Source organism: Rhodococcus sp. NPDC127593, from assembly GCF_042671975.1.
Lineage (GTDB): Bacteria > Actinomycetota > Actinomycetes > Mycobacteriales > Mycobacteriaceae > Rhodococcus_F.
In genome coordinates this window covers 171,814-219,663 of the sequence record NZ_JBHXWI010000009.1, presented here as the reverse complement: position 1 = coordinate 219,663, position 47,850 = coordinate 171,814, and the positions used below count along the sequence as shown (strand labels likewise).

Here is a 47,850-nt window from a genome sequence, read left to right as displayed (position 1 = left end):
AAGGCCCGCACCCGCGGCGGCGCCGCCGGCGGCGCCGCCTCCGGTGACGCCGTCACCGCCCCCATGCAGGGCACCGTCGTCAAGGTCGCCGTCGAGGAAGGCCAGGAAGTCGCCGAAGGCGACCTCATCGCCGTCCTCGAGGCCATGAAGATGGAAAACCCCGTCAACGCCCACAAGGCCGGCACCGTCACCGGCCTGTCCGTCGAACCCGGCGCCGCCATCACCCAGGGCACCGTCCTCGCCGAACTGAAATAGGCACCTGCACCACTCGTGAGTCCTTCTCGGCCCCCGGGGGCCGAGAAGGACTCACAGTAGTCTGTACGCATGTCTGACGTTCCCGAGATCCGTGTCGGCACTGCCGAACGCGAGCAGGCCCTGAACTTGTTGAGCGAACATTTTGCGGCGGGCCGTTTGACGGTCCCCGAGTTCGACGAGCGCAGTCTCGCGGTCACGAATGCCATCACCCGCGGCGAGCTCGATCGAGTGTTCACCGACCTCCCCGCGACCACGGTCGGCACGCCTGCCAAGGCCGAATCGACCGGCACCGACAACGACCAGAACTGGCGTCGCATCGTGATGTCGGTGATCCCGCTCGTCGCCCTCGTGCTGTTCTTCGTCGTCCCGGTCGACAACAGCTGGCTGTTCTTCCTGATGATCCCCGCCGCCGGCGCCATCCTGTTCGGCACCCGCGACGACCGCCACGGTCGAGATCGCCGCCGCGACCGGGACCGGGACCGCTGACGTGGAACCGGTCGAGGTCAATGCGGGTGGCTGGTACCTGCGCGCGCTGCGCGCCGACGAGCGGGTCGACGATCGTCCGGCGCTCGCGGACGGTGGAATCGCCGAACCCGAGTACGTCGCCCGCCGCACGGCGCAGTGGCTGAGCGACGAGCATTATTCGTGGGCGATCTGCCAGCCCAACACCGGCGAACTGCTCGCCGAGGTGGGGCTCACCCCGTCCGGGGACTCCGCGACCCTCACCGGCTGGGCGCGGACCGGCCACGAGGACGCGCTCGCGAGCGGATCGGATGCGGTGCAACGGTTTGCGGAGGGCGCACTGGGGTTCACGGTCCAGCGGTGAGTATGCGATCCGTTCCGGTGGCGGCCCTCACCGTGCTGGCACTGGTCATGCTGCTGTCCCCTGCGTCCGCGACGCCGTCGGGTCCCGAGCATGCCGACAAGGTGGTGCACGCCCTGCTGTTCGCGGCGCTGGCGGCAGCCTCCCGGTATGCGCTCCTGACGCCACGGATCACCGTGCTCTGGCTCGCTGCGTTCGCGGTGATCACCGAGATACTGCAGGGCGTGCTGCCGATCGGCCGGCACGGATCGGTGTGGGATCTCTGCGCCGACATGGTCGGTGTGGCGATCGGCTTGTCCGCTCAGTCCGCGATCATCCGCTCCCGCAGCAGAGTCTGAACCCCGACGTCGAGGCCGAGTCCGTCGGAGAAATACCGCTCGACGGTCCCGTACTGCTCGCGCATCACAGCCAGGGACACCTCCAGGTACTGCTCACGGACTCCGAGCACGGGCTCGAGCAACGCCGGATCTCCACCCGCGTCGACGAATTTCTCGAACACGCTCGCGAACGACGGAAGCAGGAGTTCGTTGGTCAGCAGGTAGTCGTGGAACACGTCTTCCTCACTGACTCCGAGGAGCAGCAGCACCGCCGCCGTGGCCCATCCCGTCCGGTCCTTGCCGGTGGTGCAGTGCACGAGGGCAGGAGTGTTGCCGTTCGAGGCCAGGCCGCCGAACAACTCCCGGTACGAGGAGACCGCGCTCGGCATCTCGACGAAGTCGCGGTAGCTGCCCTCGAAGTATTCGATCGCGCGTCCGCCGCCGAGTTCCCGTTCGGCGATCATCGGATCGGCGATCACCTGGAGCATCTGCGCGGGGATAGACCGGATCCCCTTGTCGGCGAGCACGTCCAACGCGACCGCGCGGGCCCCGTCCGGGAGTTTGTCGGGTGCCGCGTCACGCTCGTCCGCGGTGCGCAGGTCGTACACCGTCCGGATCCCGAGGCCGTCGAGCAGCGGCATGTCCGTGTCCGCGACCCGGCTGAGATCGGTCGAACGGAAGTACACACCGGTGCGCACTTTCGCGCCGTCCCGGGTTCGGTAGCCACCGACGTCTCGCAGATTGGGCACGGACGTGAGCGGTATCGGCGTCATGCGTCGACGGTACCGCCCAGCACTCGGGCCAGTGCATCCACGGCGGCGTCGAGTTCGGCGGTCGTCACCGTCAGAGGTGGGCGGAACCTGATCCCGCGCTTGCCGGTCGGCAGGATCAGCACCCGCTCCCGGTCCCTGAGGTCCGCGACGACGCGGTCCCGGCGCTGCGGGGTAGGGAGCGTGATCGCGCACATGAGGCCACGCCCCCGTGGCTCGGTCACCTCGGCGTTCGCGCGTGCGAGTTCCCGCAGTCGTTCGAGGAGATGCGCCCCGGTCATCCGGGCTCGGTCGACGAGCCTGTCCTCCTCGACGATCTCGAGGATCCGGCGGGACCGCACCATGTCGGTGAGGTTGCCACCCCAGGTGGAGTTGATCCGCGAGCTGACGGTAAACACGTTGTCGGGGATGTCGTCCACCCGGCCGCCGGCCATGATCCCGCAGACCTGCGTTTTCTTGCCGAACGCGACGACGTCCGGGTGCACTCCCAATTGCTGGTACGCCCAGGCGGTGCCGGTGAGACCGCAGCCGGTCTGCACCTCGTCGAGAATGAAGAGGGCGTCGTTGTCACGGCAGAGCGCCTCCATCGCCTGGAAGAACTCCGGGCGGAAGTGGTGGTCGCCGCCCTCACCCTGGATGGGTTCGGCGATGAAACACGCCACGTCCGAGGGGTTCTCGGCGAACACACGCCGCGCCTGGTCCAGTGCGTGGCGCTCGGCGTATTCGACGTCCCGCCCGTCTGCGAGGTACGGGGAGTCGATGCGCGGCCAGTCGAACTTGGGGTACCGCGCCACCTTGCCGGGCTCGGTGTTGGTGAGCGACATGGTGTATCCACTGCGCCCGTGGAACGCCTCGGTCAGATGCAGGACCTTCGTGCCGAGCGCCGGGTCGAGGCCGCGGCTCTCATTGAGCCTGCTCTTCCAGTCGAACGCCACCTTCAGAGCGTTCTCGACGGCGAGTGCGCCACCGTCGATGAAGAAGAGATGCGGCAGTGCGGGATCCCCCAGCACCCGGGCGAACGTCTCGACGAACCGCGCCATCGGGACGGTGTAGATATCGGAGTTGCTCGGTTTGTTGATCGCCGCCGCCGCCAGTTCCCGACGAAAGGCGTCGTCGTCCGCCAGTTCCGGGTGGTTCATCCCGAGCGCCGACGAGGCGAAGAATCCGAACATGTCCAGGTAGCTGGTGCCGTCCCGCTGGTCGACGAGATGCGTACCGCGTGAGCGCTCCAGGTCGAGCACAAGGTCGAAACCGTCGACCAGAATGCGCTCGCGCAGCACGTCGTGCACCTGGCTCGCCGGCAGCTCGCCCCCATCTCCGGTAAATCGAATCGCTGTGCTCATACCGAGAGATTACGTCAAAATTCCTGTGAACCGGCGACGATTCGGCAACATATCCGGAACAGGGCTCACTTGTCGTAAAATGTTTGCAAGATGATCGTGCTGCGCGTGTGTACGTTGGCGGTGGCACGAATCTCCTGCAGCAGGTGTTCCAGCTCCCGTGGGGACGCGACGCGCACCAGCAGCACGTAGCTCTCCTCCCCCGCGACCGAGTGACACGCTTCGATCGCGGGGAGGTTCCGCAACAGAGCAGGTGCATCGTCGGGCTGCGACGGATCGAGAGGGGTGATCGCGACGAATGCGGACAGACCGTGCCCGAGCGCATCCGGATCGATCTTCGCGGTGTACCCGCGGATCACTTTGCGGGCCTCGAGCCTGCGCACCCTGGACTGCACGGCAGAGATCGACAGCCCCGCTTTCTCGGCGAGTGTCGCCAGAGTCGCCCGGCCGTCGGCCACCAGCTCCTGCATCAGTACCCGATCGATGTCGTCGAGAGGAGTATGGGGTGCGTCGCTACGAAAAGATTCCACCACCAGCGCAGGCTAGCCCAGCGGAGGTGCATCATGGTTGAAACGTGGGAGCTCCGCACCCGCTTTGCCCGGGCGCTGGCAGCGTCGTACGGCAGGGAGGTGCCCGCCTACGCGACGCTGGTCGACGTGGCCGGTGCGGTCGACGCGGACTTCGCGGCACGATACTCGGCCGACGCCGAACTCGAACGTATCTCACCCGCCGCCGCCGACATCGGTGGGCGCACGAGCGTCCGCGTCCTCCATCTGGCGCCGCGGGTCTTCGACATCGACGACCTGCGCCGGCGTTCGGCGCGGCGGGGCCTCACGATGATCGACCGCACCCAGGGACCACCCGCATGGAGTGGCCCGGACGTACTTCTGCGGCGGGCAGTTCCTCGCCGTCGGCGAACCACGCGGAGTCGCCGTTGCGGAGTGCTCTCGGGCGAGGAACACGTCGCGGAGCCCATTTTCTACGAGGACTTCCTCCCAGCGGCGGTCGGTGCCGGCCCCGACCGCCTACCGTGGCTCGCCGAGACACTCGGCCGGCCCGTGCACGACCCGTTCACGCTCGACCGACAGCAGCAGGATCGAACCCGAGAGAGGACAGCATCGTGAACCTTCCCGCCCCCGAGGAGTTGTGCCGACGCGCCGAGGAAGCACTGATCAGGTGCGGCGCCGAGATCACCGACGCCGGTGGACCGCTCGTCGCGCGCACACCGATCACCGGAACCGAACTGCGCACGGTGACCGCGAGCAGCGCGGACGACGTGGACCGGGCGATCACCGCGGCGCACGAGGCCTTTCTCGAGTGGCGTACCGTCCCAGCCCCCCAGCGCGGCGCCGTGGTGCGCCGCCTGGGTCAGCTTCTGACCGAACACAAGACGGATCTGGCGGAACTGGTCACCCTCGAGGCGGGCAAGATTCCGTCCGAGGCGCAGGGCGAAGTGCAGGAGATGATCGACATCTGCGAGTTCGCGGTCGGTCTGTCACGCCAGTTGTACGGCAGGACGATGGCGTCGGAACGGCCGGGACACCGGCTGATGGAGACGTGGCACCCACTGGGAGTTGTCGGGGTGATCTCGGCGTTCAACTTCCCCGTGGCCGTGTGGTCGTGGAACACCGCCGTCGCGCTGGTCTGCGGCGACACGGTGGTGTGGAAGCCGTCGGACCGGACTCCGCTCACCGCAATCGCCTGTGATGCACTGCTGGCGCGCGCTGCCCGCGACGTCGGTGCACCAGCCGGGATCCACGCCCTGGTCCAGGGCGCGGGGGACGTCGGTGAGCGTCTCGTCGACGACGCACGCGTCGCTCTGGTCAGCGCCACCGGGTCCGTGCGGATGGGTCGCGCCGTAGGTCCGCGCGTCGCCGCGCGCTTCGGCAAATGCCTGCTCGAGTTGGGCGGCAACAACGCAGCGGTGGTGGCCCCGTCCGCCGATCTCGATCTGGCCGTGCGGGGAATCGTCTTCTCCGCCGCGGGCACCGCAGGCCAGCGCTGCACGTCCCTGCGGCGGCTGATAGTGCACTCGTCCGTCGCCGACGAACTGGTGCAGCGCATCTCTTCGGCGTACGGCCAGTTGAAGGTCGGGAATCCGTTCGACGACGGCGTCCTCGTCGGTCCGTTGGTGAACGGCTCCGCGTTCGAGGCCATGCAGACCGCGTTGGACAAGGCCCGCGCCGACGGCGGGAACGTCGTCTGCGGCGGCGAACGCAGCGGGGGCAGCGACTCCGCCTACTACGTCTCGCCCGCCCTCGTGCGGATGCCCGCGCAGACGTCGGTGGTGCAGGAGGAGACGTTCGCACCGATCCTCTACGTCCTCACCTACGACGACTTCGACCAGGCGATCGCGTTGCACAACGAAGTGCCCCAAGGTCTCTCGTCGTCGATCTTCACCACCGATCAGCGTGAGGCCGAGAGGTTCCTCGCGGCAGACGGTTCCGACTGCGGCATCGCGAACGTCAACATCGGCACGTCGGGGGCGGAGATCGGCGGGGCGTTCGGCGGCGAGAAGGAGACGGGTGGCGGACGCGAGTCCGGATCCGACGCATGGAAGGCCTACATGCGCCGGGCGACGAACACCGTCAACTACTCCGATCGACTCCCGCTCGCGCAGGGGGTGGAGTTCACCTGATCGGCGGCGTCGACCGGCTACTCTCGGGGCGTGAGCAACTGGACCGAGATGGCGCGTGAGATTGCCGAGAACGTGTTGTTCCCGGTAGCCGACAGCGTCGATGCCGACGGCGAGATTCCCGACAGTCACTTCGAGACGCTCGCCGCCGACGGCTTCTACGGACTCGCGGCACCGGGCGAAGAAGGTGTGACGCCGTCGGTGCTGGTCGACGTGATGGAGACGTTGTGCGGCGGCTGCCTCGCGACGGCGTTCACGTGGATGCAGCATCACGGCGTCGTCGCCGGTCTCGCCGGTTCGCCGAACACGGCCCTGCAGGATCGTTACCTCGACGGACTCATCGACGGCACCGTGCGGGCCGGTGTCGCCCTGGCCGGAGCGATTCCCGTCCCGCCCACTCTGTGGGCACGCAGCGTCGATGACGGCTACGTGCTCGACGGGGTGTCACCGTTCGTCACGGGCTGGGGCATCGTCGATCTGCTCCAGGTGTCGGCGCGCGACGAGTTCGACGACTCCATCGTGCACGTCATCATTCCCGCACAACCGCTTCGGGGACTCACCGCCGAGGAACTCCCGCTGATCGCGGCCCGCGGTTCCAACACGGTCAGGTTGAAATTCGACGGGCTCGCCGTGCCACGCGATCTGGTGAGTGCCGTCGTCTCCCCCGAGGATTTCGCAAAGAGCCAGCTGTTCGGGTCGTGGATTAACGGGTGCATGGCGATGGGGATCACCCGCCGGGCGATCAGCGAACTGGAGGCTGTCGGAGTCGACGCCGACCCGTTCGAGGAGCAGGCCGCCCGGGCACGACTCGACCTGAACGCGGCGCTCGAAGGCCGCGCGGAGATCGCCGAAGCACGGGCCCGCGCTTCGGAACTCGCCATCCGCACCGCCGCCGCCCTCGTCACGGCGAAGGGTAGTTCGTCATTGCTTGCCGGGAACACCGCGGAACGCCTCATGCGTGAAGCCACCTTCACGCTCGTCGCAGCGGGACGTCCGGCGATCAAGTCGGCGTTGCTGGAGCGCCTCGGCCGCGACTAGCGGGTGCGGACCCTCAGGTCACCGAACAGCGAGTACGACACGATGCGGATCGTCGGGGCTCCGGGCCCGGGATCCTGTGCACCGGCGTCGAGTTCACGGTCACCGAAGAGGTCGAAACCACCCACCTCGACGTGCACGCCCTCCGGAACGGTGATCGTGCTGTCGCCGAACAGCGTGACGAGCGTGATCGTCGACGTACGGGCGCCGATCACCGCCGACCGGAGGTCGAGCTTCACGTCCCCGAACACGAGCAGGGCCAATGTCTTCACGGCGAGCGACCAGCGGCCGGAACGCTTGGTGTCGCCGAATATTCCGACGATGGTGGACTGAGGTCGCGACACCGGCGCCGTCGGTGCCTCGACGGGAACCAACTGCCCGAGGCGCTCGGCGTCGACGTCGCGTGACCAGACGATCGCGGCCTGCTCCGAATACTCCTCCAGTGTGAGCTTTCCGTCCCCCACCCCCTTCTCGAGCCGGGCTTGTGCAGCCTCCCGGAGTCGGTCGAGTTCGTAGCCGTCCCCTGCAGCAGTCATGGCTCCACCGTAGCTGTCGGTGCCCTCGTCTACTGTCTGACGGCTCCACCCGTGACGCACCGCCCCTTCGACCGAAGCGAGACAACGTGATCAGGATGATCCGCGCAGTTGCTCTGGCGCTACTCGCTGTGGGCGCCTATGTGCTGGTCTCCGAGCACGACCCCGCCACCGTCGAGTTGCCGTCGCCGGCGTTCGTTCCCGCGACAGCGGAATACAACACAGTATCAACTACCCGGTCCTGAAGGACGCGGGTTTGCTGCTCACGTTCTAACTGGCTGTTAGAGGGGTGGCTGCTTTAGGCACGGTTGATTGGGCGGCCCGGTAGTTGTTGTGTCCGAGTGCGGCAATGTTGGCGGCGGCGTTATGGTCCGCGTGGCCGGTCCATCCGCAGCCGCGGCACCGGAACAGTGCTTGACTGTGCCTGTTCGCGGTGTCGCAGTGCCCGCAGTGATGGCACGTTTTACTGGTATTGCGAGGGTTGATCACCTGCACCGGCACCCCTGCCGCGTGCGCCTTATAGGTGATCTGGTCGCGCAGTTGCGCGTATGCCCAGGAGTGCAGTTGTTGCCGTTGTCTGCGTGCGAGCCGTACCCGGTCCCGGATTCCCGACAGGTCTTCTACCGCGATTCCTTGACCGGTGCGTTGTGCTTGGGCAACGATCGTTTTCGAGAGTTGGTGATTAATGTCGGTGGCGTACCGAGTCTCCTTCCTACGCCGCTTCTTCAGTTTCCGTTTCGCGGACTTGGTCCCCACCTTTTGCAGCGCGGACCGCATGGTTCCGTTCTTTTTCCGGCGGGCGGTGACCGCACCACCGGACCACCGGACGTCGAGTTCGGCCGGGTCGTCTGCGGTGGTCACAGCCAGGTTCACGATCCCCAAGTCCACGCCCAGCCACCCGGTGGGGTCGTCGGCGGGGACCAGCTGATCCGGTGCGCCGGTGTCGACGGTTGCATGCAGGTAGAAAGATCCGTCGCGGAAAATCAGATCTGACTCGCCTTTGCGGTCGGCGAGCATTTTCAGCTGCCACGGCGCGCACACGAATCCGACGTTGCGCATCCGGCCCGCGGTCGTCCAGATCGACACCGTCGATCGATCTGCCACGACAAGCACCGATCGTCGAACGGTTGGCCCGCGTCCTGACGGAACACGATCGCCTTACCTGCAACCTTCGCATACCGTTTCGATCCCGGCGTGCCGTAATTCCCGTTAAGCAAGTTCACTTCCGGGTCGCGTACACATCCGCGACTTTCTTGATGACCCGGATCGCCGGTTGCGCCGACAACCCGCACGCTTTGAGCTGGGCATAGACCTGCTTTTGCAGCGCGAACGGGCGTCGATCAGCGGCGGTGTGCGCGAGCTGCGCAACCATGTTCGCCCCCGCATTGCACAACTCTAGTGTCGATTTCAGCGCCACATACTGCTCTGGGGTGGGAGCCAGCTTCACGACAACGATCCGCTTCACACCCTGCGCCTTTCCCTGCGGATACTCTTTGGTCTATGTCACCGAGATGGACGCCCGACCCGGACATACGCCGCGGTCGTAGCGTTGTCTACAACCTACATGCACACTTGGTCTTCGTCACGAAGTATCGTCGCGGTGCGTTCACCGACCCGATGCTGACCCGATGCGGGCAGATCATGGCAGAGGTGTGTGACAAGTTCGGCGCAACGTTGACCGAGTTCAACGGAGAAACCGACCACGTCCACCTATTGATCCACTACCCACCTACCGTGCAAATCTCCACCCTGGTCAATAGCCTCAAGGGCGTCTCCGCTCGTTACCTGCGCCAAGAGTTCCCCGACCACATCCAGAAATACCTGTGGGGCAATCACTTCTGGTCACCGTCCTACTTCGCCGCCTCCGCAGGCGGAGCCCCACTCGCCATCATCGCCGAGTACATCACCAACCAAAAACGACCCGAACCCACGAAAGAAAGCGACCCCGCTACGCGCGATCGCGCAGTACAGAATCAGCTTCCTCCCGGCCCTAAGGGCCAGGCTTCCTCTGATTAATCCGGTGAAGACAGCCCTCGGCTAGGGCACTCTGTCGTCGGCTAGAGCACTCCGTCCTCGGCTCGTACCCGGTCGCGGGATTTCCGGCGAGTGTGAGCGATCAGCTCACTGGCGTGGTGTCGGTGATTGATTCGCGGTTTTCTGTCCGGGTCTATGTGCGATGGTGGAATCCATTCGGTGCGTCCCGCGTACGTGTCACCGGGCGGCGCGCTGGTGGTCGCCCAACCTCCAGGACCGTCGTGGACCTGAGCGTGGCACGCATCGCACGCGAGCGTCAGTGAGTCGATGTCGGTGTGTCCACCCTTGCCCCACTCATGCACGTGGTGCACCGCGCACATGCTGGCCGGGGCCGCGCAGCCCGCTCGTGTGCATCCGCCTTCGGCAGCGATGAGAGCGAGGCGTTGGTCCGCGCTCGCCACTCGTCGGCGCCGTCCCAGATGCAGGGGCCGGCCGTCGTGGTCGAACAGGACGAGCACCGGGTGGGCGCATTCGGCGAGTGTCAGCGCGTCGTCGATAGGAAGGAGTCCGCCGGTGGCCGTGGTGGCCACACCGCCGGCCGCTTTCTCGAGTTGGTCGAGGGTCATGGTGATGATCACCGTGACGGGCAGACCCCGATGCCGGCCCAGGATCCCGGGTCGTCCGGGTTGTTCATGCCGGGGCGAGCCCATTTCGCGAGGATCGGGTCGAGCAGAGCGCGCGCAGTGGGGTCGAGCTCACCGGAGATCTTCGACATCAGTTCGGAATCTTGACGGCCCAACGAAACACCACGCCGTCTCGAGCGATCACGATCGTCACCCAGGTGTCCGTCGGGATCGAGATGAGCGAGTAGCCGGTGGCCGGCATTCTCGACATCTTCGGGCGTACCAGCGCGTGCACACCCCGCCAGGATCGACTCCGCCACTGCGACATCGGCGTTGTCGACCGCATGCGGGAACTTCGCATGATCTTCCGGATGACGCGTGCATGGTCGGCGCCGATCTCGCCATCACGTTGAGCTGCGGCGGTTTCCGGCAGCGCTGCCTCCATCTGCTCGCCCGACGTTGTATGGAAAGGTCCGAGATCACGGGCCGCCATTATCCGAGCAGAGGCGCCCGCCGCCGAAACTCGTAGTACCTCGACCAGGAGCTTGTTCGGGGAGTTGTATCCCAATGCCGCGGGCAAGGAGCGTTCGACGGCCTCGACGACAAGCCTGTGCGACACCGCGCCCGCGCGGCGGAGGGACTTCTCGAGTTGCTGCATCACGTCGATTACGTCGGCGCTCGGCAACCCCGTCACATCTGCCTCGAGAAGCCCGTTGACGGCGGCAGCGAGCGCCGTCAGGTGCGTCTTCACTTCGCTCATAGCCCCACCCCCGCCCTTCGTCCGATCCCCCGATCGAACTTGTGTGCGAATCATACTGCGCCCCACCGACACGTTCGACGAACCGGATTGGGGACCCCTCGGTCTGTTCCCGCTGCCTGTCACACCCCCGGTGCACTATGGAACGGTGACCGACGTCCTGGGCAGGTTCTCCGCTGCCACCCGCGAGTGGTTCGTCGGCGCCTTCCCGGCGCCGACGGCCGCGCAGCTCGGTGCGTGGGAGTCGATCGCCAGCCGCGCGCACACGCTCGTCGTCGCCCCGACCGGTTCCGGTAAGACGCTGTCCGCGTTCCTGTGGTCCCTCGACCAACTCGCCGCCACCGACGGCAAGGACCGCAAGACAAGGGTCCTCTACATCTCCCCGCTCAAGGCCCTGGGCGTCGACGTCGAACGCAACCTGCGCGCCCCGCTCGTCGGGATCACGCAGACGGCCAAGCGGCTCGGGCTCACGCCGCCGGAGATCTCGGTGGGCGTCCGCTCCGGCGACACACCCGCAGGCGACCGGCGCGCCCTGATCAAGAATCCGCCCGACATCCTCATCACCACCCCGGAGTCGCTGTTCCTCATGCTTACGTCCGCCGCGCGCGAGACGCTGACTCAGGTCGACACCGTCATCGTCGACGAGGTGCACGCGGTGGCCGGCACCAAGCGTGGCGCCCATCTGGCGCTGTCCCTCGAGCGCCTCGACCGGCTTCTCGCCACCCCGGCGCAGCGCATCGGGCTGTCGGCGACGGTGCGGCCGCACGAGGAGGTGGGCCGGTTCCTGTCCGGTTCGGCGCCCATCCGGATCGTCGCACCGCCGTCGCCGAAGACGTTCGACCTCACCGTGCAGGTACCGGTCGAAGACATGACCGAACTCGGTCTCGCCGAACCCGCCGAGGGGTCGGCGTCGGCGACCCCGCAGGCGGGATCGATCTGGCCGCACGTCGAGGAACAGATCGTCGACCTCGTCCTGGCGCACCGGTCGTCCATCGTGTTCGCCAACTCGCGGCGCCTCGCCGAGCGCCTGACAGCCCGACTCAACGAGATCTACGCCGAACGCGCCGGGACGGCCGTCGACAAGAACCCGAAACCGGCCTCACAGATCGGCACGCCGTCCGAGGTCAATTTCGGCGCGGACCCCCTGCTCGCCCGCGCCCACCACGGGTCGGTCAGCAAGGACCAGCGGGCCCTGATCGAGGACGACCTCAAGTCCGGGCGACTGCGGTGCGTGGTCGCGACGAGCAGCCTCGAACTCGGAATCGACATGGGCGCCGTCGACCTGGTGATCCAGGTCGAGGCACCACCGTCGGTGGCGAACGGCCTGCAGCGGGTCGGTCGCGCCGGACACCAGGTCGGGGAGATCTCCCGGGGTGTCGTGTTCCCGAAGCACCGCACCGACCTCGTGCACTGCGCCGTCACCGTCGAGCGCATGGTCACCGGCAAGATCGAGGCACTCGCCGTCCCCGCGAACCCGCTCGACATCCTCGCCCAGCACACGGTGGCCGCCACCGCCCTCGAGCCGCTCGACGTGGACGACTGGTTCGAGACGGTCCGGCGCAGCGGTTCCTTCGCGACGCTTCCGCGCTCGGCGTACGAGTCCACCCTCGACCTTCTCGCGGGCCTCTACCCGTCCGACGAATTCGCCGAGCTCAGACCCCGCCTCGTCTGGGACCGCGAGGCCAACACGCTCACCGGACGCCCCGGCGCGCAGCGGCTGGCGGTCACCTCGGGCGGCGCCATCCCCGACCGCGGTCTGTTCACGGTCTACATGGTCGGCGAGAAGGCGTCCCGCGTCGGCGAACTCGACGAGGAGATGGTGTACGAATCGCGGGTCGGCGACGTCTTCGCGCTCGGGGCCACCAGTTGGCGGATCGAGGAAATCACGTTCGACCGGGTGCTGGTCAGCCCCGCCTACGGGCAGCCGGGGCGGCTGCCGTTCTGGCACGGTGACGGTCTGGGCCGGCCGGCGGAACTGGGCGAGGCGCTGGGGCAGTTCCTGCGGGAGATCTCACTCGGGCACGAGACAGAGGTGCAGGAACGCTGCCGGACCGGCGGGCTGGATGAGAACGCGACGAACAATCTCGTTCAGCTCGTCGCCGAGCAGAAGACCGCCACCGGACAGGTCCCCACCGACCGCACCCTGGTGGTCGAACGGTTCCGTGACGAGCTCGGCGACTGGCGTCTGATCCTGCATTCGCCGTACGGCCAGCGCGTTCACGCTCCGTGGGCGTTGGCTGTGAGTGCTCGGCTGAGCGAGCGGTACGGCCTCGACTCGAATGCCACAGCATCCGACGACGGCATCATCGTGCGTCTTCCCGACACCGAGGACACCCCGCCCGGCGCCGACCTCTTCGCCTTCGACACCGACGAGATCGAGGACATCGTCACCGAACAGGTCGGCGGTTCGGCGCTGTTCGCGTCCCGGTTTCGTGAGTGCGCTGCCCGGGCGCTGCTGCTGCCGCGCCGCACACCGGGAAAGCGCGCACCGCTCTGGCAGCAGCGGCAGCGGTCCGCCCAGCTGCTCGACGTGGCCCGCAAGTATCCGACGTTCCCGATCCTGCTCGAGACCGTCCGCGAGTGCCTGCAGGACGTGTACGACCTTCCGGCCCTGAAGGACCTGCTTCGCCGGCTCGCGCGCCGCCAGATCCGCATCGTCGAGGTGGAGACGCAGTCGCCGTCACCGTTCGCCGGCGCCCTGCTGTTCAACTACGTCGGCGAGTTCATGTACGAGGGCGACAGCCCGCTCGCCGAACGCCGGGCGGCGGCGCTGTCCCTGGACTCGACCCTGCTGGCGGAATTGCTCGGCCGGGTGGAACTGCGCGAACTGCTCGACGCCGACGTGATCGCCCACGCCGAACTCGAACTCCAGCGCCTGCTTCCCGACCGCGAGGCGAAGGATCTCGAAGGCGTCGCCGACCTGCTGCGCCTGCTGGGGCCGCTTACCACGGACGAGGTCGCCGCGCGGTCGGCCAGCGATCCCCTCCCCTGGCTCGACGAACTCGTGCGCGCGAAGCGGGCGCTCGCCGTCTCGTTCGCGGGTCACGAATGGTGGACGGCCATCGAGGATGCGGCACGCCTGCGCGACGGGCTCGGGGTGCCGCTCCCCATCGGTGTTCCCGCCGCGTTCATCGAACCCGTCGACGATCCGCTGGCCGACCTGATCAGCCGGTACGCCCGCACCCACGGTCCGTTCACGATCACCGACGGCGCCGGCCGTTTCGGCCTCGGCTCCGCGGTGGCCCGCGACGTGCTGCAACGGCTCGGGCAGGGCAAGCGGGTGGTCGAGGGCGAGTTCCGCCCCGGCGCGACGGGCAGCGAATGGTGCGACGCCGAGGTGCTGCGCCGTCTCCGCAGGCGCTCACTGGCCGCGGCGCGTCAGGAGGTCGAACCGGTCGGCACCGCGACGCTCGGCCGCTTCCTCCCGGGCTGGCAGCACGTGGGGGGCACGCTGCGCGGCATCGACGGCGTCGCGATCGTGGTGGAACAGCTTGCCGGTGTCCCGGTTCCCGCCTCGGCACTCGAGTCGCTGATCCTGCCGTCCCGGGTGGCCGACTACTCCCCCGCCATGCTCGACGAACTCACCTCCACCGGCGAGGTGCTGTGGTCGGGCGCGGGCAGCATCTCCGGGAAGGACGGGTGGGTGTGCCTCCACCCCGCCGACACCGCACCGCTCACGCTGACCACGCCCGCGGAATCGGACCTGGCCGATGTCCAGCGCCGGGTGCTCGACACGCTGTCCGGCGGCGGCGCGTACTTCTTCCGGCAACTCGCGGACACCCTCGAGATGACCGACGACACCGCGCTGGCCACCGCATTGTGGGATCTGGTGTGGCTGGGCCACATCGGCAACGACACGCTCGCCCCGGTCCGCGCCCTGCTGTCGGACACGTCCAGGACCACGACGAGCCACCGGTCGCCGCGACGACCCCCGCGTGCCCGCGCGTACCGCAGCCTGACGGTCCCGGTGCGCACTGCACCTCCGACGGTCGGGGGGAGGTGGTCGATCCTCCCCGCCGCCGAATCCGATGCCACGCTGCGTGCCAGCGCCACGGCCGAACTCCTCCTGGAGCGGTACGGGGTGGTGACGCGCGGATCCGTGATGACCGAGAACGTTCCCGGCGGATTCGCACTGATGTACAAGGTGCTGGGCACATTCGAGGACAACGGTCGCTGCCGGCGAGGACATTTCGTCGAGTCGCTCGGTGGTGCACAGTTCTCCACTCCGCCCGTGGTGGACCGACTCCGGAGCTACGCCGACTCGCTCGAGGGCAGGCACACCACCCTGCCCGCCGTGACGCTCGCCGCCAGCGATCCCGCCAACCCGTACGGTGCGGCACTCCCCTGGCCGAAACGCGGCGACGACGCGCCCGCGCACCGTCCCGGACGCAAGGCCGGCGGCCTGGTGGTGCTCGTGGAGGGTGAACTGATCCTGTTCGTCGAACGCGGCGGGCGCACGATCCTGACCTTCACCGACGACCCCGGCGTGCTCCGCACCGCGGCGGTCACGCTCGCCGGTGTGGTCAAGCGCGGCGGGATCGACAAGATCGTGGTCGAGAAGGTCGACGGCGGCACCATCCACGGCAGCGACTTCGCGCCGATCCTGACCGAGGCCGGTTTCTCGCCCACCCCTCGCGGGTTCCGGTTGCGAGCCTGAGATGCCCGAAGGCGACACCGTCTGGCGCACCGCCAACTCGCTTCGCGACGCCCTCGCGGGGAAGGTGCTGACCCGCTGCGACGTGCGGGTCCCCCGGTACGCCACCGTCGACCTGTCCGGCCAGCTCGTCGACGAGGTGGTCAGCCGCGGCAAACACCTCCTCATCCGGGTCGGCGACTACTCGATCCACACGCATCTGAAGATGGAAGGCGCGTGGCACATCTACGCGCCGGACACGAAGTGGCGGCGTCCCACTCACCAGGCCCGGATCGTGCTCGCCACCGACGACAGGGTGGCGGTCGGATTCTCGCTGGGCATCACCGAGATCCTGGGGCGTGACGACGAAGAATCCGCGGTCGGCCACCTCGGCCCCGACCTGCTGGGACCGGACTGGGACGCCGACACGGCGCTCCGCAACCTCCGGGCGGCCGGCGAGCAGCCCATCGGTCTCGCCCTGGTCGATCAGCGCAACCTGGCCGGCCTCGGCAACGTGTACCGCAACGAAGTCTGCTTCCTCCGCGGAGTCCACCCCTACACTCCGTCGAGCGGCGTGGCCGACCTGCCCGCGCTGGTCACGCTCGCGCATCGCATGATTCACATCGACAAGAACAACTCCGTCCGCCATCGGCCGTGGGTGTACGGGCGTGCCGGAAAGCGTTGCCGCCGTTGCGGGACGGTGATCGAAGGCCACGACCTCGGTCAGCAGCAGATCTTCTTCTGCACACACTGCCAGCCACCGATGGTGGATTAGCGAAGGACGGTGGTCGGCGGCCCGAGCGGCGGCGGTCGGCGAGTCCGCCTGCGGCCGAGCAACCACGCGGCACCGTCCGGCACCCACAGCACCGCGGCAGTGGCGATCGTCAGCAGATACGTCGGCGCGATGACGGGCAGGAGGAGGCACCCGAGCAGGGCGACGGGAAAGTCTCTGCGCCACAACAGCGACAGCACGACCGGAAGCACGAGAAGGAGGGCGGCGAGGCCGACGTGCGACGTCGCCAATGCCCACGGCATTCCCACCACCCAGCACAGCATCCCGAACACCTGGTGCGCGATGAGCAGGAACCGGGCGACGTCGGTGAACGTCCAGAACCGGCCGACCTCGACGCCGACCCAGAAGATGCGGCTGCGGAACGGTCCGACGCCCTCGTCGAGCAGGGCGAGCCGGAACAGTTCGTCCGCGCGCCGTCGCAGCGTGTTTCCCTCCGGTCCCTGCGCGCTCGCACGTTTGCAGAGGTCGTCGTGCATGATCGCGGGAAGCAGCTGCCGGCCGTACGGGGTGAGCAGGCCTTGCAGCGGCGCGGGGATCGAGGCCAGATCCGTGCGGAGTAGGCACGGCATCGGGGCGCAGCCGGGCACCGTCACCACCGTGTCGCCGTGGACGTAGACGAATTCGCCGACGAGTTGGAAGAACTTGCGGTCGAGTACCCGAAGCTCGGGTTGCGGGCGAGTCGGATCGTCCACGGATACCTGGAACGGCATGCGCACCTCACTCGTGGCCGGCCTTGTTTGCCTCCACCACCAGAGTGACGCAATGAGCGACGAATTGCTCGCGCGACGCGGCAACAGTTCCGTCGAGATATCCGATGAACAGCGTCGTGAGTGCGCCCACCACACCGACCGCGACGAGCTGTTTCTCCACCTCGTCGTCGACGGCGGACAGCTGGTCGTGCACGAGTGCGACGAACCCGGGCATCAGGTCGATGCCACGCCTGCTCAGCGCGGGTTCGGACAGCGGTGCGAGCAGCAGCACACGGCCCATGGCGGGATCGTCGACCATGAGTTTCACGAACGCGTCCACGGCGGCCTCGGCGCGCTCCCGCGCGGTCTCGGTGGACGCCACCGCTTCCACGAGAGCGGCCTGCGCCTCGTCGCCCACTGCGGTGTAGACCGAGCGCACGAACTCGTCCCGGTCCTGGAACGACTCGTAGAAGTACCGTTCGGTCAGCGACGCGGCGCGGCAGACCGCGCGCACGTTCGCCGCGGGTCCGTCCGGCGATCCGAGCAGCGCGACGCCCGCACGGAGTAGCGATTTCCGCCGTGCGTCCCGCCGGTCCTCCAGCGTCACTCTTCTCGCTCCGATCCTTGACTACGTGTGTTGTCAGATCTTAGTCTGACAACGTGCGTAGTCACTTGAACGCGGACGGTACGCCCGTCCCGGCCTCCGCTCCCGTCCCGCTCGGCCCCGACTCGTTGACCTGGAAGTATTTCGGCGACTGGCGCGGAATGCTGCAGGGCGTGTGGGCCGGGTCGATGCAGAACATGCACCCAGGGCTCGGCGCCGGCGTCGAGGAACACTCCCGCTTCTTCGACGAGCGGTGGGAGCGCCTATACCGGTCGCTGTACCCGATCGGCGGCGTCGTCTTCGACGGTGACCGCGCCCAGCAGACCGCGGAGCAGGTGCGGGGATATCACGACAACATCAGGGGAATCGACAAGCACGGCCGCAGGTATCACGCCCTCGACCCCGACACGTTCTACTGGGCGCACGCCACGTTCTTCATGGGCACCGTTCTCACGGGTGACCACTTCATGGGTGGTCTCACCGAAGACCAGAAGCGCCGGCTGTTCACCGAGCACATCCAGTGGTACCGCCTGTACGGAATGAGCATGCGCCCCGTTCCGGAAACCTGGGAGGCGTTCCAGGAGTACTGGGATCACATGTGCCGCAACGTTCTCGAGGACAACAAGGCCACCCGGGACGTCCTCGACCTGTCCGGTCTCGGCGTTCCCCCGTTCCTGTCGTGGCTACCCGACCCGATCTGGGCGATCCTCCGGATCCCGGTGGCGAAGGGCTTCGTGTGGCTGACGGTCGGCATGTACGACCAACCGGTGCGCGACCTCCTCGGCTACCGCTGGACCACACGCGACGAGCGCCTGCACACTCTCGTCGGCCGCACCGTGAACGCCGTCTTCCGTCTCGTCCCCTGGCGGTACCGGTACCACCCGCGTGCCCGCGCCGGCTGGGACCGCGAGACCGGACGCACCCCCGCCCACGCACCGCTCGTCCACACGCCGCGACGCAATCTTCCCCCGGTCGACCGGCGCGACGACCCCCAGCACTACAGCCCGAAAGTCTGAGTTCCCAGGGAGCTCACAGACAACGCCCACACTCCTCACGGGTTCCGGGACGACGCTGAATCACATGGAATTCATCGCTGTTTCAGCCCTCGTCGTCATGGCGCTCTCCGGGGTCGTCGCCGCACACGCACCGAAATCGCTCGTCCACACTCGCTGACCGCGTGCGCGTGGAATGCTCGGGGCCATGGAGTGGGACCTTCCGAAGCTCTTCAACCGCCCCGCGCAGCTGACCGACGCCCCGATCGACACCGAGCGTGTCGCCCGGCGCATCAGCGCCTACATCTATGGCAACATCCTCGTCCTCGCTGCGCTGATCCCCGTCACCAAGGCGCAGGAAACCCTCGGCATCGCGATCGTCGTCGGAGCCGCGTTGTCCACCTTCCTCGCGCATCTGTTCGCCGAGTCCGTCGGCCAGACACTGCGTCTCGACCGCACCCTCACCCGAGCCGAACGCAGCGGGGAACTCCGTGACGGCCTGCCCATCCTCACGTCGGCCGTCGTCCCCAGCGTCATCCTGTGCACCGCGCTGATCGGCTGGCTGGAGCCGAGGACGGCGCAGTTGATCGCCGAATTCGCGATGATCACCCGGATCGCGTCGATCAGTTACGTGATCAGCCGTCTCCGCCGCGAGAAGGTCACGTCCGGCACCCACTGGGCGGCGATCGGCCTCGCCGCCGTCGCCGCGGCCATCGTGGTGATCAAGGTATTTCTGACACACTGACCGGCGGTTCGAGCAGTTCGACCCGCGACTCGGGCGCCGCCGCCCGCAACGCGTCGGCCGACAGGTCGTCCGGCTGGGCCTGCGACTGCACCTCCGCCTCGACCCGCGCCTGGTACGTCTTCACCTCACGGTCGATGTCGTCGGCGTCCCAGCCGAGGACGGGGGCCACCAGCTGCGCCACCTGCTCGGCGCAGTTCACACCCCGATGCGAGTACTCGATGGCGATGCGGGTGCGCCGGGCCAGGATGTCGTCGAGATGCAGGGCACCCTCGGCCGCCGCCGCGTACACGACCTCGACCTGCAGGTAGGCGGGTGCGTCCGTGATGGGCTGGAGAAGTTCCGGCTTGTCGGACGCCAGGTCGAGCACCTCGTCGATCAGCGAACCGTACCGATCCAGCAGGTGCTTCACGCGGTACGGGTGCAGGCCGTACATCTGGCCGAGGTGAACGGTCTGATTGACGAGCGCGAAATAGCCGTCGGCACCGACGAGCGGCACCTTCTCCGTGATCGACGGCGCCATCCGCGCGGGAATGTCCTCGGCGGCGAGATCCACGGCGTCCTCGGCCATCACCCGGTAGGTGGTGTATTTGCCGCCGGCGATGGCGACGAGACCCGGCGCGACACGCGCGACGGCATGTTCGCGCGACAGCTTGGACGTCTCGTCACTCTCCCCCGCGAGCAGCGGGCGCAGGCCCGCGTAGACGCCGTCGATGTCGTCGTGGGTCAGCGCCGTCACCAGCACCTTGTTGACGTGGCCGAGGATGTAGTCGATGTCGGCCTTGGTGGCCGCCGGATGCGCGAGGTCGAGGTTCCAGTCCGTGTCGGTGGTGCCGATGATCCAGTGGCTGCCCCATGGGATCACGAACAGCACCGACTTCTCGGTGCGCAGGATGATCGCGGCGTCGCTGACGATCCGATCGCGCGGTACGACGATGTGGACGCCCTTGGACGCGCGGACGCGGAATCGGCCGCGCTGCCGCGACAGCGCCTGGATCTCGTCGGTCCACACCCCCGTGGCGTTGATGACGACGTGCGCCTTCACGTCCGCGGTGCGGCCGTCCTCACAGTCGCGGACGCGCACTCCGGACACCCGGTCGGCCTCCCGAAGGAATCCGACCACCTGTGTGGACGTTCGCACTACGGCCCCGTAATGAGCGGCGGTGCGGGCGACGGTCATGGTGTGCCGGGCGTCGTCGACCACTGTGTCGTAGTACTGGATGCCGCCGGTCAGCGAGTTGCGCTTGAGCCCCGGCGCCATCCGCAGCGCACCCGCGCGAGTCAGATGCTTCTGCGCCGGAACCGATTTGGCGCCGCCCATCCGGTCGTAGAGGAAGATCCCTGCCGCCATGTAGGGGCGCTCCCACAGCCGGTGACGGATCGGGAACAGGAACTTGAGCGGCTTCACCAGATGCGGTGCGAGGGTGGTCAGCGACAGCTCACGCTCCCGAAGCGCCTCCCGGACCAGTCCGAACTCGAGCTGTTCGAGATAGCGCAGGCCGCCGTGGAACATCTTCGACGAGCGACTCGACGTCCCGGACGCGTAATCGCGTGCCTCCACCAACGCCACCTTCAGCCCGCGGGTGGCCGCATCGAGGGCCGCACCGGCTCCGACCACGCCACCGCCGATCACGACGACGTCGAACTGTTCGGTCTGCAGCTTGTCCCATGCGGCATCACGCTGCCGGGGACCGAGGAACTGCACACCTGGCTGACTACTCAAGTCGGGCTCCTGTGAGATGACAACGGATTCTCTGCCAGGCTAGTAGCTTCATGCGTGTGATTCAGTACATCGCCGCGATAGACCAGGGCACCACCTCCAGCCGCTGCATGATCTTCGATCACGACGGCGCCGTGGTCAGCGTCGCCCAGAAGGAACACGAACAGTTCTTTCCGCGCGCAGGCTGGGTGGAGCACGATCCGACACAGCTGTGGATCAACACCCGCGAAGTGGTGGCGTCCGCGCTCGCGAAGGCCGATCTCACCAAACGCGACATCGCCGCGATCGGCATCACCAACCAGCGCGAGACGACGGTCGTGTGGGACCGGAACACCGGAGAACCCGTGTACAACGCCATCGTCTGGCAAGACACCCGTACCGACGAACTGTGCACGGAACTCGGCGGCGACGAAGGCCCCGGCCGGTACCAGAAGCGCACCGGCCTGCCGCTGTCCACGTATTTCTCGGGGCCGAAGGTCCGGTGGATCCTCGACAACGTCGACGGCGCACGGGCGAAGGCAGACGCGGGCGAGCTCTGCTTCGGCACGATCGACAGCTGGATTCTGTGGCACATCACGGAAGGCGCCCACGTGACGGATGTCACCAACGCCTCACGCACTCTGCTGATGAATCTCGAGACCCTCGACTGGGATCCGGAGATCTGTGCCGATTTCGACATTCCGATGTCGATGCTGCCAGAGATCCGCAGCTCCTCGGAGGTCTACGGCGTCGGACGCCCCCACGGGACGCTGCCCGGCGTGCCGGTGGCCGGAATCCTCGGCGACCAGCAGGCCGCCACGTTCGGGCAAGCCTGCCTGTCGGAGGGCGAAGCGAAGAATACGTACGGAACGGGGAACTTCCTGCTGCTCAACACGGGGACCACACCCGTGCACAGCAAGCACGGTCTCCTCACCACCGTCTGCTACAAGATCGGTGACGCACCGGCCGTCTACGCACTCGAGGGGTCGGTGGCCGTCACCGGCTCACTGGTGCAGTGGCTGCGCGACAACCTGGGAATCATCAAGTCCGCCAAGGATATCGAGGATCTGGCCAAGTCGGTCGACGACAACGGCGGCGCCTACTTCGTGCCCGCGTTCTCCGGGTTGTTCGCACCGCGCTGGCGGCCCGACGCCCGCGGGGCGATCGTCGGGCTCACCCGGTTCGTGAACAAGGGCCACCTCGCCAGGGCCGCCCTGGAGGCCACCGCGTATCAGACCCGCGAGGTGATCGAGGCGATGCGCGCCGATTCGGGCGTCGAACTCGCCTCCCTCAAGGTGGACGGCGGCATGGTCGTCAACGAGACCCTCATGCAGTTCCAGTCCGACATTCTCGCGGTGCCCGTCATCCGGCCCGTCGTCAACGAGACGACGGCACTGGGCGCCGCGTACGCCGCGGGGCTGGCCGTCGGCTTCTGGGAAAGCGAGGACGACATCCGCGCGAACTGGGCCGTCGACAAGACGTGGGAACCCGCGATGGACGAGGCCGAGTCCAGCCGGCTCTACGCCGAGTGGAACAAGGCTGTCGAACGGACCTACGACTGGGCGTGACGGGCGTACGCGTCGCCGAGTCTCGCCGCCGCACCCGTCAGCACGTCCTCCGGACAGGTCGCGAAACACAGCCGCAGCGCGCTCCGGTGCTCCGCGGCGACGCCGAAAGCCGATCCGGGAACGAAGGCCACACCGTGGTCCACGGCGGTCTGCAGCAGTGCCGCCGTGTCGAGGTCGTCGTCCGTGAACTCGGTCCAGCAGAACATCCCGCCCGCCGCCGACGACACGCGGGCGCGGTCGCCGAACGTCGAGGTGACGCCGTCCGCGAGCGCCCGCGCCCGGGATCCGTAGCGGGCCCGCAGCATCTCCAGGTGCAGATCCAGCCACGGCTCGTCCGACAGCACTCCGGCGGCGATCTGGTGCGTCAGCGACGAACCGCAGAGGTCCGCGCCCTGCTTGAGCAGTTCGACGGCCTCGCACACCCGCCGGTCGCCGTGCAGCCACCCGACCCGGAGCGCAGGCGCCAGGATCTTCGACGCGCTGGACAACCGGATCACCCGGTCCGACAGCGCCGCGACGGGCGCGGGCGGTGGACCGTCGAAGAAGAGTTCGCCGTACGGGTCGTCCTCGATCACCCAGAATCCGTAGCGGTCGGCCAGTGCGGCCAGGTGTTCCCGGCGGCCGGGCGCCAGGACGACGCCGCGAGGGTTGTGGAAGTTGCTCACCGTGTGGACCACGGTGGGACGCAGGCCATCCTCGAGCATGCCCTGCAAGGCGGCGGTGTCCATCCCGTCGGCGTCGAGTGCGACGGACCGGACGTCGGTCTCCGCGGCCCGGAACACCTGTAGTGCTCCGGTGTAGGCGGGTTCCTCGACGATCACGACGTCGCCGGGATCGAGCAGCACCTGGGCGAGAAGGCTCAGCGCCTGCTGCGAGCCGTGGGTGACGACGACGTCGGCGGCGCCCAGCGGGCGGCCGATCTTCGCACCTTCCCGTGCAGCGAGCACGTCGCGGAGCCGGCGCAGCCCGGTGGTCTCGCCGTACTGGACGGATGCGGGATCGCCGAGCGCGAGTTCCGCTTCCTTCCGGATGCGTTCGCGCGGAATGAATTCGGGGTCGGGCAGCCCGCCCGCAAGGCTGACGACGTCGGGCCGGGCGGTGAGGGTGAGAAGGTCACGGATGGCGGAGCTGTGCAGACCATCCATGCGGCGGGCAAGTGATTGCGGCATGTCGACTCCCAGGAGGCACGTCAAAGCAGGGATCAGGTGAGGAACACCCTGTCCGTCCTGGGTCTGCGGGGCGGGAGAGCGCCGAGGCACGGGCCGATGATTTCGAACCGTGCCTCGACTATCCCACCGGAGGGGCCACTATGTGAAATGCCTATCCCACACTTCGGGATCAGTCCAGGTCGTCGTGCCGCATCAGCTGGCGAGCCGCCTCGGTGATCGAACCCGTCAGCGACGGGTACACCGAGAACGTCGCGGCGAGGTCGTTGACGGTGAGGTTGTTCTGCACGGCGATGGCGATGGGCAGGATCAGCTCCGACCCGTTGGGAGCGACCACCACGCCGCCGATGACCACACCGGTGGCCGGACGGCAGAAGATCTTCACGAAGCCGCGGCGCAGACCGGACATCTTGGCGCGCGGGTTGGTGTTGAGCGGGAGCATGACGGTGCGGGCAGGTACCTCGCCGTCGTCGATCGCGGCCTGGCTGACGCCCACGGTGGCGATCTCGGGGCGGGTGAACACGGCCGAGGCCACGGTCTTCAGCTTGATGGGGCTGACGCCCTCACCGAGCGCGTGGTACATCGCGATGCGGCCCTGCATGGCGGCGACGGACGCCAGCGGCAGCAGGCCGGTGCAGTCGCCCGCGGCGTAGATCCCGGACACCGGCGTCCGCGACACACGGTCCACGCGCAGGTATCCACCCTTGTCGAGCTCGATGCCGACCTTCTCCAGTCCGAGACCCTGGGTATTGGGAACCGAACCGACGGTCATCAGGGCGTGGCTGCCCTCGACCGTCCGGCCGTCGGCGAGCACCACGACGATGCCGTCCTCGGTGCGCTTCACCGCATCGGCCCTGGCGTGCTTGACCAGGGTGACGCCGCGTTCGGCGAGGACGTCCTCGAGCACCAGGGCGGCATCGGCGTCCTCACCGGGCAGGACGCGGTCGCGGCTGGACACCAGCGTGACCTTGACGCCCATCTCGGTGTAGGCGGACACGAACTCGGCACCGGTCACACCGGAACCGACGACGACGAGGTGCGTCGGCAGCTCGTCGAGGTCGTAGAGGTCGCGCCACGTCAGGATGCGCTCGCCGTCCGGCTCCGCCCCGGGGATCACCCGGGGGCTCGCGCCCGTGGCGATGAGGACGACATCCGCATCGAGTGTCTTCTTCTCGCCGTTCTCGAGGGTGGCACACACCTGGTGGGACGCCATGCCGAGCCGCGAGTCGGTGAGCTCGGCGGTACCCGACAGCAGTTCGACACCCACCGTCTGCAGTCGGGTGCGGATGTCGGAGGACTGCGCCTGCGCGAGGCTCTTCACGCGGGCGTGGATCTGCGGCAGGGCGACCGTGGCCTGCTCGGGATCGAGCGCAATGCCCAGGTCGGTGGCGCGCCGCATGTCGGTGCGCACGCCGGTGGAGGCGATGAAGGTCTTGGACGGCACGCAGTCGAACAGAACGCAGGCGCCGCCCACTCCGTCCGAATCGATCAAGGAGACGGAGGCGCCGTGCTGTGCGGCCACCAGCGCTGCCTCGTATCCGGCAGGCCCGCCACCAATGATCACGATTCGGGTCATCTGTCCTCCAATTCAACTGACGACCGGGGTCTCCGGCCGGCTTTTGGTGCGATCGCAGCGCGTCGTGTCGTGCACTGCATGCAACAGATTACTAGCCACCGTTTAGGCTTGCCGCCGTGTCGATCTATGCCGCCTACGGGTCCAACATGCATCCCGAGCAGATGTTGCAGCGCTGCCCTCACTCGCCGATGGCGGGGACGGGCTGGCTGCACGGCTGGCGACTGACGTTCAGTGGCGGGGACATCGGCTGGGAGGGCGCACTCGCCACCGTGGTCGAGGATCCCGATTCCAAGGTGTTCGTCGTGCTCTACGACGTCCCCGAGGAGGACGAGGTCAGCCTCGACCGATGGGAGGGCTCCGAGCTCGGCATCCACCGCAAGATCCGCGTCCGTGTGGACACCGAGGGCGAACCCGCGCTCGCCTGGTTGTACGTGCTCGACGCGTACGAGGGCGGCCTGCCGTCGGCCCGCTACCTCGGGGTGATGGCGGACGCCGCGGAGATCGCCGGGGCGCCCGCCGACTACGTGCGCGACCTGCGCACCCGCAACAGCCGCAACGTCGGACCGGGCACCGAATAGAACCGCCTGGCGCCGCGCCTCAGCCCAGCACGAGGCTCGACAGCACCCGGACCCCGATGCCCAGCGCCCGCTCGTCCAGATCGAACGTGGGCTGGTGGATGTCGAGTTGCTCGCCGACGCCCGACCAGACACCGAGCCGGGCCATCGCGCCGGGAACCTCTTCGAGGTACCAGGAGAAGTCCTCGCCGCCGCCGGACTGCGGCGTGTCGGCGAGGGCGTCCGGGCCGACCGTGCGGATGGCATCTTCGAACATGCGCGTCGACACCTCGTCGTTGACGACGGGCGGGACGCCGCGGCGGTAGTTGAGCTGGTACCGCACCCCGGTGGGCGCCAGCAGTCCGTGGACGATCTCCCGGACCAGCGGCTCGAGCATCTCCCACGTCTCGTGATCGCCGGTCCGCACGGTGCCGGTCATCATGCCGGTCTGCGGAATGGCGTTGGGCGCCCGGCCGGCGCTCACGGCGCCCCACACCATCACGGTGCCGGTGCGCGGGTCGATCCGCCTGCTGAGCATGCCCGGCAACCCGGTCACGACGGTGCCCAGCGCGAACACGAGGTCGGTGGTCAGGTGCGGACGCGACGTGTGGCCGCCCGGTGAGTCGAGCACGACCTCGATCGTGTCGGCCGCGGACGTGATCGCACCGAGCCGCACACCGACCCGCCCGGCCGCGAGCCGCGGATCGCAGTGAAGGGCGAAGATCCGCGACACACCCTCGAGCCGTCCGGCAGCGACGACCTCGAGCGCACCGCCCGGCATGACCTCCTCGGCGGGCTGGAAGATCAGCCGGACACCCACCGGCAGGTCGGGGATCTCGCTGAGCGCCAGACCGGTTCCCAGCAGGATGGTGGTGTGGGCGTCGTGTCCGCACGCGTGCGACACGCCCGGCACCGTCGACGAGTACGTGGCGCCGGTGAGTTCCTGCAGCGGAAGAGCGTCCATGTCGGCGCGCAACGCGATGCGGGGACCCTCAGACGGTCCGAGATCGCACGTGAGCCCCGTTCCCCCGGGCAGCAGTTCGGGCGACAGGCCGGCCGCGGCCAGCCGGGTCGCCACGAATTCCGTCGTCGCGTATTCGTGTCGCGCGAGTTCGGGATTGGCGTGGATGTGTCGACGCCACTGGGAGAGTTCGTCGGTGTGAGCGAGAATCCATTTGTCGACTGCCGCGTTCACCGGCGATCAACTCCTTCCAACAGCCGCACCCGCTGTGTGTCGTCCGTTGCCGCGCGAACTGCCGTGCGAGCCAGCGCAATCGCTCCGTCGATCACGGCGCGGTCGGCGGACTCGGTGATGCACGCCGCCGCGAACCGAGGCTGATGCGTCACCGCACCGTCCGAATCGAGGCCGATGATCGGATGAATCCCGGGCAGGACGTTGGTGACGTTGCCCATGTCGGTGCTGCCCAGCGGACGAACCCCCTCCCACTCGAGCGGCAACGGTGTCCGTCCCATGTCGATGATCTGCTCCCGGTACGTCGCGACCAGCCACGGGTCCGGCGTCAGCTCCGTGTACGTGGGCGACACCGTGCGGATCTCGTGCGTGCACCCGGTGGCGAGTGCGCCGGCCGCGAAACACGCCTCCGCTCGTGTCGTCAGCTCGGACAGCGCCCACGCCGTCTCGGCCCGCAGGTAGTACAGCATTTCGGAGCGTGCGGGAACGATGTTGGGCGCGGTGCCGCCGTCGGAGACGATCCCGTGGATCTGCTGCCCCGGCGAGAGGTGCTGGCGCAGCAGGCCGATCCCGACCTGGGCGACGGTCGCGGCGTCGGCGGCGTTGCGCCCGAACTCCGGTGCGGCGGACGCGTGCGCCTCGCGGCCGGTGAACGTGACCGCGATGTCGGCCAGCGCGAGCGACGTCGCACCCGTGATGTCGATCGGACCCGGATGCACCATCAGGCCAGCCGCGACATCGTCGAAGACGCCTTTCTCGAGCATGACGATCTTCCCGCCGCCGCTCTCCTCTGCGGGCGTCCCGATGACCCGCACCGTGATCCCGAGCCGGTCGGCGACCGTGGCGAGCGCGACGCCGGCACCGACCGCGGACGCCGCGATGATGTTGTGCCCGCACGCGTGACCGATCTCCGGGAGCGCGTCATACTCGGCGCAGATACCGATGACGAGGTCACCGCTGCCGAACGTGGCGTCGAACGCCGTGGGCAGGTCCGCGATGCCCGACCGGACATCGAACCCGCTGCGTTTGAGCAGTTCGGTGATCTTCGCGACGCTCCGGAACTCCTCGAACGCCAGTTCCGGTTCGCTGTGGATCGAATGGGACAGCGCGATCAGATCGGTCTCGATTGACCTGACCGCCGCCTCGACATCCGCATTCACGTGCTCATTCTCTCACCCGAAGCTGAAGTTGCTCTTGTCCGTCACCGTGGCGAGCGCGGCGAGGACGTCGTGATGGATTCCGCGCTTGATCCCGGCGAGGTTGGCGCCGCGGGTGGCGGTGAGCGCGGCGGCCCGTGTCACGGCGGCCGCGAGGACGCCGTCCCCGTCCGCGATCTCGTCGACGATGCCCGCGGCGAGCGCGTCGGAGCCTCCGAAGCGGCGGCCCGTCGTCATCGCCTCGACCGCGGTCTGTTTGGGCAGACGGGTGTTCAGGAGCGCCGACATCCCCACGGTGAAGGGCATGTTCAACGACACCTCGGGGAGGCAGTAGAACCCGCGGTCGGCGCGCATGACCCGGAAGTCGTGCGACGTGGCGAGCATCGCGCCGGCACCGAAACCGTGCCCCTGGACGGCGGCGACGGTGGCCATCGGGAACGCGAGGAGGCGGGTGTAGATCGTGTGCACGCGGTCGAGATATTCCGGGAGCTTGTCCGTGTTCGCGAAGATCCACGTGGTGTCCAGGCCGTTCGTGAAGAACTTGCCCGTCGCGGTCGTGACCAGTGCGGCGGGACCCTCGTGGGCTTCCACCTCGTCCAGCGCGGCGTGGGTGGCGTCGATCCAATCCGGATGGAAGCGGTTCTCGTTGTCCGTCTCGCCCTCGTTGCCGAGGTACAGGATGAATACGTCGCCGTCGCGATCGAGATAGGGCATGAGTGGAAGACTATCGCCTCATGGGAACGCCAGACGCCGCGGCCGCCGCGCTCGCCGCGCACACGAACTGCGCCGAACACTCGATCGCCGTCGTCCTCGGATCGGGGTGGAATGCCGCCGCCGACCGGTTCGGCGAATCACTCTGCACCGTCCCGATGGCCGATCTGCCGGGGTTCACACCGCCGGCCGCCGCGGGGCACGCCGGAACGATCCGCTCCGTGGACGTGGGCGGCAAACGGGTCCTTCTCCTGCTCGGCCGCACCCACGCCTACGAGGGCCATCCCCTGTCGTCCGTCGTCCACCCGGTGCGCACGGCCATCGCCGCCGGAGCGACAACCGTCATCCTGACGAACGCCGCCGGCGGAATCCGCGAGGACTTCACCGTCGGACAACCCGTGCTGATCAGCGATCACCTCAACCTCACGGCCCGGTCTCCGCTCGTGGGCGCGGAGTTCGTGGACCTCGTCGACGCGTACGACCCCGAACTGCGGGCCCTCGCCCGCGACATCGACGGCTCGCTGAGCGAAGGCGTCTATGCCGGTCTGCCGGGTCCGCACTACGAGACCCCCGCCGAGATCCGCATGCTGCGGACGATCGGCGCGGACCTCGTCGGCATGTCGACCGTCCACGAGACGATCGCGGCACGGGCGCTCGGCGCCCGCGTCCTCGGGATCTCGATGGTGACGAACCTCGCGGCCGGCATCACCGGCGAGCACCTGAACCACGAGGAGGTCCTCGCCGCGGGCCGGGCGTCCGCCGACCGCATGGGCGGGCTCCTGCGAGAACTGGTGGAACGCCTGTGAACGATCCGATCGCGGACTGGATCGACGCCGATCCCGAACCCGAAACCCGGGCGGAACTCGCGAATCTCTCCGCCGACGAGCTCGCCGACCGCTTCGCCGCTCCACTGAGCTTCGGGACCGCGGGTCTGCGCGGGCCGGTGCGGGCAGGCCCGAACGGCATGAATCTCGCCGTGGTGATCCGCACGACGGCCGGGCTGAGCGCGTGGCTGAAAGACCGGTGCCTGGGCGGCTCCACCGTCGTCGTCGGGCGCGACGCGCGGCACGGATCCGAAAAGTTCGCCGTCGCCGCGGCGGAAGTGCTGGCGGGCGCGGGATTCTCGGTCGTCCTCCTCCCCCGCCCGCTCCCCACCCCGATCGTCGCGTTCGCGGTCCGCCGCCTCCGCGCCGCTGCCGGCGTGCAGATCACCGCCTCCCACAACCCCGCCGCCGACAACGGGTACAAGGTCTACCTCGACGGCGGCGCCCAGTTGATCTCGCCGTCCGACAGGGAGATCGAAGCATCGATCACCCGGATCGGGCCGGCGAATCTCGTGCCCCGCACCCCGGTGACACCGGCGTCCGAGGAACTCCTCGACCGCTACGTCGACCGCGTCGCGGCCCTGCCGACGGGACGGTCGCGGACCCTGCGCATCGCGCTCACCGCCATGCACGGCGTCGGAGGCGAGACCGCGATCACCGCACTGAAATCCGCCGGATTCACCGACGTCCACACCGTCGCCGCACAGTTCGACCCGGACCCGGACTTCCCGACCGTCGAGTTCCCCAACCCCGAGGAGCCGGGCGCCTCCGACGCCGTCCTCGCCCTCGCCGCGGACGTCGACGCCGACCTCGCGATCGCCCTCGACCCCGACGCCGACCGGTGCGCGGTCGGCGTGCGCGGGCCGGACGGCTGGCGGATGCTCCGCGGCGACGAGACGGGCGTCCTGCTCGGCGAGCACGTCCTCGCGTCCGCCCCGGCCGATCCGCTCGTCGCGACGACGATCGTCTCGTCCGCCCTCCTCGGAAAGCTCGCCGACGCCCGCGGCGCGCGCTTCGCCCGCACCCTCACCGGCTTCAAGTGGCTCGTGCGGGCCGGCGAGGGGCTCGTGTACGCGTACGAGGAAGCGATCGGTCACTGCGTCGACCCGGAGTCGGTGCGCGACAAGGACGGTATCTCCGCCGCGGTGATGGCCGCCGACCTCGCTGCCACACTGCGGGCAGAGGGGGCGACACTCCTCGACAGGCTGGACGACTACGCGCTCGAATTCGGGTTGCACACCGGAGACCAGGTGTCGCGACGCGTCACCGACCTCGCGGACATCACCGCGATGATGCGACGCCTGCGGTCGCAACTGCCGGCCGAACTGGCCGGCGAACCCGTCGAGGCCACCGATCTGGCGGAACTGCGGGGGCAGTCCCGCACCGACGCGGTCGTTCTCGCCGGGTCCACCGTCCGAATGGTCGTGCGTCCCTCGGGAACCGAACCCAAGCTCAAGTGCTACCTGGAGGTGGTCGTACCGGTGCCGGATCGATCGGCGCTACCCGCGGCCCGCGAAAGGGCCGCGACCCGGTTGAACCTGTTGCGCGAGTTCGCCGAAGCCCTGTAGCCGGGGAGTCAGCGCGGCCCGAACTGACGGTCCCCGGCGTCGCCGAGGCCGGGCACGATGAACGCGTCCTCGTTGAGCCCCTCGTCGACCGCAGCGGTGACGAGTCTCACCGGATGACCCGACGCCGAGAGGGCGGCAACACCTTCGGGCGCCGCGACGACGCACACGGCGGTGACGTCCGTGGCGCCGCGGGCGACGAGCAACTCGATCGTGTGCACCATCGAACCGCCGGTCGCGAGCATCGGATCGAGGACGTACACCGGGATGCCGGACAGGTCCGCGGGGAGCGACTCGAGGTACGGCACCGGCAGATGCGTCGCCTCGTCCCGGGCCATACCGACGAAACCGACTCGCGCCTGCGGGATCAGGCTGCTGGCCTGCTCGACCATGCCCAGTCCTGCGCGCAGGACGGGAACGAGCAACGGCGGATGGGTGAGCCGCACCCCGTCGGTCGTCGCGATGGGCGTGGCCACGTCGAACGTCTCGACCGGAGCCTCGCGCATCGCCTCGTACACCAACATGTGTGTCAGCCTTCGTAAGGCGGCACGAAATGTGGCATTGTCGCTGCGCGCATCGCGCATCGTTGTCAGGAGGACCGCTGCGAGCGGGTGGTCGACGACGTGCGTGTTCATGTTCGAAGAATAAGGGGGCGCGGGGCGAGATTTCGCAGGAGAGCAATTCTCGGCGAATCGCGGGTGGAACCGAATCGGTCTCGCCTGCGTCCAATATGGTGACCGGTATCAAATCCGACTGGGGGGATGACGATGAACGACTTGAGGGCGGATACCGCGAGTATTGCCGAGTTCGCGGCCACGGCCGCGACCATGTCAGCGGACATGCAGGCCGCAGGTCTCGGGGCCGCCGCCGCGGGTCCGCTCCTGCTCGGACCGGTCTTCGGGGTGATCGGCGGGGACTTCGTCGCCGCATTCGCTACGGCGCACGCCGCGCACCTGGCTTCCATCGAGGAACTGTCCGGCGTGCTCGGCGGGATCAGCGCGACCGCCCTGGCGAACGCCGCCGCGTACGAGGGCACCGAGGCTGCCACCACGGCCGCGCTCGCCGCGAACGTGGTCGGGCTGGAGGACTGACCGTGATCCCCATCGATCTCCTCGCCCGCCCGATCCTCGATCTGTTCGGGGCGTTCGGCAGCGGCGTCCTCCCCGCCGGCGGACCGGCCGACGCCCTGCGCGCGTCCTCGGTCGCCATCGACGCCGTGCACGACACCGGACGCACCGGCATCAGCTCCGTCTACGGCGACTGGCAGGGCAGGGGTGGCACGGGTGCGATCGTGAAGACCGAGGAGGCGCAGCGGTCGACGGTCGCGGTCTCCGATCGCGGTAACGACATGGCGGCCGTCGTCGCCGAGGCCTCCGAGATCGTCCGGGTCGGAATGCTGCAGCTACAGGAGATCCTGCAGTCGTTCATCTCCCTCGCGGTCGCGGCCGGACCCGCCCTGGCCACCCCGCCCGGTCAGGCGATGATCATTGTGGCGGCACTCGACCACCTCGGCAGAGCCACCGCGGTCGTCGCGAAGGTGCGGGCCGAACTCGGAGAGCAGACCGGCAGGATGGTCGCCCTCACACCGGCCGAGCACATCCCGGCCGCGCCCGCTGCCACCGCACCCGCGAGCACGTCCGCGGCGAGCACGGTGCCAGCCTCCGCGGCCCCCGTCGCACCCGCGGGCTCCGAGGCGGTGAGCCGCGCGGCGTCCGGGTTCGCGAGTTCGTCGGGCGCGTCACCGATGTCGGGACTGACGAGCATTGCTGCCCCGGCCGCGCGCTCGTCCGGCGGACGCGGCTCGGGCAGATCCCGCGCGGATTCCCTCACCGGCAGGCCCGGTGGTGCCGGTCACGGGCCGTCCACCGCGGACTCCTCCCACGGCGGCGAGGGCGTCGAGGTGGTCCTGCCCGACGGCAGCACCGCCGTCGCCCCCAACAAGGAGGCGGCCGACGCCGTCCGCAACGCGCTGTCGCAGCAGGGTGTCCCGTACGTCTGGGGCGGGACGTCGCCCGGCGAGGGCCTCGACTGCAGCGGGCTGACACAGTGGGCGTACGGCGAAGCGGGCGTGGGTCTACCGCGTCTGGCGCAGGAGCAGAACGTCGGCACCGCGGTCGACCCGGGCGACCTCATGCCCGGCGACCTCGCCGTCTGGGACGGTCACGTCGCCATGGTGATCGGCAACGGCCAGCTCGTCGAGGCCGGCGATCCCGTGCAGGTCGGTCCGATTCGAACCAGCAACAGCGGCATGGGCTTCTACGGCTTCTACCGACCCACGGAATGACAGGAATCATGTTTCCCCCCACCCCACCCCCGGCCGGCACCACGGCCGCAGTGAGCAACCGCTCCGGCACCGTCTCGGTCCGGACCACCGAGCAGGGCCTGCCGCTCGAACTCCGCATCGATCCGCGCGAACTCCGGTACGGCGGTCAGCGGCTCGCGGACGAGATCCTGACGCTCTGTCAGCGCTCGGCCATGGAGGCCGGGGCGCGGCGACGCGACGAACTCGCCCGTGACGGCATGCCCGCCGAGATCCTCGACAAGCTCGGTCTGCCGACCCGCGCCGACGTCGCCGCCGCGCAGGCGATCGAGGACGAGGAAGAACCCACCCCGACGAGCTGGATGAGACCCCTGTGAGCGAACACGACATGGATGCGATCGTCGGGCGGGCCACCGAACAGGTCAATCTGCTCGAGGAGGCCCTCGCCGGGCTTCAGGCGATCACGGCGCGCGCATCGAGCGAGTCCGATCAGGTCACGGCCGAAGTCGACGGGAACGGCACGCTGACCGGTCTCTGGATGGACGACTCCATCTCGACGCTCGACGCCCGCACTCTCGCGACGATGATCACGAGCACCACCCAGGAGGCCGCCCGGCTCGCCACCGAACAGCGCACCCGGGTCATGACGACGCTGCAGGACGGGTTCGGGAAGGTGTGACCCTCACTCCCCGGCGAAGTCGACGACCGTCTGGCTGAGCGGCATCTCGTCGGTGCGGGGTTCAGGAGCGGGCAGGTACGTGACGTCCTCGAGCGTCGCGTGCCCAGCCAGGTCGAACGCGTCGAACTCGAACGGCACGCTCTCGGCCAACGCGGGATTCGTGTTGTCCATCAAATGGAAGTGCAGGTGCGGCGCCGTCGACTGACCGCTGTTGCCGAGTTGACCCATCACCGCTCCCTTCTCGACGTGATCGCCCTCCTTCACCGAGATACTGCCCGGCACGAAGTGGCCGTAGAACGCGTACACACCGTTCCCGAGGTCCAGGACGATGTGGTTGCCGGTCGCCTCGGTGAGGTTGCGCTCGGGCTGCGGTTCCCCGATCACGTTCTCCACCTGGCCGTCGCGAACCGAAACGACCTCCGCGTCGGCCACCGCGAGCACATCGGCCCGGTACCCGACGTAGTTCTCCTTGGTGTTGTCGCCCCGGTACGCGAAACCCTCGCGGTCCACCCCCAGGAAGTCGATCGCATAGCGTTCGAAGTTCAGTAGGCGTCCGTCGACCGACCAGACGCCGCGGCGATGATGGGTGTTGTCGGCGCAGCAGCCTTCCATCGCCGCCCACCCGTCCCCACGGAGCGGCGGGCCGATCACCGGGACCGTCCCCTCGAAGACCGGGACGGTCACCGACGTGTCGAGGGTGGCAGGTACGGGACCGCCGGATTCGTCGACCATGCCGGCGAGGCCGGGAATCGGCTGATCCGGCGGCGGCGTCCCCAGCGCGCGGACCGAGACCGTCGCCTGCACCCCTTCCGGCACCGGGGTCGCCTCGTCCATGGCGACATCGACGAAGAAGACACCGAGCTGGGCCGGTTGCAGGCGATCGGTCGGGGTCGCGTTGTCACCCACGAGGTTCATGTTCGCGGTGACCGACTCGCCCTCGTAGTTCGCCAGGACGCCGTCCGCTCCGTCGGCCGAGTCGATCTGCACCCGCTGCACGACCAGTGGAACGGCCGCGGTGTTCGTCACGTGGACCTCGAACGTCAGATGGTTGCGACCGTCCGTCGCGGCGACGGGGGACGGGGCGAACGGAATGGACAGCGCGACGGGTGAGGGACCGTCGAGCTCAGCGGTCGACGACAGCCGTTCGGCACTGGACCATTCGGTCCCCCACTCCGGCGATTCCGACCCGGAGGCGCCCGACGAGCCGCACGCGACCGTCGCCGCGCACATCCCCAGCACCGCGATCGAGGAGACGAACGACCGTCGCCGTCGGGGTCTTCGAGTCACATCAGCGATCCGGAACATGCACTCTCCTCGGACGACTCGACGCACAGTGAAAGTCATGGTAAATCTCCGATACGCGCCGTTCGCCCCGTTTGGCCGACTACGTCACGCCTGCTGTGACACGGCGGCGACGGGCGCCGGAAACGGTCCGCAGACAGCCCGGGTACAACTTTGGCCGCGGGGTCGATAGGCTTCGCGCCATGGCTGGAGACATCGTCCCGATCGAACTCGGTCTCACCGACGGCGACCTCGTGACACTGTGGGCACCACGGTGGCGTGAGGGCGACGACGAGTGGGAAGCATTCCTTGGTCACGAGGAAGACCTCTACGGGTTCGAATCAGTGGCAGAACTCGCTGCCTTCATCCGCACGAACACCGACAACGATCTCGTCGAGCACCCCGCCTGGAGTGTGGTGTCCGGACTGTCCGCCGCCGAACTCGAGCCCGACGAGAACTTCTGCTTCGATCTGATCGGTGTCCCGGAGCTGGCGGCGAGCGACCCCGAGGCTCTCGTCGTGAGCGAACTCGAAGACACGCTCAACATGGTGCGCAACATCGGTGAGGTCTGCGAACTGGACGTGGTCACCAAGTTCTTCAACGCGAACCCCATTCTCGGCGCGCTCCCCGCAGGCGCCAGCGCATTCGAGGGCCGCGAGGGCGAGGAGCTGTGGGCCCAGATCGGCACCGCCATCGCGAAGGGCTGGGATGACGTCCTCGATGCCGTCGACAACATCGTCGCCACCCCCGAGGTGGACGCCGCGGCCGTAGCCGTCGCCGAGGCCGAACTGGTGGCCGCCGACGAGAACACCGTCGACGTGGACGATGTGGCCGACGAGGCGGAGGAAGACGAGGAGTTCGTCGCGCTCGACCTCGACACCGAGGACGAGGAGGAGGACGACTCGTTCTGGGGTGCGGTGGGTGTCGACCCCGTCAAGATCATCACGTCCGGGGAGACCTACTTCACGCTTCGCTGCTACCTCGACGACGACGCGATCTTCCTCGGACGCGACGGTGCGATCTTCGTCTTCACGTCCGAACGCGCGCTGGGCCGCTACCTCGCCGACAACCACGAGCACGCCCTCGCGCAGGTGAGCACGTACGAGGAGATCCAGGTGGCGGCCGTCGACGGATCGCTCGAGGTCGAGGTCACCGACGAAAACGTGTACGTCCTGCCCGGTCTCGCCGACGACCTGGCCGCAGGCCCGGAGTCCGTCGACGCGGACCAGCTCGACCTCGCCGTCGAATTGTTCACCGATGCAGCAGATTTCGCCGACGACGATTCGGTGGAAACCGGACTCGCGACGTCCGAGCCGCTGGGGTGGTACGTCTCGTTCGTCCTCAACCCGGATCCGACGCGGATGGCGCCCAGCGCACCGTTCGACGCCGAGGCCGAGGCGTGGCGGACACTCGAGCGGGAGTTCGAGGCCCGCCTGCGGCAGGTCTGAGCGCCTGCCCTCGGGGCGCTCAGCCCACCAGCACGGCGAAGCCCGGCTTGATCACCTCGTCGATCAGCTGCAGCCGCTGATCGAACGGGATGAAGGCCGATTTCATGGCGTTGATGGTGTAACGCTCGAGATCCGTCCAGCCGTAACCGAACGTCTCGACGAGGCGGAGCATCTCCTGGCTCATGCTGGTGTCGCTCATCAGCCGGTTGTCGGTGTTGACGGTCACGCGGAACCGCAGCCGGGCGAGCAGGTCGAACGGATGGTTCTCGAGTGCGTCCACGGCCCCGGTCTGGACGTTGGAACTGGGACACAGTTCCAGGGGAATCCTTTTGTCCCGCACATAGTTCGCGAGCTTGCCCAGCACCGGGACGCCGTCGTCGCCGATCGTGATGTCATCGGTGATCCGGACCCCGTGCCCGAGCCGGTCCGTCCCGCAGAACGCGATGGCCTCGTGAATGGACGGCAAACCGAACGCCTCACCCGCGTGAATGGTGAAGTGGGCATTGCTGCCCCGCATGTACTCGAAGGCGTCGAGGTGGCGACTGGGCGGATTCCCGGCCTCGGCGCCCGCGATGTCGAAACCGACGACGCCGCGGTCCCGGAACCGGATCGCCAGCTCCGCGATCTCCCGGGACCGCGCCGCGTGCCGCATCGCGGTGAGCAGAACGCCGATCCGGATGCTCTGACCGCGCACCTCCGCCGCCGACTCCCCGGCCTCGAATCCCAGCAGGACCTGTTCCACCACCTCGTCCAGGGTCAGCCCCTCTTCGAGGTGCTGCTCCGGTGCGAACCTGACCTCGGCGTAGACCACGCCGTCGTCGGCGAGGTCCTCGGCGCATTCACGGGCGACGCGTTCGAGCCCGGCGGGTGTCTGCATGACCGCCACGGTGTGGGCGAACGTCTCGAGGTATCTCTCGAGCGAACCGCTGTCGGCGGCCTCCCGGAACCACGTGGCCAGCGCGGGCGCGGTGTCGGCGGGCAGCGCGTCGTAGCCGCAGTCGCGGGCGAGTTCGAGAACCGTCTCGGGCCGGAGACCTCCGTCGAGATGGTCGTGCAGCAACACCTTCGGCGCTCGGCGCAGGGCCGACAGATCCAGTGCGGTCATGCGTCGACGTTAGCGCGAGGGATCCTCTATCCGCTCGATGACGAGCGGCGTGGTCACCGACGGCGCGTCGGCCACGACCGTCCAGGCTTCGGAAAGTGCGGCTTTCGCCGCCGCGAACCGTTCGGGCGTGTCGGTGTGCAGCGTGACGAGCGGGGTGCCCACCGACACCGTCTCCCCCGGCTTCGCGTGCAACTCGATACCCGCCCCCGCCTGCACCGGCTCGCCCTGTCGCGCCCGACCCGCGCCGAGCCGCCATGCGGCGAGCCCGACCGCCATGGCGTCCAGACCGCACACCACCCCGTCCGACTCTGAAAGCAGCACCTCGGTGTGCCGGGCCGTCGGCAGCGGCGCGTCGGGGTCGCCGCCCTGGGCGGCGATCATCTTCCGCCAGCGGTCCATGGCGGATCCGTCCCGCAGTTTGTCGGCCGGGTCGACACCGTCGATTCCGGCTGCCTTCAACATTTCTCGCGCGAGCTCGAGGGTCAGTTCGACGACGTCGGACGGGCCGCCCCCGGCGAGCACCTCCAGCGATTCCCGCACCTCCAGCGCGTTGCCCGCCGTGTGGCCGAGTGGCGCGTCCATCGCCGTGAGCAACGCCATCGTCCGCACTCCGGCGTCGCTCCCGAGGTCGACCATCGTCTGGGCGAGCTCCCGAGCGTCGTCGAGCTTCTTCATGAACGCGCCCGACCCGACCTTGACGTCGAGCACGAGCGCGCCGGTGCCCTCGGCGATCTTCTTGCTCATGATCGAGCTGGCGATCAGGGGAATCGACTCGACCGTCCCGGTGACGTCGCGGAGCGCATACAACCGCCGGTCCGCCGGCGCCAGGTCCGAGCCCGCGGCGCACACGACGGCTCCGACGGCGGGATCGGACAGGATCTCGGCCATCTCGGAGGTGTCGAGGTCGGCGCGCCAGCCCGGGATCGACTCGAGCTTGTCGAGGGTTCCGCCGGTGTGACCCAGCCCACGTCCCGACAGTTGCGGCACCGCGGCGCCGCACGCGGCGACCAGGGGGGCGAGCGGGAGCGTGATCTTGTCGCCCACACCGCCCGTCGAGTGCTTGTCCACGGTGGGACGGCCGAGGTGGGTGAAGTCGAGGCGGCGACCGGACGAGATCATTGCCGTGGTCCAGCGGCTCACCTCCTCGCGGGTCATCCCGCGGAAGTAGATCGCCATGGCCAGCGCCGACATCTGCTCGTCGGCCACGACCCCCCGGGTGAATGCCTCGACCACCCAGTCGATCTCTGCACCGGACAGTTCTCTGCCGTCGCGCTTGGCGGCGATGATCGACGAGGCGTCATGCATGACTGATTCTCCCCTTCTCCTCCGGACCGAAAGCGTCCGGCAGCAGCTGTTCCAATGGGCGCACGCCGGCCCGGTGGTCGACGAGCAGTCCGGGGCCGCCGTGCTCGAAGAGAATCTGCCGGCAGCGTCCGCACGGCATGAGTATGTCGCCACTCGCGTCACAGCAGGTGAAGGCGATTAATCGCCCTCCGCCGCCCGCAAATAAGTTACCGACCAGTACGCACTCGGCGCACAGCCCCAAACCGTATGAGACATTTTCCACATTGCATCCGACGACGATTCGCCCATCATCCACCAGCGCCGCCGCTCCCACCGCGAAGCCGGAGTAGGGCGCGTAGGCCCGACCCATCACCTCATGCGCGTTGGCGCGCAACAGTTTCCAATCGATCTCGACCATAGTTTCCCATCCAATCATGTGGGCTGAATGGATGCAGAGATTCGCCCGGGACGGCCCAATTCGCTTTGGAAAGGCAAACCTAACTTCATTTGCAGGGGGCGTACGAACCCCGACTCGAATTAGTTCCCCCGTTTCCGTTGGGTTTAGAGTTCAGAGAAGTCGGTTCAGGATCACGTCGGGTCCCCAGTTGTGGTATGTCCGCAACGCTGCGCAGACTCGACACGTCCACCAATGACGTTGGAGGCACAGCACTCGATGAGTACTACGACTGAAGCCGCTCCGGCCAAGGAGCGCACACGGTCGCTTTACCGGGGCGACCCCGGAATGTGGTCCTGGGTTTTGCACCGGATCACAGGCGTAATGACGTTCTTCTTCCTATTCGTGCACGTGCTGGATACCGCGCTGGTGCGCGTGAATCCCGACACGTACGACAGTGTCATCGAGACCTACAAGAACCCGATCGTCGGGCTCATGGAGCTCGCTCTCGTCGCCGCGGTGCTGTACCACGCACTGAACGGCGTCCGGGTGATGCTGGTGGACTTCTGGTCCAAGGGACCGCAGTACCAGCGCCTCATGCTCTGGGTAATCCTCGCGATCTGGTTCCTGGTGATGATCCCGGGCGCCGGCCGCATCTTCTACAACATGTTTGCGGGGCACTGACATGACGACAGAAGCCAAGAGTCTCGGCAAGACCTACGACCGTCCCGCCAGCCTGGACAACCCGCGCTCTCCGCGCCGGACCTCGAAGAACAACTTCGAGCTGTACGCCTGGCTGTTCATGCGGTTCTCCGGACTCGCACTGATCTTCCTCGTGCTCGGCCACCTCTTCATCATGCTGATGCTCGACAACGGTGTGCACCGCATCAACTTCGCGTTCGTCGCAGGCCGCTGGTCCAGCCCGTTCTGGCAGTTCTGGGACCTCACCATGCTGTGGCTTGCGCAGTTGCACGGCGGAAACGGACTCCGCACGGTCATCGCGGACTACTCCCGCAAGGACTCCACGCGCTTCTGGCTGACCACGATCCTCGTTCTCTCGATGATCCTGATCATGGGCCTCGGCACGTACGTCATCTTCACCTTCGACCCCAATATCTCGGCGAGCTAGGGGAGCACAGACTTCATGCAGGAACACCGTTATGACGTGGTCATCGTCGGTGCCGGCGGCGCCGGCATGCGCGCAGCGATCGAGGCCGGTCCCCGCGCCCGCACCGCGGTACTGACCAAGCTCTACCCCACCCGCAGCCACACCGGCGCGGCCCAGGGCGGCATGTGTGCCGCGCTGGCGAACGTGGAGGAAGACAACTGGGAATGGCACACCTTCGACACGGTCAAGGGCGGTGACTACCTCGCCGACCAGGACGCCGTCGAGATCATGGCCAAGGAGGCCATCGACGCGGTGCTCGACCTCGAGAAGATGGGTCTGCCGTTCAACCGCACGCCCGAGGGCAAGATCGACCAGCGTCGTTTCGGTGGTCACACCCGCGATCACGGTAAGGCCCCCGTGCGCCGCGCATGTTATGCCGCGGACCGCACCGGCCATATGATCCTGCAGACGCTTTACCAGAACTGCGTCAAGCACGACGTCGAGTTCTTCAACGAGTTCTACGCCCTCGACATCGCGATCACCGAGACGGAGAACGGCCCGGTCGCCACCGGTGTCATCGCCTACGAGCTGGCCACCGGCGAGATCCACGTCTTCCACGCGAAGTCCATCGTGTTCGCCACCGGCGGCTCGGGGCGCATGTACAAGACGACGTCCAACGCGCACACCCTCACCGGTGACGGCATGGGCATCATCTTCCGCAAGGGCCTTCCGCTGGAGGACATGGAGTTCCACCAGTTCCATCCCACAGGCCTGGCCGGGCTCGGCATCCTCATCTCCGAGGCCGTGCGCGGTGAGGGCGGCATCCTCCGTAACGCCGACGGCGAACGGTTCATGGAGCGCTACGCCCCCACCATCAAGGACCTCGCACCCCGTGACATCGTCGCGCGGTCGATGGTCCTCGAGGTCCTCGAGGGACGCGGCGCGGGACCGAACAAGGACTACGTCTACATCGACGTGACCCACATCCCCGAGGAAGTCCTCGACGAGAAGCTCCCCGACATCATGGAGTTCTCCCGCACCTACCTCGGTGTGGACCCGGTCAAGGAACCCGTGCCGGTGTACCCCACCTGCCACTACGTCATGGGCGGCATCCCCACCAGGATCAACGGTGAGGTCCTGCGCAACAACGACGAGATCGTCCAGGGCCTGTACGCCGCCGGCGAGTGCGCCTGCGTCTCCGTACACGGCGCGAACCGTCTGGGCACCAACTCGCTGCTCGACATCAACGTCTTCGGACGCCGCGCCGGCATCGCCGCCGCCGAGCACGCCAACAAGAGCGACTTCGTCGCCCTGCCCGAGACGCCCGAGAAGATGGTCGACGACTGGATGGCCACCATCCTGTCGGACCACGGTCACGAGCGTGTCGCGGACATCCGCAGCGAGCTGCAGCAGTCCATGGACAACAACGCCTCGGTGTTCCGTACCGAAGAGCGCCTCACCCAGGCCCTCGAGGACGTGCGCGCACTCAAGGAGCGCTACAACCACATCACGGTGCAGGACAAGGGCAAGCGCTACAACAGCGACCTGCTCGAGGCCGTCGAGCTTGGCTTCCTCCTCGAAATGGCGGAGGTCACCGTCGTCGGCGCGCTGAACCGCAAGGAATCGCGCGGCGGCCACGCCCGCGAAGACTACCCGGACCGCAACGACGCCGAGTACATGAAGCACACGATGGCATACAAGGAGGGCGACGGCCTGCTCTCCGACATCCGTCTCGACTACAAGCCGGTAGTCCAGACCCGCTACGAGCCGATGGAGCGTAAGTACTGATGAGCGCACCTGCAGTCGACAAGAGCGAGAACAAGTCGGATCTCCCTCCCGTGCCCGAGGGCGCCGTCATGGTCACCCTCAAGATCGCGCGGATGAACCCGGAGTCCGGCGAGGGCCAGCACTGGGACAGCTTCCAGGTTCCGGCTCTGCCGACGGACCGCATGCTGAACCTGCTCCTGTACGTGAAGGGCTACCTCGACGGCACCCTGACGTTCCGCCGCAGCTGCGCCCACGGCGTGTGCGGTTCGGACGCGATGCGGATCAACGGCGTCAACCGTCTTGCCTGCAAGCTCCTCATGAAGGACATGCTGCCCAAGGACGGCAAGCCGGTCACGATCACCATCGAGCCCATCAAGGGCCTGCCGGTGGAGAAGGACCTCGTCGTCGACATGGAGCCCTTCTTCGACGCGTTCCGCGCCGTGAAGCCGTTCCTCATCACCACCGGCAACGAGCCCACCCGTGAGCGCATCCAGTCGCAGCACGACCGGGCACGTTTCGACGACACCACCAAGTGCATCCTGTGTGCCTGCTGCACCACGTCGTGCCCGGTGTACTGGAGCGACGGCAGCTACTTCGGTCCCGCTGCCATCGTCAACGCTCACCGGTTCATCTTCGACAGCCGTGACGAGGGTGCGTCGGAGCGTCTCGACATCCTCAACGACAAGGACGGTGTCTGGCGTTGCCGGACCACGTTCAACTGCACCGACGCGTGCCCCCGTGGCATCCAGGTGACGAAGGCGATCCAGGAAGTCAAGCGCGCGCTGCTCTTCGCACGCTGACCCAGGTCTGCCGAGCACGTCCCGGGGCGCCCCCGACCACACCGGTCGGGGGCGCCCTGCGTCGTGTCCAACCTCACTGCTCGAGCGGTCCCACGGTGAAATCTCCGCGCTAGTGTCGAGAACAGATGCTCCCGACGGACAGCGAGGTTCACCCATGGCGCAGTCGCCCAGTCCCGCAGTGGTCACGGTCACCGGAGCGGCAGGCAGCATCGGCTACGCGGCGCTGTTCCGGATCGCCGCAGGCGAGATGCTCGGACCCGACACCCCGATTCGGCTGCGGCTCTTGGAGATTCCGTCCGCCGTGTCCGCGGCCGAAGGTACCGCGATGGAGCTCGACGACAGCGCCTTCCCGCTGCTCCGCGACGTCGAGGTCCACGACGACCCGAAGCGCGGCTTCGACGGCACCGACGTGGCGCTCCTCATCGGATCACGTCCCCGGTCCAAGGGCATGGAACGCGGCGACCTCCTGGCTGCGAACGGGCAGATCTTCACCGTGCAGGGTCGCGCGATCAACCAGGTTGCCGCGGACGGAGTCCGGGTGCTGGTCGTGGGCAACCCGGCCAACACCAACGCGCTGGTCGCCGCGAACAACGCCCCCGACATCCCGGCGGAGCGGTTCACGGCGCTGACGCGGCTCGACCACAATCGCGCGATCGCCCAGCTGGCACGGCACTCCGGTGCCGCGGTGAAGGACATCAACCGCGTCGCGATCTGGGGCAACCACTCGAGCACCCAGTACCCCGACATCTTCCATGCGAGGGTCGGTGACCGGTCCGGTGCCGAGTTCGCCGCCGACCGCGAATGGCTCACCGGCGACTTCATTCCCACGGTCGCGAACCGGGGCAGTGCGATCATCGAGGCTCGCGGCGCATCCTCCGCGGCCTCCGCCGCCAACGCCGCGATCGACCACGTGCACGACTGGGTGCTCGGCACCCCCGCGGACGACTGGACGTCCGTGGCGCTGTCCTCCACCGGCGTATACGGCGTACCGGAGGGACTGGTGAGCTCGTTCCCGGTCCGCTCGGTCGACGGCTCGTGGCAGATCGTGGACGGGCTGGAGATCGACGACTTCTCGCGGAAGCGGATCGACGCGTCGGTCGCGGAACTCGAATCCGAACGCGACGCCGTCCGGGGCATGGGTTTCATCTGATCCACGGGTCCCTCTTCCAAAACGGTCGCGACGACGTCACGAAAGCGTGTCGACACGCGTCCGTTTTCGGAAGTCGACCGGTCGTCGCATACGCTGCCTCTTCGATGATGTGGCGTCGAGTGTGTACCGCGGTCGTGTCCGGAACCCTGCTGGCCGGACTCTCGGTGAGTGCTGCCGGGGCGATTCCGCCTGCAGTGCCCTCCTCCCCCACCTCCGCACCGTTCACCACCCCGAACACCGACAACTGCCCCAACAGGGCGGCCCCGGCGCCTGCGATCGACCTGTCCGAGGTACCCCAGCCGGGTGATCCGACACCGAGCGCCGTGGCGGTGCCCGACGAGCCGGTGGGTGGGCCGAAGCTGGCCGAGTGCGGGGTGAGCCTTCCCGACGACGCGCCCGCGCTGCCCGCCGACATCGCGGCGTCCGGCTGGGTGGTCGCGGACATCGACACCGGCGACGTGCTCGCGGCGAAGGACCCGCACGGCCGCTACCGGCCGGCGAGCACCATCAAGATGCTGCTGGCTCTCGTGGCGCTCGACGAACTGGATCTCGACAAGACCGTGACCGCCACCGCCGAGGACGCCGCGGTGGAGGGCAGCGCGGTCGGGATCGGCAAGAACGGTCAATACACGAACCGGCAGCTGATGCAGGGCCTGGTGATGGCGTCGGGGAACGACGCCGCCCACCTCCTCGCCCGGCAACTCGGCGGCGATGCCGCCACGGTCGACAAGATGAACCACCTCGCCGACACCCTCGGCGCGCACGACACGAGGACCGCGACCCCGTCGGGGCTCGACGGCCCCGGCATGAGCAGCTCACCGTTCGACCTCGCGCTCATCTTCCACACCGCGATGAAGAACCCGACGTTCGCGGAGCTGATCTCCACCGAGACGGTGCAGTTCCCGGGTTTCCCGAAGGATCCGGCGATCCCGGACGACCAGGACCGGCCCCCGTTCGCACTGGCCAACGACAATCAGCTGCTCTACAACTACGCAGGCGCGCTGGGCGGTAAGACCGGATTCACCGACGACGCCCGCCACACGTACGTCGGCGGCGCCGATCACGACGGTCGCCGGCTGATGGTGACGTTGATGGGCGCCGAGGCCCAGCCGATCCGACCGTGGGAGCAGGCGGCACGACTGCTGGACTACGGTTTCGCCCTCGACCGCGACGCCCAGGTGGGGTCACTCGAGGTCCTGTATCCGGCCGACGAGGGTTCCGACGCGGTGCTTGCCGCACCGCCGCAACAGGATTCGGCGGCCGCGACGAGTTCCGTCGTCGCGTCGGGTTCCGACCACCCCGACAACACACTGGCTCTGCGGGCGGGTGTGGGGATCGTCGGGGCGGCCGTCGTCCTCGTGCTGGTGCTCTGCGCGCGCCGGCTGTCCCGCAGGCGCTGACGGGCAGCGGCGCCCGGCTCAGCGCTTGTTGCGGGTGAACAGTCCGGACAACCCGAGCGCGGCGACGGCGCCCACCCCGACCAGGGCGAGCCCCCCACGCACACCCGGACCCTCGTGCACCTCGATCCGCGGGGTGATGACGGCCGGATCCGGCGGCGGCACAAAGGCGAGCGCGAGGCTGGCGCGGGTGGTCGCGGCCCACGCCGTCGAGAAGAGCAGCATCCGGCACGTCAGGTAGATGAACACGAGCAGACCGATGATCGGACCGAACGCCACACCGGCGGGACCCGCGGTGACGGCCGAGAGGTAGATGGCACCGACCTGCTTGAAGATCTCGAACACCACGGCCGCGAGCAGCGCCGCCTTGAGCGCACTGCGGAACGTCACGGGTTCTCGGGGCAGCCGCGCGATCACCCAGGTGAACACCGCCCACGTCGCGAGAAGCGATACCAGGGTCGACAGTGCGCGCAACCCGGAGTCGATCCCCGGAACGTCGTCGAGGTTCAACCACTCGACCACCGTTCGGGCCACGGGACCGCTGCTCAGCGCGGAGGCGCCGAGGGAGACCACCATCGCCAGACCCAGACTGAGCAGAGCGGCCGCGTCGCCCAGTTTGGTACGCACGAATCCCTTCGACTCGCGCTGGCTCTCCCACATCGCCGTCAGCGCGTCGCGCAGGTTCGCCATCCACCCGAGCCCCGCGTAAGCGGCACCGAGCAGACCGAGAACACCGACGCTGGCACGGGAGGCAATCGCCGAATCGATGACGGTGTTGAGAGTGTCACCCAGACTTCCGGGAACGTTCTTGGTGATGCCGTCCTGCAGTTCCTGCAGCAACTCCGGCTGACCGGCGAGGACGAAACCCGCGATGGCGAATGCGACCATCAGGATCGGAATCAGTGCGAGCACACTGAAATACGTGATTCCCGCCGCGTAATAGTCGCCCTTCTGCTGCTGGTACCGCTGCGCGGCCCGCATCAGATGGTCGAACCAGGGGCGCGCTGCCCGCTGCCTGTCGAGAAAACTCGGTTCGTCAGCCACAGTGCTCATCCCTTCGCTGCTCATCCCTTCGGTGTCAGAAACCCAACCTTCTCGTACACGGCCGCCAGAGTTTGCGACGACACCTCACGGGCGCGGTGGGCACCGGCGGCGATGACCCGATCGAGTTCGGCCTCGTCGGAGAGGTACCCCTCGACCTTCGCTTTCAACGGTGTCACGAATTCGGCGAGGACCTCGGCCGTATCGGTTTTCAGGTCGCCGTACCCCTTGCCCTCGTATCCGGCCACCAACGTCTCGACCGGAGTGCCGGAGAGCGCGGACTGGATGGTGAGCAGGTTGCTCACACCGGGCTTGGCCTGCGGGTCGTAGCGGATCTCCCGCTCGTTGTCGGTGACCGCGGACTTGATCTTCTTCGCCGACACCTTGGGGTCGTCGAGGAGGTTGATCATCCCGGCAGGGCTCGGGCCGGACTTGCTCATCTTCGACGTCGGGTCCTGCAGGTCGTAGATCTTGGCGGTGCCCTTGATGATCTGGGCCTCGGGAATCACGAACGCCTTCCCGAACCGGGTGTTGAACCGCTGGGCGAGATCGCGGGCCAGTTCGAGGTGCTGACGCTGGTCCTCGCCGACGGGGACCCGCTGCGGGCGG

49 protein-coding genes and 2 pseudogenes (1 of these 51 only partly in view) are annotated in these 47,850 nt (G+C 68.0%); 28 read left to right on the top strand and 23 right to left on the bottom strand.

Annotated features, from left to right (window positions below; all coding sequences use genetic code 11):
• The 4 genes from ACFVJ3_RS11030 to ACFVJ3_RS11015 all read left to right on the top strand — a co-directional run.
• On the top strand, positions 1-255 hold a 255-nt coding region (locus tag ACFVJ3_RS11030), incomplete at its 5' end, for an acetyl-CoA carboxylase biotin carboxyl carrier protein subunit (RefSeq protein WP_378452075.1).
• A 69-nt stretch (positions 256-324) separates the two neighbouring features.
• Positions 325-741: a DUF1707 domain-containing protein gene (locus ACFVJ3_RS11025; protein WP_378452074.1), complete on the top strand. Its 417-nt coding sequence runs from the start codon at positions 325-327 to the stop codon at positions 739-741.
• A gap of 1 nt (position 742) precedes the next feature.
• Positions 743-1,081: a hypothetical protein gene (locus ACFVJ3_RS11020; RefSeq protein ID WP_378452073.1), complete on the top strand. Its 339-nt coding sequence runs from the start codon at positions 743-745 to the stop codon at positions 1,079-1,081.
• Positions 1,082-1,083: 2 nt separating this feature from the next.
• Entirely contained in the window at positions 1,084-1,416 is a 333-nt protein-coding gene (locus tag ACFVJ3_RS11015; RefSeq protein WP_378452082.1) for a VanZ family protein, read from the top strand.
• Here ACFVJ3_RS11015 and ACFVJ3_RS11010 read toward each other — a convergent pair.
• The 3 genes from ACFVJ3_RS11010 to ACFVJ3_RS11000 all read right to left on the bottom strand — a co-directional run bounded on the left by ACFVJ3_RS11010 (position 1,380) and on the right by ACFVJ3_RS11000 (position 4,038).
• A complete protein-coding gene (locus tag ACFVJ3_RS11010; protein WP_378452072.1) occupies positions 1,380-2,168 on the bottom strand; it encodes a tyrosine-protein phosphatase in 789 nt (262 codons plus the stop codon). The two genes, ACFVJ3_RS11015 and ACFVJ3_RS11010, sit on opposite strands and share 37 nt — an antisense overlap.
• The gene (gene lat / locus ACFVJ3_RS11005) at positions 2,165-3,508 is read right to left on the bottom strand and encodes an L-lysine 6-transaminase (protein ID WP_378452071.1); all 1,344 of its coding nucleotides are present in this window, start codon (positions 3,506-3,508) and stop codon (positions 2,165-2,167) included. Before lat ends, ACFVJ3_RS11010 begins: the two co-directional genes overlap by 4 nt.
• Before the next feature lie 65 nt (positions 3,509-3,573).
• Positions 3,574-4,038, bottom strand: a complete 465-nt coding sequence (locus ACFVJ3_RS11000; protein WP_378452070.1) for an Lrp/AsnC family transcriptional regulator — start codon at positions 4,036-4,038, stop codon at positions 3,574-3,576.
• Between the two features lie 30 nt (positions 4,039-4,068).
• On the opposite strand from ACFVJ3_RS11000, the gene ACFVJ3_RS10995 reads away from it, so the two are divergent.
• The 3 genes from ACFVJ3_RS10995 to ACFVJ3_RS10985 are packed head-to-tail and all read left to right on the top strand — an operon-like array spanning position 4,069 to position 7,178.
• A complete protein-coding gene (locus ACFVJ3_RS10995; RefSeq protein WP_378452069.1) occupies positions 4,069-4,629 on the top strand; it encodes a 2-oxoadipate dioxygenase/decarboxylase family protein in 561 nt (186 codons plus the stop codon).
• A complete protein-coding gene (locus ACFVJ3_RS10990) occupies positions 4,626-6,143 on the top strand; it encodes an aldehyde dehydrogenase family protein (protein WP_378452068.1) in 1,518 nt (505 codons plus the stop codon). Before ACFVJ3_RS10995 ends, ACFVJ3_RS10990 begins: the two co-directional genes overlap by 4 nt.
• A 30-nt stretch (positions 6,144-6,173) precedes the next feature.
• A complete protein-coding gene (locus ACFVJ3_RS10985) occupies positions 6,174-7,178 on the top strand; it encodes an acyl-CoA dehydrogenase family protein (RefSeq protein ID WP_378452067.1) in 1,005 nt (334 codons plus the stop codon).
• On the opposite strand, the gene ACFVJ3_RS10980 is transcribed toward ACFVJ3_RS10985, so the two are convergent.
• The gene (locus ACFVJ3_RS10980) at positions 7,175-7,711 is read right to left on the bottom strand and encodes a LiaF domain-containing protein (protein WP_378452066.1); all 537 of its coding nucleotides are present in this window, start codon (positions 7,709-7,711) and stop codon (positions 7,175-7,177) included. The two genes, ACFVJ3_RS10985 and ACFVJ3_RS10980, sit on opposite strands and share 4 nt — an antisense overlap.
• 95 nt (positions 7,712-7,806) lie before the next feature.
• Between ACFVJ3_RS10980 and ACFVJ3_RS10975 the strand changes: the two genes are divergently transcribed.
• Complete coding sequence (locus ACFVJ3_RS10975; RefSeq protein ID WP_378452065.1) at positions 7,807-7,953, top strand: hypothetical protein; 147 nt, start codon at positions 7,807-7,809, stop codon at positions 7,951-7,953.
• A 25-nt stretch (positions 7,954-7,978) separates the two neighbouring features.
• Here the strand turns inward: ACFVJ3_RS10975 and ACFVJ3_RS10970 are convergent.
• A pseudogene (locus tag ACFVJ3_RS10970) lies at positions 7,979-9,173 on the bottom strand (RNA-guided endonuclease InsQ/TnpB family protein).
• Positions 9,174-9,208: 35 nt separating this feature from the next.
• Here ACFVJ3_RS10970 and tnpA point away from each other — a divergent pair.
• Positions 9,209-9,724, top strand: coding sequence for an IS200/IS605 family transposase (gene tnpA / locus ACFVJ3_RS10965; RefSeq protein ID WP_378452064.1), 516 nt, complete (start codon positions 9,209-9,211; stop codon positions 9,722-9,724).
• A gap of 41 nt (positions 9,725-9,765) precedes the next feature.
• Here tnpA and ACFVJ3_RS10960 read toward each other — a convergent pair whose 3' ends face one another.
• The 3 genes and pseudogenes from ACFVJ3_RS10960 to ACFVJ3_RS10950 all read right to left on the bottom strand — a co-directional run.
• The gene (locus ACFVJ3_RS10960) at positions 9,766-10,308 is read right to left on the bottom strand and encodes a DUF222 domain-containing protein (protein ID WP_378452063.1); all 543 of its coding nucleotides are present in this window, start codon (positions 10,306-10,308) and stop codon (positions 9,766-9,768) included.
• 8 nt (positions 10,309-10,316) lie between these two features.
• Positions 10,317-10,625 (bottom strand): DUF222 domain-containing protein, encoded by a 309-nt coding sequence (locus ACFVJ3_RS10955; RefSeq protein WP_378452062.1) that lies wholly within the window; start codon positions 10,623-10,625, stop codon positions 10,317-10,319.
• Between the two features lie 95 nt (positions 10,626-10,720).
• Positions 10,721-10,963: pseudogene (locus ACFVJ3_RS10950) on the bottom strand (DUF222 domain-containing protein); the annotation flags it as partial.
• Between the two features lie 247 nt (positions 10,964-11,210).
• Between ACFVJ3_RS10950 and ACFVJ3_RS10945 the strand changes: the two are divergent.
• Positions 11,211-15,719: an ATP-dependent helicase gene (locus ACFVJ3_RS10945; protein WP_378452081.1), complete on the top strand. Its 4,509-nt coding sequence runs from the start codon at positions 11,211-11,213 to the stop codon at positions 15,717-15,719.
• Between the two features lies 1 nt (position 15,720).
• The gene (locus ACFVJ3_RS10940; protein WP_378452061.1) at positions 15,721-16,470 is read left to right on the top strand and encodes a DNA-formamidopyrimidine glycosylase family protein; all 750 of its coding nucleotides are present in this window, start codon (positions 15,721-15,723) and stop codon (positions 16,468-16,470) included.
• Here ACFVJ3_RS10940 and ACFVJ3_RS10935 read toward each other — a convergent pair.
• Positions 16,467-17,198, bottom strand: a complete 732-nt coding sequence (locus ACFVJ3_RS10935; RefSeq protein WP_378452060.1) for a DUF1353 domain-containing protein — start codon at positions 17,196-17,198, stop codon at positions 16,467-16,469. The two genes, ACFVJ3_RS10940 and ACFVJ3_RS10935, sit on opposite strands and share 4 nt — an antisense overlap.
• A gap of 7 nt (positions 17,199-17,205) precedes the next feature.
• Positions 17,206-17,784, bottom strand: a complete 579-nt coding sequence (locus ACFVJ3_RS10930; protein ID WP_378452059.1) for a TetR/AcrR family transcriptional regulator — start codon at positions 17,782-17,784, stop codon at positions 17,206-17,208.
• A gap of 53 nt (positions 17,785-17,837) precedes the next feature.
• On the opposite strand from ACFVJ3_RS10930, the gene ACFVJ3_RS10925 reads away from it, so the two are divergent.
• The gene (locus tag ACFVJ3_RS10925; RefSeq protein WP_378452058.1) at positions 17,838-18,797 is read left to right on the top strand and encodes an oxygenase MpaB family protein; all 960 of its coding nucleotides are present in this window, start codon (positions 17,838-17,840) and stop codon (positions 18,795-18,797) included.
• Positions 18,798-18,981: 184 nt separating this feature from the next.
• A complete protein-coding gene (locus tag ACFVJ3_RS10920; RefSeq protein WP_378452057.1) occupies positions 18,982-19,518 on the top strand; it encodes a hypothetical protein in 537 nt (178 codons plus the stop codon).
• On the opposite strand, the gene glpD is transcribed toward ACFVJ3_RS10920, so the two are convergent.
• Positions 19,496-21,238, bottom strand: coding sequence for a glycerol-3-phosphate dehydrogenase (gene glpD, locus ACFVJ3_RS10915; protein WP_378452056.1), 1,743 nt, complete (start codon positions 21,236-21,238; stop codon positions 19,496-19,498). The genes ACFVJ3_RS10920 and glpD overlap by 23 nt on opposite strands.
• A 50-nt stretch (positions 21,239-21,288) precedes the next feature.
• Here glpD and glpK point away from each other — a divergent pair, with 50 nt between their 5' ends.
• Positions 21,289-22,782, top strand: a complete 1,494-nt coding sequence (glpK, locus tag ACFVJ3_RS10910) for a glycerol kinase GlpK (RefSeq protein ID WP_378452055.1) — start codon at positions 21,289-21,291, stop codon at positions 22,780-22,782.
• On the opposite strand, the gene ACFVJ3_RS10905 is transcribed toward glpK, so the two are convergent.
• Together ACFVJ3_RS10905 and ACFVJ3_RS10900 are read right to left on the bottom strand one after the other, a co-directional pair.
• A complete protein-coding gene (locus tag ACFVJ3_RS10905; protein WP_378452054.1) occupies positions 22,767-23,951 on the bottom strand; it encodes a PLP-dependent aminotransferase family protein in 1,185 nt (394 codons plus the stop codon). The genes glpK and ACFVJ3_RS10905 overlap by 16 nt on opposite strands.
• Before the next feature lie 169 nt (positions 23,952-24,120).
• The gene (locus ACFVJ3_RS10900) at positions 24,121-25,524 is read right to left on the bottom strand and encodes an NAD(P)H-quinone dehydrogenase (RefSeq protein WP_378452053.1); all 1,404 of its coding nucleotides are present in this window, start codon (positions 25,522-25,524) and stop codon (positions 24,121-24,123) included.
• Between the two features lie 116 nt (positions 25,525-25,640).
• Here ACFVJ3_RS10900 and ACFVJ3_RS10895 point away from each other — a divergent pair, with 116 nt between their 5' ends.
• On the top strand, positions 25,641-26,102 hold the full coding sequence (locus ACFVJ3_RS10895) for a gamma-glutamylcyclotransferase (protein ID WP_011598217.1): 462 nt from the start codon (positions 25,641-25,643) through the stop codon (positions 26,100-26,102).
• Positions 26,103-26,121: 19 nt separating this feature from the next.
• On the opposite strand, the gene ACFVJ3_RS10890 is transcribed toward ACFVJ3_RS10895, so the two are convergent.
• The 3 genes from ACFVJ3_RS10890 to ACFVJ3_RS10880 are packed head-to-tail and all read right to left on the bottom strand — an operon-like array spanning position 26,122 to position 29,141.
• Positions 26,122-27,273, bottom strand: coding sequence for a M20 family metallopeptidase (locus ACFVJ3_RS10890; RefSeq protein WP_378452052.1), 1,152 nt, complete (start codon positions 27,271-27,273; stop codon positions 26,122-26,124).
• Entirely contained in the window at positions 27,270-28,430 is a 1,161-nt protein-coding gene (locus ACFVJ3_RS10885; RefSeq protein ID WP_378452051.1) for a M20 family metallopeptidase, read from the bottom strand. The genes ACFVJ3_RS10890 and ACFVJ3_RS10885 overlap by 4 nt, the downstream gene beginning before the upstream one ends.
• 12 nt (positions 28,431-28,442) lie before the next feature.
• The gene (locus tag ACFVJ3_RS10880; RefSeq protein WP_378452050.1) at positions 28,443-29,141 is read right to left on the bottom strand and encodes an enoyl-CoA hydratase/isomerase family protein; all 699 of its coding nucleotides are present in this window, start codon (positions 29,139-29,141) and stop codon (positions 28,443-28,445) included.
• Between the two features lie 20 nt (positions 29,142-29,161).
• Between ACFVJ3_RS10880 and ACFVJ3_RS10875 the strand changes: the two genes are divergently transcribed.
• Together ACFVJ3_RS10875 and ACFVJ3_RS10870 are read left to right on the top strand one after the other, a co-directional pair.
• On the top strand, positions 29,162-29,944 hold the full coding sequence (locus ACFVJ3_RS10875; RefSeq protein ID WP_378452049.1) for a purine-nucleoside phosphorylase: 783 nt from the start codon (positions 29,162-29,164) through the stop codon (positions 29,942-29,944).
• Positions 29,941-31,530: a phospho-sugar mutase gene (locus ACFVJ3_RS10870; protein WP_378452048.1), complete on the top strand. Its 1,590-nt coding sequence runs from the start codon at positions 29,941-29,943 to the stop codon at positions 31,528-31,530. Before ACFVJ3_RS10875 ends, ACFVJ3_RS10870 begins: the two co-directional genes overlap by 4 nt.
• An 8-nt stretch (positions 31,531-31,538) precedes the next feature.
• Here ACFVJ3_RS10870 and upp read toward each other — a convergent pair whose 3' ends face one another.
• Complete coding sequence (upp, locus tag ACFVJ3_RS10865; RefSeq protein ID WP_378452047.1) at positions 31,539-32,162, bottom strand: uracil phosphoribosyltransferase; 624 nt, start codon at positions 32,160-32,162, stop codon at positions 31,539-31,541.
• A gap of 132 nt (positions 32,163-32,294) precedes the next feature.
• Between upp and ACFVJ3_RS10860 the strand changes: the two genes are divergently transcribed.
• Genes ACFVJ3_RS10860 through ACFVJ3_RS10845 form a run of 4 tightly spaced genes read left to right on the top strand, consistent with a single transcriptional unit; the run spans position 32,295 to position 34,466 of the window.
• Positions 32,295-32,618 (top strand): type VII secretion target, encoded by a 324-nt coding sequence (locus ACFVJ3_RS10860; RefSeq protein WP_378452046.1) that lies wholly within the window; start codon positions 32,295-32,297, stop codon positions 32,616-32,618.
• 2 nt (positions 32,619-32,620) lie between these two features.
• A complete protein-coding gene (locus ACFVJ3_RS10855; protein ID WP_378452045.1) occupies positions 32,621-33,811 on the top strand; it encodes a C40 family peptidase in 1,191 nt (396 codons plus the stop codon).
• Positions 33,812-33,819: 8 nt separating this feature from the next.
• Positions 33,820-34,164, top strand: a complete 345-nt coding sequence (locus ACFVJ3_RS10850) for a hypothetical protein (RefSeq protein WP_378452044.1) — start codon at positions 33,820-33,822, stop codon at positions 34,162-34,164.
• Positions 34,161-34,466, top strand: coding sequence for a YbaB/EbfC family nucleoid-associated protein (locus ACFVJ3_RS10845; RefSeq protein ID WP_378452043.1), 306 nt, complete (start codon positions 34,161-34,163; stop codon positions 34,464-34,466). Before ACFVJ3_RS10850 ends, ACFVJ3_RS10845 begins: the two co-directional genes overlap by 4 nt.
• Before the next feature lie 3 nt (positions 34,467-34,469).
• Here the strand turns inward: ACFVJ3_RS10845 and ACFVJ3_RS10840 are convergent, their stop codons facing one another.
• Positions 34,470-35,771, bottom strand: coding sequence for a M23 family metallopeptidase (locus ACFVJ3_RS10840; RefSeq protein WP_378452042.1), 1,302 nt, complete (start codon positions 35,769-35,771; stop codon positions 34,470-34,472).
• 179 nt (positions 35,772-35,950) lie between these two features.
• On the opposite strand from ACFVJ3_RS10840, the gene ACFVJ3_RS10835 reads away from it, so the two are divergent.
• A complete protein-coding gene (locus ACFVJ3_RS10835; RefSeq protein ID WP_378452041.1) occupies positions 35,951-37,195 on the top strand; it encodes a primosomal protein in 1,245 nt (414 codons plus the stop codon).
• Between the two features lie 19 nt (positions 37,196-37,214).
• Here ACFVJ3_RS10835 and ACFVJ3_RS10830 read toward each other — a convergent pair whose 3' ends face one another.
• From ACFVJ3_RS10830 to ACFVJ3_RS10820, 3 genes are read right to left on the bottom strand one after another with little or no spacing between them, the layout of a single operon-like run.
• Positions 37,215-38,300: an adenosine deaminase gene (locus ACFVJ3_RS10830; protein ID WP_378452040.1), complete on the bottom strand. Its 1,086-nt coding sequence runs from the start codon at positions 38,298-38,300 to the stop codon at positions 37,215-37,217.
• A gap of 9 nt (positions 38,301-38,309) precedes the next feature.
• Entirely contained in the window at positions 38,310-39,605 is a 1,296-nt protein-coding gene (locus tag ACFVJ3_RS10825; RefSeq protein ID WP_378452039.1) for a thymidine phosphorylase, read from the bottom strand.
• On the bottom strand, positions 39,598-40,002 hold the full coding sequence (locus ACFVJ3_RS10820; protein WP_283333030.1) for a cytidine deaminase: 405 nt from the start codon (positions 40,000-40,002) through the stop codon (positions 39,598-39,600). Before ACFVJ3_RS10820 ends, ACFVJ3_RS10825 begins: the two co-directional genes overlap by 8 nt.
• A gap of 255 nt (positions 40,003-40,257) precedes the next feature.
• Here ACFVJ3_RS10820 and sdhC point away from each other — a divergent pair, with 255 nt between their 5' ends.
• The 6 genes from sdhC to ACFVJ3_RS10790 all read left to right on the top strand — a co-directional run bounded on the left by sdhC (position 40,258) and on the right by ACFVJ3_RS10790 (position 46,203).
• A complete protein-coding gene (gene sdhC, locus ACFVJ3_RS10815) occupies positions 40,258-40,662 on the top strand; it encodes a succinate dehydrogenase, cytochrome b556 subunit (RefSeq protein WP_005239889.1) in 405 nt (134 codons plus the stop codon).
• 1 nt (position 40,663) lies between these two features.
• Positions 40,664-41,107 carry a succinate dehydrogenase hydrophobic membrane anchor subunit gene (locus tag ACFVJ3_RS10810; RefSeq protein WP_378452038.1) on the top strand — a complete coding sequence of 148 codons (444 nt, stop codon included), beginning with the start codon at positions 40,664-40,666 and terminating at the stop codon, positions 41,105-41,107.
• Between the two features lie 15 nt (positions 41,108-41,122).
• Positions 41,123-42,874, top strand: coding sequence for a succinate dehydrogenase flavoprotein subunit (sdhA, locus tag ACFVJ3_RS10805; protein WP_378452037.1), 1,752 nt, complete (start codon positions 41,123-41,125; stop codon positions 42,872-42,874).
• The gene (locus ACFVJ3_RS10800) at positions 42,874-43,653 is read left to right on the top strand and encodes a succinate dehydrogenase iron-sulfur subunit (RefSeq protein ID WP_378452036.1); all 780 of its coding nucleotides are present in this window, start codon (positions 42,874-42,876) and stop codon (positions 43,651-43,653) included. The genes sdhA and ACFVJ3_RS10800 overlap by 1 nt, the downstream gene beginning before the upstream one ends.
• 154 nt (positions 43,654-43,807) lie before the next feature.
• A complete protein-coding gene (locus ACFVJ3_RS10795; protein WP_378452035.1) occupies positions 43,808-44,803 on the top strand; it encodes a malate dehydrogenase in 996 nt (331 codons plus the stop codon).
• Between the two features lie 119 nt (positions 44,804-44,922).
• Positions 44,923-46,203, top strand: coding sequence for a serine hydrolase (locus ACFVJ3_RS10790; protein ID WP_378452034.1), 1,281 nt, complete (start codon positions 44,923-44,925; stop codon positions 46,201-46,203).
• An 18-nt stretch (positions 46,204-46,221) separates the two neighbouring features.
• Here the strand turns inward: ACFVJ3_RS10790 and yhjD are convergent, their stop codons facing one another.
• Entirely contained in the window at positions 46,222-47,253 is a 1,032-nt protein-coding gene (yhjD, locus tag ACFVJ3_RS10785) for an inner membrane protein YhjD (protein WP_378452033.1), read from the bottom strand.
• An 11-nt stretch (positions 47,254-47,264) separates the two neighbouring features.
• On the bottom strand, positions 47,265-47,850 hold the 3' portion of the coding sequence (trpS, locus tag ACFVJ3_RS10780; RefSeq protein ID WP_378452032.1) for a tryptophan--tRNA ligase. The gene runs 449 nt beyond the window's last position; only the last 586 of its 1,035 coding nucleotides appear in the window; its start codon lies beyond the right edge, outside the window; its stop codon occupies positions 47,265-47,267.

Coding starts and splice junctions, on each gene's coding strand:
- ACFVJ3_RS11025 (WP_378452074.1), top strand. CDS start 325: ATGTCTGACGTTCCCGAGATCCGTGTCGGCACTGCCGAACGCGAGCAG.
- ACFVJ3_RS11015 (WP_378452082.1), top strand. CDS start 1,084: ATGCGATCCGTTCCGGTGGCGGCCCTCACCGTGCTGGCACTGGTCATG.
- ACFVJ3_RS11010 (WP_378452072.1), bottom strand. CDS start 2,168: ATGACGCCGATACCGCTCACGTCCGTGCCCAATCTGCGAGACGTCGGT.
- lat (WP_378452071.1), bottom strand. CDS start 3,508: ATGAGCACAGCGATTCGATTTACCGGAGATGGGGGCGAGCTGCCGGCG.
- ACFVJ3_RS10995 (WP_378452069.1), top strand. CDS start 4,069: ATGGTTGAAACGTGGGAGCTCCGCACCCGCTTTGCCCGGGCGCTGGCA.
- ACFVJ3_RS10980 (WP_378452066.1), bottom strand. CDS start 7,711: ATGACTGCTGCAGGGGACGGCTACGAACTCGACCGACTCCGGGAGGCT.
- ACFVJ3_RS10975 (WP_378452065.1), top strand. CDS start 7,807: ATGATCCGCGCAGTTGCTCTGGCGCTACTCGCTGTGGGCGCCTATGTG.
- tnpA (WP_378452064.1), top strand. CDS start 9,209: ATGTCACCGAGATGGACGCCCGACCCGGACATACGCCGCGGTCGTAGC.
- ACFVJ3_RS10960 (WP_378452063.1), bottom strand. CDS start 10,308: ATGACCCTCGACCAACTCGAGAAAGCGGCCGGCGGTGTGGCCACCACG.
- ACFVJ3_RS10940 (WP_378452061.1), top strand. CDS start 15,721: ATGCCCGAAGGCGACACCGTCTGGCGCACCGCCAACTCGCTTCGCGAC.
- ACFVJ3_RS10935 (WP_378452060.1), bottom strand. CDS start 17,198: ATGCCGTTCCAGGTATCCGTGGACGATCCGACTCGCCCGCAACCCGAG.
- ACFVJ3_RS10920 (WP_378452057.1), top strand. CDS start 18,982: ATGGAGTGGGACCTTCCGAAGCTCTTCAACCGCCCCGCGCAGCTGACC.
- glpK (WP_378452055.1), top strand. CDS start 21,289: ATGCGTGTGATTCAGTACATCGCCGCGATAGACCAGGGCACCACCTCC.
- ACFVJ3_RS10905 (WP_378452054.1), bottom strand. CDS start 23,951: ATGCCGCAATCACTTGCCCGCCGCATGGATGGTCTGCACAGCTCCGCC.
- ACFVJ3_RS10900 (WP_378452053.1), bottom strand. CDS start 25,524: ATGACCCGAATCGTGATCATTGGTGGCGGGCCTGCCGGATACGAGGCA.
- ACFVJ3_RS10880 (WP_378452050.1), bottom strand. CDS start 29,141: ATGCCCTATCTCGATCGCGACGGCGACGTATTCATCCTGTACCTCGGC.
- ACFVJ3_RS10875 (WP_378452049.1), top strand. CDS start 29,162: ATGGGAACGCCAGACGCCGCGGCCGCCGCGCTCGCCGCGCACACGAAC.
- upp (WP_378452047.1), bottom strand. CDS start 32,162: ATGAACACGCACGTCGTCGACCACCCGCTCGCAGCGGTCCTCCTGACA.
- ACFVJ3_RS10860 (WP_378452046.1), top strand. CDS start 32,295: ATGAACGACTTGAGGGCGGATACCGCGAGTATTGCCGAGTTCGCGGCC.
- ACFVJ3_RS10850 (WP_378452044.1), top strand. CDS start 33,820: ATGTTTCCCCCCACCCCACCCCCGGCCGGCACCACGGCCGCAGTGAGC.
- ACFVJ3_RS10840 (WP_378452042.1), bottom strand. CDS start 35,771: ATGTTCCGGATCGCTGATGTGACTCGAAGACCCCGACGGCGACGGTCG.
- ACFVJ3_RS10835 (WP_378452041.1), top strand. CDS start 35,951: ATGGCTGGAGACATCGTCCCGATCGAACTCGGTCTCACCGACGGCGAC.
- ACFVJ3_RS10830 (WP_378452040.1), bottom strand. CDS start 38,300: ATGACCGCACTGGATCTGTCGGCCCTGCGCCGAGCGCCGAAGGTGTTG.
- ACFVJ3_RS10825 (WP_378452039.1), bottom strand. CDS start 39,605: ATGCATGACGCCTCGTCGATCATCGCCGCCAAGCGCGACGGCAGAGAA.
- ACFVJ3_RS10820 (WP_283333030.1), bottom strand. CDS start 40,002: ATGGTCGAGATCGATTGGAAACTGTTGCGCGCCAACGCGCATGAGGTG.
- sdhC (WP_005239889.1), top strand. CDS start 40,258: ATGAGTACTACGACTGAAGCCGCTCCGGCCAAGGAGCGCACACGGTCG.
- ACFVJ3_RS10810 (WP_378452038.1), top strand. CDS start 40,664: ATGACGACAGAAGCCAAGAGTCTCGGCAAGACCTACGACCGTCCCGCC.
- sdhA (WP_378452037.1), top strand. CDS start 41,123: ATGCAGGAACACCGTTATGACGTGGTCATCGTCGGTGCCGGCGGCGCC.
- ACFVJ3_RS10800 (WP_378452036.1), top strand. CDS start 42,874: ATGAGCGCACCTGCAGTCGACAAGAGCGAGAACAAGTCGGATCTCCCT.
- ACFVJ3_RS10795 (WP_378452035.1), top strand. CDS start 43,808: ATGGCGCAGTCGCCCAGTCCCGCAGTGGTCACGGTCACCGGAGCGGCA.
- yhjD (WP_378452033.1), bottom strand. CDS start 47,253: ATGAGCACTGTGGCTGACGAACCGAGTTTTCTCGACAGGCAGCGGGCA.